Genomic DNA, 57671 nt, shown 5'->3' with positions numbered 1-57671 from the left:
GATTGGGCGTAACGCTCATGGAAACAGTCGCGATGACCTAAGAGGTGACAGCCGAGGAAGGAATACGGACGCCGTTCACGGCGCTGTGCCTCTTCCCGGCCCCAGCCCGTGCCGTCGGCCCGGTTCCCCAAGCCGTCGGTCGGCTCCTGTCCGCCATGGACGGGGCCGGAAGCCGTTTTCCAACGTTCCGAGAGGTTGTTCGTGTCGGCCAGCACATCCCGTACGCTCCCGCCGGAGATCGCCGAGTCCGTCTCTGTCATGGCTCTCATCGAGCGGGGAAAGGCTGAGGGGCAGATCGCCGGCGACGATGTGCGTCGGGCCTTCGAAGCTGACCAGATTCCGGCCACTCAGTGGAAGAACGTACTGCGCAGCCTCAACCAGATCCTCGAGGAAGAGGGTGTGACGCTGATGGTCAGTGCCGCAGAGCCCAAGCGCACCCGAAAGAGCGTCGCAGCGAAGAGTCCGGCCAAGCGCACCGCCACCAAGGCGGTCGCGGCCAAGACGGTGACCACGAAGAAGGCCACCGCGCCCGCAGCCCCGGCGTCGCCCACAGCCGACGCGCCCGTAGAGGACGACGCAGCCGCCAAGAGGGCCACCGCGAAGAAGGCGGCGCCCGCGAAGAAGGCGACGACCACGAAGAAGGCGGCCGCCAAGAAGGCGACGCCCGCGAAGAAGACCAGCGCCAAGAAGGACGACGTCGAGATCCTCGAGGAGGAGGTGCTCGAGGACGCGCCCAAGGCCGGCGACGAGCCCGAGGGTGCCGAGAGCGCGGGCTTCGTGCTCTCCGACGAGGACGAGGACGACGCGCCCGCCCAGCAGGTGGCCGCAGCCGGCGCCACCGCCGACCCGGTCAAGGACTACCTCAAGCAGATCGGCAAGGTCCCCCTGCTCAACGCCGAGCAGGAGGTCGAGCTCGCCAAGCGCATCGAGGCCGGTCTGTTCGCCGAGGACAAGCTGGCCAACGCCGACAAGCTGGCGCCGAAACTCAAGCGCGAGCTGGAGATCATCGCCGAGGACGGCCGCCGCGCCAAGAACCACCTCCTGGAGGCCAACCTCCGCCTGGTGGTCTCGCTGGCCAAGCGCTACACCGGCCGCGGCATGCTCTTCCTGGACCTCATCCAGGAGGGGAACCTCGGTCTGATCCGCGCGGTCGAGAAGTTCGACTACACCAAGGGCTACAAGTTCTCCACGTACGCCACCTGGTGGATCCGTCAGGCGATCACCCGGGCCATGGCCGACCAGGCCCGCACCATCCGCATCCCGGTGCACATGGTCGAGGTCATCAACAAGCTCGCGCGCGTGCAGCGCCAGATGCTCCAGGACCTGGGCCGCGAGCCCACCCCGGAGGAGCTGGCCAAGGAGCTCGACATGACCCCGGAGAAGGTCATCGAGGTCCAGAAGTACGGCCGCGAGCCCATCTCGCTGCACACCCCGCTGGGCGAGGACGGCGACAGCGAGTTCGGTGACCTCATCGAGGACTCCGAGGCGGTCGTCCCCGCGGACGCGGTCAGCTTCACGCTCCTGCAGGAGCAGCTGCACTCCGTCCTCGACACCCTGTCCGAGCGTGAGGCGGGCGTCGTCTCCATGCGCTTCGGTCTCACCGACGGTCAGCCGAAGACCCTGGACGAGATCGGCAAGGTGTACGGCGTCACGCGCGAGCGCATCCGCCAGATCGAGTCCAAGACCATGTCGAAGCTGCGCCACCCGTCGCGTTCGCAGGTGCTGCGCGACTACCTCGACTAGGTCGACTGCACGACGACGCCGAAGGCCCGGTTCCCCCGTGGGGACCGGGCCTTCGTGCTGCGGGCGGCAGCACTCTGCGTGACTCTGGGTGTCCGTTCATCACCTTGAGTCAGGAGTGTGCATGCGATCTCGCATTGTCCGAGCGCTGTCCCGGCCACTGGCCCTGGCGGCCGCGGCGGGCGCGATACCGCTGGTGTCCACCGCTCCCGCCGCCGCCGACAGCGTGGTCGTCGGAGGGTTTCCCATCGACGTGTCCGAGAGTCCGTGGACGGTGGCGCTCTCCAGCCGTGACCGGTTCGGGGGTACGCGCGCGGGGCAGTTCTGCGGCGGCGCGGCGATCGGCCGGACCACCGTGCTCACCGCGGCCCACTGTCTGGGGAAAGAGGCTCTGGGAGCGTCCCCCGAGCGGGTACGCGACCTGAAGGTCATCGCCGGCCGCACCGACCTGACAGCCGGCACCGGCCAGGAGATCGCGGTGCGCGGCGTCTGGGTCAATCCGGGGTACGACAGCGCGACCAACGCCGGCGACTTCGCCGTGCTCACGCTCGCGCACCCGCTGCCCGAGGGATCCGTCATCGGACCGGCGGCCGCCGGTGATCCCGCCTACGCCCCGGGAACGGACGCCGTCGTCTACGGCTGGGGCGATGTCACCGGCGCCGGCGACTACACGCACAGGCTGCGTGCGGCGCACGTGCACGTACTGCCGGACGCCCAGTGTCAGGAGGCGTACCCCGGAAGCGGTGACGGCGCCTATCGGGCCGACAGCATGCTGTGCGCCGGTGAGACGCGGGGCGGCCGGGACGCCTGCCAAGGGGACAGCGGGGGCCCGCTGGTGTCCCAGGGCAGGCTGATCGGTCTGGTGTCCTGGGGGAGCGGCTGCGGCCGTGCGGGCAGCCCGGGGGTCTACACGCGCGTTTCCTACGTCGTACGGGCGCTGGGGTCCTCGGGGGCGCCGCGGGCACCACGGACGCCGCACAGGGGCACCGGGGCCCGCTGAGGTGGACACAGAGGCACCGGGCCCGCTGAGGTGGACACAGAGGCACCGGGCTCGCTGAGGTGGGCTGAGGGCCTTCGCACCACGACGACGGGCGGCGCCGTCCCTGAGGACAGGGGCGGCGCCGCCCGTCTGCCGGCCTGTGCCGGAGCTGGCTCGTCGTGGGTGCGAGGCGTCAGCGCTCTTCTTCGGAGGCGGATGCGGGAACGGCCGTGAGCCGCTCCGTCTCGTCCTGTATCTCAGCGGCGATCTTCTTGAGTTCCGGCTCGAACTTGCGGCCGTGGTGGGCGCAGAAGAGCAGTTCTCCGCCGCTGAGCAGGACGACGCGCACGTACGCCTGGGCGCCGCAACGGTCGCAGCGGTCAGCGGCCGTCAGCGGGCTCGCGGGGGTCAGAACAGTAGTCACGTCGCCTCTTCTCTAGCTCGACGAGCTGTCGTACCAGGGTCAACATCCAACCAGCCCGAAAATGTTCCCGCTCGGGGCTTGCCCTCGAAAAATTTCTTCCGAGTCCGGCTGTCTGCTGCCGGTTGGCGGCGAATGTGCCGTTTTGCGTGTCTGTAGGGTTTGCGGTTTCGCGCTGTGGGTCGGTTTTCTCGTCGTTCTCGTCGTTCTCGCCCTCCCGGGCGGCTTGCCGGTTGTTCATGAGGACGTGCCCGGAGCCTAAATGGTTCATGCCTCCAAGGGAACGTGATGTGTACTTCACCCCATCGAGGGATCGAACACCCATGCGACCCTGGACTAGTCTGTCTTCCGGGTGAGGGTGGCGTTACAACGGCTCTACCAGGCCTCGGTACCCTCATGGCGGCAGACCGAGCCGCGCCCTTACCCACTGGGGCCCCATCTGAAATTCAGCGAGGAGCGAACCGCGTGACCGCCGAGACGTCCGTGCCGTCGTCCACAGCGCTGCTGGCAGGAGCAGACCGGGACGGTTCCAATTACACCGCGCGGCACCTGCTCGTCCTCGAGGGGCTCGAGGCCGTACGCAAGCGCCCGGGTATGTACATCGGATCCACCGACAGCCGCGGGCTCATGCACTGCCTGTGGGAGATCATCGACAACTCCGTCGACGAGGCCCTCGGGGGCTACTGCGACCACATCGAGGTGATCCTCCACGACGACGGTTCGGTGGAGGTCCGCGACAACGGCCGCGGCATCCCGGTCGACGTGGAGCCGAAGACCGGCCTGTCCGGCGTCGAGGTCGTGATGACCAAGCTGCACGCGGGCGGCAAGTTCGGCGGCGGCTCGTACGCCGCCTCCGGCGGCCTGCACGGCGTCGGCGCCTCCGTGGTGAACGCCCTGTCCGCCCGCCTCGACGTCGAGGTGGACCGCGGCGGCCACACCCACGCCATCAGCTTCCGGCGTGGCGTGCCCGGCGCCTTCGCGGCGAACGGCCCGGACGCCAAGTTCACGGCCGAGAGCGGCCTGCGCAAGGCCAAGCGGATTCCCAAGACCCGCAGCGGCACGCGCGTGCGCTACTGGGCCGACCGCCAGATCTTCCTCAAGGACGCCAAGCTCTCCCTGGAGAACCTGCACCAGCGGGCCCGGCAGACCGCGTTCCTGGTGCCCGGCCTGACCATCGTCGTCCGTGACGAGTTCGGCCTCGGCGAAGGCGGCAGTAAGGGCGAGGAGTCCTTCCGTTTCGACGGTGGCATCAGCGAGTTCTGCGAGTACCTGGCGAGCGACAAGCCGATCTGCGACGTCCTCCGCTTCTCCGGCCAGGGCACGTTCAAGGAGACCGTCCCGGTTCTGGACGACCACGGCCAGATGACCCCCACCGAAGTCACCCGTGAACTCGGCGTCGACGTCGCCCTGCGCTGGGGGACGGGCTACGACACGACCGTCAGGTCGTTCGTCAACATCATCGCCACCCCCAAGGGCGGCACACACGTCGCCGGCTTCGAGCAGGCCGTCGCCAAGACGATGAACGAGGTGCTGCGCGCCAAGAAGCTGCTGCGCGTAGCCGAGGACGACATCGTCAAGGACGACGCCCTGGAAGGGCTCACCGCGGTCGTCACGGTCCGTCTGGCCGAGCCCCAGTTCGAGGGCCAGACCAAGGAGGTCCTCGGCACCTCGGCGGCCCGCCGGATCGTGAACACCGTGATCACCAAGGAGCTCAAGGCCTTTCTGACCTCCGCCAAGCGCGACGCCGCCGCGCAGGCCCGGGTGGTCATGGAGAAGGTCGTCGCCGCCGCCCGTACGCGCATCGCGGCCCGCCAGCACAAGGACGCGCAGCGCCGCAAGACGGCCCTGGAGTCCTCCTCGCTCCCCGCCAAGCTCGCCGACTGCCGCAGCGACGACGTGGACCGCAGCGAGTTGTTCATCGTCGAGGGAGACTCCGCGCTCGGCACCGCCAAGCTCGCCCGGAACTCCGAGTTCCAGGCGCTGCTGCCGATCCGCGGCAAGATCCTCAACGTGCAGAAGTCGTCCGTCACGGACATGCTCAAGAACGCCGAGTGCGGCGCGATCATCCAGGTCATAGGGGCCGGCTCCGGCCGTACGTTCGACATCGACGCCGCCCGCTACGGCAAGATCATCATGATGACCGACGCCGACGTCGACGGCTCCCACATCCGCACCCTGCTGCTGACGCTGTTCCACCGCTACATGCGGCCCATGGTGGAGGCCGGCCGCGTGTTCGCCGCGGTGCCGCCGCTGCACCGGATCGAGATCGTCCAGCCCAAGAGGGGCCAGGACAAGTACGTGTACACGTACTCGGACCGCGAGCTGCGCGACAAGCTCCTCGAACTGCAGAGCAAGGGCATCCGGTACAAGGACTCCATCCAGCGCTACAAGGGTCTCGGCGAGATGGACGCCGACCAGCTGGCCGAGACGACCATGGACCCGCGCCACCGCACCCTGCGCCGGATCAACCTCTCGGACCTGGACGCGGCCGAGCAGGTCTTCGATCTGCTGATGGGCAACGACGTGGCCCCGCGCAAGGAGTTCATCTCCAGCTCGGCGGCGACACTGGACCGGTCGCGCATCGACGCCTGACCGCCGCACCGGGCGCCGGACTCACGCACGGAACCCGGCGGCGGGCCGCGCACGCCGTCACCGGGACGGCAAGCCGTACCCGCTCGCGGCCGGGGCGGTGCGCCGTGCCCGCGCCAAGGGAATTGTCCGGCCGCCGTCGGGTTGGTCACCTGATGGGGTGAAGGGTCCGGTAAAGCAGGTTCGGGGAGGTTCCCGGTCTGTCCATGCTGGGGCATGCAGTCAAGCAACGGTCCCACCCGCGCAGGCGGGAACATCGCCGGAAGTCCGGCCGTACATGACGACGACCACGCCCCGCCCGCGGCAGGGGCGCCCGCAGGGGTGCGGTACGACGACCCGTGGTACGACGCACTCGCCTCCGGCTGGGGCGAGCCGGCCGGAGGCGGCGTACCCGTTCCCGCGCAGGCTGCCGGGGCGCCGGGCCGCACGGGCGTGGCGGGAGCGGCGGAGGCGCCCGCTCCGGCCGACGTCTACCTCCAGGTCCAGCGCAGCGCGGCCTTCCAGGAAGTGCGCCGCCGGTACCGCAGGTTCGTGGTGCCGGGCGTCGTCGTCTTCCTCGCCTGGTACGTGGGCTACGTCGTGACCGCGACGACCGCCCCGGCGCTGATGGCGAGGCCGGTGGTGGGGTCCGTGAACGTGGGGATGGCCGCGGGACTCGGGCAGTTCCTCAGTACCTTCCTGCTCGCCTGGGCCTACGCCCGGCACGCCCGGCTGCGCAGGGACCGGGCAGCACTCGAACTGCGCTGGGACACACAGGAGTTGACGCGTGGCGCCCGAGGGGGTGCGTGATGACGGGCCATCACCAGACACTCGCGCTGTCGCTGTTCAGCGCGTTCGTCGCGGTCACGCTGGGCATCACCACGTGGGTGAGCCGCCACCGCCACGGCTCGGCGGAGGAGTTCTACGCGGGCGGGCGCCTCTTCTCGCCGATGGAGAATGGTTTTGCCATCGCGGGCGACTACATGTCCGCCGCGTCCTTCCTGGGCATCTCCGGGCTCATCGCGCTGTTCGGCTACGACGGGCTGCTGTATGCGGTCGGCTTCCTCGTGGCCTGGCTGGTGGTGCTGTTCCTCGTCGCCGAACTGGTCCGCAACTGCGGGCGGTTCACGCTCGCCGACGTGGTGGCGGCACGGATGAGCGAGCGGCCGGTGCGGATCGCGGCGGGCACCTCCTCGGTCACCGTGTCCGTCCTGTACCTGGTGGCGCAGATGGTGGGCGCCGGCAGCCTGGTCGCGCTGCTGCTCGGCGGAACGAGCGGGGCCGCGCGGTCCTGGACCGTGATCGGTGTCGGCGCGCTCATGATCGTCTACGTGTCGCTGGGAGGGATGCGGGCCACCACCTGGATCCAGATCGTCAAGGCGGTACTGCTGCTCGGCGGGACGCTCGTACTGACCGTGCTCGTCCTGGCGCGCTTCCACGGCGACTTCGACCGGCTCCTGTTCACGGCGGCCGCGCGCAGCGGACACGGCGAGGCGTTCCTCGCACCGGGGCTGAAGTACGGCGGGGACTGGACCGCCCGCCTCGACTTCATCAGCCTGGGACTCGCCCTGGTCCTGGGCACCGCCGGGCTGCCGCACATCCTCTCCCGCTTCTACACCGTGCCGACCGCCCGCGCGGCCCGCCGTTCCGTGCTCTGGGCGATCGGGCTCATCGGCGGCTTCTACCTGATGACGATCGTCCTCGGCTTCGGTGCGGCGGCGATCGTGGGACCGGACGCGGTACGCGGCTCGAACGCGGCGGGCAACACCGCGGTGCCGCTGCTCGCCCTCGACCTCGGAGGCGGCGCCGACTCCACGGGCGGAACGGTGCTCTTCGCCGTGGTCGCCGCCGTCGCCTTCGCCACGATCCTCGCGGTGGTCGCCGGGATCACCCTCGCCTCCTCGGCGTCCGTGGCCCACGACCTGTACGCGTCCCTGCGCCGCCGCGGCGGCAAGCCGCGCAGCGAGGTCGCCGTGGCCCGGGTCGCCGCGGTCGGCATCGGCGTCCTCGCGATCGCCCTCGGCTTGCTCGCCCGCGATCTGAACGTCGCCTACCTGGTGGGCGTCGCCTTCGCCGTCGCCGCGTCGGCGAACCTCCCGGTGCTGCTCTACTCGCTGTTCTGGGGCGGATTCACCACACGGGGCGCCGTGTGGTCCGTATACGGCGGCCTCGTGCCCGCGTTGGTGTTCGTCACCCTCTCGCCGGTGGTGTCGGGCAGCCCGGAGTCGCTCTTCCCGGGCGCCGACTTCCAGTACTTCCCGCTGCAGAACCCCGGTCTGATCTCGATCCCGCTGGGCTTCCTCGCGGGCTGGCTGGGCACGGTCACCTCCGCGGAGGCCCCGGACGAGGCCAAGCACGCGGAGACCGAGGTGCGGTCGCTCACCGGGGCGGGAGCCGTCTGACGGGGGCCTCGGTCCGTAGTGCCGCGGGCGCCGGTTCCTCGCCACCGTCGGCCGCGGTGGCGCCCGCGGCCGTCGCGGGGCATCGCGCGCCCGGCTACGGAGCCACCCGGGCGTACCGGCTACGGAGCCACGCCTGCGTACCGGCTACGGAGCCATCCAGGCGTAGAGGTGCTCCGGTCGGCCCGTGTCGCCGTACCTGAGGGACAGCCGGAGGCGGCCGGCCTGTTCGAGGTGGCGGAGGTAGCGCTGGGCCGTGGAGCGGCTCAGGCCCGTCTCGGCGGCCACCTCGTGGGCCGAGAGCGGGTGGCCGGCGCCGTGCAGGACGCGGCAGATCAGGTCGGCCGTCGGCTCCGAGTGGCCGCTGGGCAGACCCGGTGACGACGACGGCACCGACGCGGTGCGCAGCGCGCCGAAGATCCGGTCGACCTGTTCCTGCCCGGCGATCCCGCGGCCGCCGACCCGGTCGACCGTCCGGCGCAGGGCGGCGTACGAGTCGAGGCGGGTGCGCAGGGCGGCGAAGGTGAACGGCTTGACCAGATAGTGCAGGGCGCCCAGGCGCATGGCGGCCTGCACGGTCGCCACGTCGCCGGCTGCGGTGATCATGATGACGTCGGTGCCGTGGCCCTGCTCCCGCATGCGGTGGGCGAGTTCGAGGCCGGTCTGGTCGGGCAGGTAGTGGTCGAGCAGGACCAGGTCGATGGCCTCTCGCTGCACGGTCGCCAGGGCCTGGGCGGCGCTGTGCGCGCGGGCGGCCACCCGGAAGCCGGGAACCTTTCCCACGTACCTCGCGTTGATCTCGGCGACGCGGAAGTCGTCGTCCACGACCAGGACGTCAATCATCGGGCCTCTCTCCGTTCAAGGCCAGGCGGGCATCGTGTTAAGCCCGTGTTTCGGCTCCGCTGTTGTAACGCGAGCAAAAAGAGCACAACAGGCTGTTGCAGGCAAAAGAACGGCATGCGCACAGAAGGCTCCTGCTGTGGCCCGGGCCGCCTCTACCGTCCCCGGCCATGAGCCCAGACAACAGCCCCGCCATTCAGCTGCGGGGCGCCAGCAAGATCTTCAAGACCCCGTCGGGGGGTCTGCACACGGCTGTCCGAGACCTCGACCTCACCGTCGGGCGGGGGGAGTTCGTGGCGGTCGTCGGACCCACCGGCTGCGGCAAGTCGACCACGCTGACCCTGGTCAGCGGGCTGGAAGAGCCCACCGAGGGCGAGGTCCTGGTCGCCGGGGAGCCGGTCCACGGCGTCGGCGGCAAGGTCGGCTTCGTCTTCCAGCAGGACGCCACCTTCCCCTGGCGCACCGTCCTGTCCAACGTCATGGCGGGGCCGCGTTTCCGTGGCGTGCCCAAGGCCGAGGCGAAGCGGAAGGCGCGCGAATGGCTGGCCCGGGTCGGTCTCGCGGCCTTCGAGGACCGCTATCCGCACCAGCTCTCCGGCGGCCAGCGCAAGCGCGTCGCGCTCGCCGCGACCTTCGTCAACGACCCCGAGATCCTGCTGATGGACGAGCCGTTCTCGGCGCTGGACGTGCAGACCAGGGCGTTGATGTCGGACGAGTTGCTGGAGCTGTGGGAGGGCACCGGCGCCTCCGTCGTCTTCGTCACCCACGACCTGGAGGAGTCGATCGCCCTGGCCGACAAGGTCGTCGTGATGACGGCCGGGCCCGCGACCGTCAAGCACGTCTTCGACATCGACCTGCCGCGGCCCCGCAAGGTCGAGTCGGTGCGCCTGGAGCCGCGGTTCATCGAGATCTACCGCGAGATCTGGGAGTCGCTGGGCGAAGAGGTCCGCATCACCCGCGAGAGGGGTGCCGCGAATGTCGCCTGAGGTCCTCGCCACACCGGTCGTCGACACGGTCAAGGCCGCCCCGGGCCGCGCGCACTCACGCGCGCGTGCCGCCCGCAAACGCAAGATCGTCGTCACGGCGTCCCGCGTGCTGCTCCTGATCGCCTTCCTCGGCGTGTGGGAGGCGCTCTCCCGCGCCGAGATCATCGATCCGTTCAACTTCTCGATGCCCTCGAAGATCTGGGACCAGATCTACACCTGGCTGACCCACGGGACGGCGCTCGGCTCCCTGGGCGAGCAGATCTGGTTCACCCTGCACGAAGCGCTGCTGGGGTGGATCATCGGTGTCGTCGCCGGCGTGGTGTTCGGCATCGCGCTGGGGCGGATCGCCTTCCTCGCCGACATCCTCGGTCCCTACATCAAGGTGCTCAACTCGATCCCCAGGATCGTCCTCGCGCCGATCTTCGTGATCTGGTTCGGGCTCGGACCGGCCTCCAAGGTCGCCTCCGCCGTCGTGCTGGTGTTCTTCCCGGTCTTCTTCAACGCCTTCCAGGGCGCCCGGGAGGTCGACCGCAACCTGGTCGCCAACGCCCGTATCCTCGGCGCGAGCGACCGCAGGGTGACGCTTCAGGTCGTCATCCCGTCCGCCACCTCCTGGATCTTCACCAGCCTCCACGTCAGCTTCGGCTTCGCCCTCATCGGCGCCATCGTCGGCGAGTACATCGGCGCCACCAAGGGCATCGGCCTGCTCGTCGCGCAGTCCCAGGGCACCTTCAACGCGGCCGGGGTGTACGCCGCGATGGTCATCCTCGCCGTCGTCGCGCTCCTCGCGGAAGGGCTGCTCACCTTCGCCGAGCGCCGCATCTTCCGCTGGAAGCCGTCGGGCTCCGACAGCTGAACGCCCTCGAACGAGCCCCTCGAACGAGCCCCTCAAACCACCCCCCTTTCTCCCCGCACCGCCCTCTCACAAGTCACAAGGACGTGAACCTCCATGCGCAGAAGCGCCAGATACGCCTCCCTGGCCGCGGCCGGCCTGCTCGCCCTGTCCTCCCTCACCGCCTGCGCCAACGACGCGGCGGGCAGCGCCTCCGCCGGCTCCGGCGGCAAGGGCACCAAGGTCAAGATCATGGTCGGCGGCCTGGACAAGGTCATCTACCTGCCCGCGATGCTGACCCAGCGGCTCGGCTACTTCGACGCCGAAGGGCTCGACGTGGAGCTGCTGAGCGAGCCGGCCGGCGTCCAGGCGGAGACCGCGCTCGTCTCCGGCCAGGTCCAGGGCGCCGTCGGCTTCTACGACCACACGCTCGACCTGCAGACCAAGGGCAAGTCCGTGGAGTCCGTCGTGCAGTTCTCGCACGCGCCCGGCGAGGTGGAGATCGTCTCCCAGAAAGCGGCGGGCGACATCACCTCGCCCAAGGACTTCAAGGGCAGGAAGCTCGGCGTCACCGGTCTGGGCTCCTCCACCGACTTCCTCACCAAGTACCTCGCGGTCAAGAACGGCGTGCGGGTCGACCAGTTCACGCCGGTCGCCGTCGGCGCGGGACCGACCTTCATCTCGGCCCTCCAGAAGGGCGCCATAGACGGCGGCATGACGACCGATCCGACCGTCGCCACGATCCTGGACAAGAAGGCCGGCAAGGTGCTCCTCGACATGCGGACGCCGGAGGGGTCCCAGGAGGCGCTCGGCGGCCCGTACCCGTCGTCGAGCCTGTACATGCAGACGGACTGGGTGAACAGTCACAAGGACACGGTCCAGAAGCTGGCCAACGCGTTCGTCAAGACGCTCAAGTGGATGTCCACCCACAGCTCGTCCGAGATCGCGGACAAGATGCCCGCCGACTACTCGCAGGGCAACAAGGTCCTCTACGCCGCCGCCATCGAGAGCACGCTGCCGATGTTCACCAAGGACGGCGTGATGCCCGCCGACGGTCCCGCGACGGTCGAGAAGGTGCTCAAGGCGTTCAACCCCAACATCAAGAACGCCGAGGTGGACCTCGACAAGACGTACACCACCGAGTTCGTGGAGAAAGCCGCGGACTGAATCCGTATGCACAGGGGGCACGGTCCCTTCCCCGCCCCCACCCGGCCGTGCTCTCAGACGCGGGCCGCCCACACGTAACGGTGTTCCGGGCGGCCCGCGTCGCCGTACCTGAGGGTGAGCCGGGCCCGTCCGGTGCGCTCCAGCAGCTTCAGGTACCGCTGGGCGGTCTGCCGGCTCACCCCGGTCCGCTCGGCGATCTCCTGTGCCGACAGCGGGACTTCGGCGTTCATCAGGCAGCGGCGCACCAGGTCGGCGGTGGCGGGGGAGTGCCCCTTGGGCAGCCCGGGCTCCGAGGGCGCCGACAGCGCGCCGAAGATGCGGTCGACATCGGCCTGCTCCGCCTCGCCCCCGCCGTCGAGCGTGCGGCGCAGCCGCGCGTACGCCTCCAGCTTGGCGCGCAGGCCCGCGAAGGTGAACGGCTTGACCAGGTAGTGCAGCGCGCCCTGCCGCATCGCCGCCTGCACGGTCGACACGTCCCGGGCCGCCGTCACCATGATCACGTCCGCCCGGTGGCCGCGGCGGCGCATCTCCTGCACGACCGCCAGACCCGTCTCGTCGGGCAGGCAGTGGTCCAGCAGGACCAGATCGAGGCCGGGCAGCGCCTCCAGCAGACGCAGCGCCTCGCCCGCGCTGTGCGCCTCACCGGCCACGTGGAAGCCCGGGACCTTCTCCACGTAGGCGGCGTTGACCCGCGCGACCCTGATGTCGTCGTCCACGACCAGGACCTCGATCATCGCGACTCCTCCTTGACGGGGTGGTCCGTCCTGACGGGGTACCGCTCCTCGACGGGGCGGACCCCGGTCGCGGTCGGCGCGGGCTCAGGCTCGGCCAGCGCCTCGGGCAGCACCACGGTGAACTCCGCGCCGCCGCCCTCGGCCTCGGCCACCGTCGCGCTGCCGCCCTGGCGCTCGGCGAGCCTGCGCACCAGGGAGAGCCCGATGCCGCGCTCCCGGTGCGCGGGCGGCTCCTTCGTGGACCAGCCCTCGGTGAAGATCAACTCGCGTTGTTCGGCGGGGATCCCGGGCCCGGTGTCGCGCACCCTGAGCACGGCCGTACGGCCCTCGCAGCACAGCTCGACCTCCACCCGCGCGTGCGGCGTGCCCGCGACGGCGTCGAGCGCGTTGTCGACCAGGTTGCCGACGACGGTGACGAGTCCCCTGGGGTCGATCAGCCGGTCCGGCAGCCATGTCCGGTCCGAGATCCACAGGGCCACGCCCCGCTCGGCGGCGACGGTCGCCTTGCCGACCAGCAGCGCCGCGAGCAGGGGGTCCCGGATCTTCTCGGCGACCTGCTCGGAGGTGGCACGGTGGTCGCCGACCACCTCTCCGATGAACTCCACGGCGTCGTCGTACATCTCCAGTTCGAGCAGCCCCAGGAGGGTGTGCATGCGGTTGGCGTGTTCGTGGTCCTGGGCGCGCAGTGCGTCGATCAGGCCGCGCGTGGAGTCGAGCTCCCGGCCGAGCCGTTCCAGTTCGGTCCGGTCGCGCAGGGTGGCGACGGCACCGCCGTCGACGGTGGGCATGCGGTTGGCGACCAGGACGCGCCGGCCGCGCACGGTGAGCAGGTCGGTGCCCGTCACCCGGCCCGCCAGGATGTCGGCCGTCCGCCCCTCGCCGAGCACCTCGTCGGGAGACCTGCCCACGGCCTCGTCGCCGATGCCCAGCAGGCGGTGCGCCTCGTCGTTGAGGAGGCGGACCCGGCCCGCGCGGTCCAGTGCGACGACGCCCTCCCGGATGCCGTGCAGCATCGCCTCGCGTTCCGCCAGGAGCCCGGCGATGTCGGAGAAGGCCAGGTCGTGGGTCTGCCGCTGGACCCGGCGGGAGACCAGCCAGGCGGCCAGCGCGCCGACCGCCAGCGCCGCTCCGGCGTAGGCGAGCAGCTCGGGTATCGCGCCGAGGAGCCGGGCGCGGACGCTGTCGTACCTGATGCCGACCGAGACGGCGCCGACGACGTGGCCCGCGTCGTCGTACAGCGGCACCTTGCCGCGGGCCGTGCGGCCGAGGGTGCCGACGTCGATCGCCATGACCTCCTCGCCCGCCAGGGCCTCGCTGGGGTCGGTCGAGACGATGCCGCCGATCTGCCCGGGGTCGGTGTGGGACCAGCGCACGCCCCGCCAGTCCATCACCACGACGTACCGCGCCCTGGTGGCCTTCCGGATCCGTTCCGCCTCCCGCTGCACGGGCCCCTCCGGCGACGGCGGCGTGGTCTGCAGGTCCCTGACGATCCGCGGTTCCTGCGCGGTGGTCTCCGCGATCGACAGCGCACGGCGCATCGCCTGGTCGTCCAGCTGCCTGCTCAGCGGGGCCAGGAACAGCCCGGTCGCGAGCACCGCCACCCCCGCGGCGATCGCCACCTGCATCAGCAGCACCTGGGAGAACATCCGCTTGGGAAGGCCGAGACGCCGGCGTGCGGAAGGTGTGGGGCTGTGGCTCATGGCGACGACGGTACGTGGGCCCGCGCCGGCCGTCGTAGGGGGTGCGGTGGGGATTTCCCCGATCCCTCTCCGGATCAATTCCGCGATCCGCCGCCCGATCAATGCGTCGATCAATTTCTCGATCAATGTGGACCGCGACAGTCAACGGGCCGACCCGCGAGGTCAGCCCGCGAGCGCCGGTGTCAGCTCGCGCACCGCCAGCACGTCCATGCGCGCGGGCGAGCCCAGAACCGATGCCCCGCAGCTCTCCGGGCGGGGCGGCAGGGCCGCGCCCTGGGCCACCACGACGCGCCAGTGCCGCCCGTCCGTGTGGGCGACGGTCACCTCCCAGCGCGGCGTGGAGCCGCCCGTGCCCACGACGCTCTCCGTGCTCACGACCGTCAGGGCGCCGGCCGCGTGTTCGCGCGCGGCCGTGCGCACGGCCAGTTCGGCCGCCTGGCCGGGCCGCTCCCACGCGGAGCTCCCGCGGCATCCCTCGACGACGATCCGCCCCTCCTGGACGCCGCGCAGGACCTCCTCGACGGCGTCGGCCCGGGCGCGGCCGTAGGCGTATCCGTACGGCAGCACGAGCAGCGTGGGCGAGAAGCGGTGACCACCCAGATGAGTGACCTCCCAGACGCCCTCCGTCCCGGACGCGGCGAGTTCGGCGGCGAGGGGGCGGCCGAGCAGCGCGCAGCAGCGGTCGCGCCTGCCGTTGGTGCAGACGAGCGCGAGCGGGGCGCCGGTGTGGGGCCGGGCGCCGAGCACCGAGTCGAAGGTGCGGTGCTCGCCCCTGCCGAGCGCGGCCAGGTCGAGGCCGAGCAGGTCCCGCGGGTCGCTGGTGGTGGCGGAGTGCAGCCACGTCCTGCCGGGGACGGTGTGGGCCGCGTACACCCGGCGGGCGACGGGGGTGCCGCAGTCGGCGTGCCGTCCGGGGCGGCGGATGAGCGCCACCCGTACGCCCGTGCCCCGCGCGGCTGCTTTCAGGGCGTGGCCCACCGCGGGATCGAGATGGCTGGAGGTGAGCGCCTCGGCGCCCCACGGGCCGGGCTGTTCGAGCAGGAGCCAGGTCCTCGCGGTGGCCGCGGTGCCCGCGACGGGCTCGTCGAGCTCGCGGGAGGCGGAGGAGCAGATACTCACACAGGTGAGCCTAACCTGACTTCATCCCCGGCGGCTTCCGGCCGTGTCCCTGCCCGTGCCCGTGTCCCTGCCCGTGTCCCTGCCCGTGTCCCTGCCCGTGTCCATGTTCCCGCCCGTGTCCGTGTCCGTGTCCTGCTCCGGCAGTGGCTGGGGCGGCCGCGGACCGACGTAGTGGCCGCTCGGGCGCATGCGCAGGGGGCGTTCGCCGTACTCCTCCAGGGCGTGGGCGATCCAGCCCGCGGTGCGGGCCACGGCGAAGATCGTCTCGCCCGCCGTGGCGGGCATGCCGCAGGACGCGGTGAGGACGGCGAGGGCCAGGTCGACGTTGGCGTGCAGCGGGGTGTGGCGGGCGGTGGTGGCCACGACGTCGCGGGCGGCGGCGAGCGCGGGCGCGGCGTGCGGGATGTCCTCCAAGAGGTCGAACAGGACACGCGCGCGTGGGTCCTCGCCCTGGTACAGCCGGTGGCCGAGTCCCGGGATGCGCCGGCCGGCCCGCAGCTCGTCGGCGATCACAGGGCCCGCGTCGCCCTGGTCCAGCACCTCGAGCAGCAGCCGGTGGGCGTTTCCGCTGGCCGCGCCGTGCAGCGGGCCTTCCAGCACGCCGAGCCCGGCGGAGACGGCGGCGTAGGCGTGGGCGCGGGCCGACGCGGCGACGCGTACCGCCAGGGTCGAGGCGGCTAGGTCGTGGTCGACGAGGAGGGCGAGCGCGGTGTCCAGGGCGCGCAGCGAGGCCTCGTCGGCGTCCCGGCCGCTCAGCCTCGTCCACAGGCGGTGGGCGAGCGGGTCGTCGTCGCGGTGTCCGCCGTGCACCGGCGGCAGAGCGGCGACGAGCGTCGGGATGAGCGTGCGCGCCGTGCCGAGCACGGTCTCCTCGGAAAGGTCGAACCGCAGGGGGTCGGCGACCGCGGCGGCGATGGCGGCCACCCGCAACCGGTCGGTGGGGCCCGCGTGTTCGGGCAGCGCGTCGACGGCGCGGCGGGCGACGGCGACGGAGGCGCCGGGCGCGCGGAAGGTGACGCCGGGACGCAGCCGGCCCGTCCACAGCCACTCCGCGACCTCTTCGTAGGAGTGGCGGGTGGCCAGCCGGGTCGCGTCGACGCCCCGGAAGTAGTACCGGTCCGACTCGATGAGCGTGATCCGGGTCCGCACCGACAACTCGCCGCCGGAGCCCGGACTCACCGCGCTCTCCCGCCGGTTGCGCCGCGCGAGGGCCTCCACCTCGCCCGCGTCGAAGCTGCTGCCCCGCCCGCCGGGCACGCGCCGGCTGCTGAGCTGCCCGCGGCTGACGTACGCGTACACGGTCTCGGGTTTCACCCCCAGCAGTTCGGCGGCTTCCTTGGTGGTCAGGCGCCGCTCGGGGTGACCGGCGGGGGGCTCTGGATCGCGCATGGGGGTCACGGTATCCGCAGGGCGGCGGCGGATACCTCACCTCGATCCGCACCCTGATCCACAGTATTGAGCAACTGTGTCGAGCAACTGTGTCGACCGAAGCGTCGAGTGGACGGAAGGGTCCGGCTCCGCTGCCGGTGCCGGACCCTCGCCGTGGTCACAGCGCTGGGCTGTGGGCGTCAGTCGTGGGGGATGTCCTCTCGGGCACGGACGAGTGTCTCGCGGCTGATGACCACGATGCGTTCGTCGGCCGCGCGAGTGGCGTCCTCGGGCAGTTGGCCCTCGAGTTCCGCGGTGGCCTCCCGGCCGATCACGGCGTAGTTGCCGTCGCTGAGTTCGAAGATGTCGGGACAGGACTGTCCCGACAGACTGCCTCGCGCGCTGGGAGGGGCGCCGATCCGGCGTACGATTGCGACCAATGTCTCGGCCTTTCATACGGTGCCGTTGAGGACCACACAACCTGACGGTGTCGCGCTTGCAGGCGTATGAGCCGGTTACGACTACGTGTGGGGGATGTCCGCCTTCGCGTGGATGAGGGTCTCGCGGCTGACGACGACGATCCGCTCGTATTCGGCCCGGGAGGCGTCGGCGGGAAGTTCGGATTCGAGTTCTTCTGTCACGTCCGTGCCGATGACGGCGAACCTTCCGTCGGACAGTTCGAAAATGTCGGGGCAGTTGGCCCCGGTGACGCTTCCCCGCGCGGTGGGAGGGGTGCCAAGCCGACGGATGATCTGGCTCACTGGTGGGACTTCCTTAATTTCGTCGAGGCTGGATGATTCGCACCGTCGTTGCGCGGTGCGATGCGGCCCTGTGGGGCGATGGCCTCGACAACCGGGCGACACGGAGCGGCACTTGGCGGGGATCGACCCGTTCGTGGTCGCGTAGTAGTCAACCTTGTTGGTATCTGAGGAAACGCGGCGGTTTATTGCTTCGTTACCGCCCAACTGTGTGATCTGCCCGGGAGCGGGGTAGGGCGCCCGCAATTGCCGGGCGAGGACGCCCTGGCCGGGCTCACTCCTGTTCCACGGGCGGTTCGCCGACCACCCACCACTCGTCAATGTCCGTCTCCTCCAGCTGGGTGAGAAGGTCGTCGACCATGCGTCCGATTTCGGCTTCGTCGGAGGTACCGATGAGGGTGGCCCGATGGGGGCGGGTCGCGTACCAGTACTCCCGGAATATGGGGTGTTGCAGCATTCCGCGGGCAAAGCCGAAGAACTCCTCGCGGGTGATGTTGCCCATGCGGTAGTAGCAGAGCGCATTGGTGTAGAGCGCGTTCGCGAAGAGGAACTGGCGCTGTTTCCCGGGCGGCACGTGCCCGCCATAGGCGTCCAGCACCTCGGCCAGCTCCGGGTCGTCCATGGCCTTGCTCAGCAGCTCCCAGTGCTGGCGCTGTTGCAGGGCGAGGTTGGCCTGGCGCTGGATCTGCGCGGCCTGTTCGAGGAGTTCCACTCGGGTGCGCAGTGCGTTCATCGCGGGGCGCTGGGCGGCCATGGTGACGGCAGTTCCCGCGACCAGGCCGATCCCTGCCGCGGCGGCGGCCCACAGCCGCGATCCCACGCTTCCTCTGGCCATGTATACCCCCGATTCAGGCGGCCGTCCGCCGGTCGTCGGGATGCGGGTCGGCTGACGGGGACCGGCGAGCGGTGGGCGGCGCTTGCCGTCTCCCAGAGTGCCGAGCGGCTCTGACCGGCGGGGAGGCGGAGAGGAGGCGCACGGAGGGAAGCGAGGGTCGCACACTCCGGCGCCTTGCCCAGACGTCTGCCCCGCAAGTGCCGTTAGGAATCGTTCACTCAGTGGAGATTCCGCCGGCTCGTATCCTGGTGCGGCATTCCATCCCCCTGCGTGCGCCGCAGCCGCGCTCCGGTGCACGCGTCGGCGTCAGAGAGGTCGCAGAGTGAGTCAGCCGAGCCGCAGTCCCCGGCAGATCCCGGTCGTCGTGCTCGCCGGATTCCTCGGCTCGGGAAAGACCACGCTGCTCAACCACCTCCTGCACCGCAGCGGCGGCAGCCGTATCGGGGCCGTCGTCAACGACTTCGGCTCGATCGAGATCGACGCCATGGCCGTCGCCGGCGCGCTCGGCGACTCCACCGTCTCCCTCGGCAACGGGTGCCTGTGCTGCGCGGTCGACCCCGGCGAGCTCGACGCCTACCTGGAACGGCTCGCCGCGCCCTCCGCCGGCATCGACGTCATCGTGATCGAGGCCAGCGGCCTCGCCGAGCCGCAGGAACTCGTCCGCATGGTGCTCGGCAGCGAACTGCCGCAGATCGTGTACGGCGGTCTCGTCGAGGTCGTCGACGCCGCCGAGTTCGACCGCACCCGCGCGGCACACCCGGAGATCGACCGGCATCTCGCCCTCGCCGACCTCGTCGTCGTCAACAAGCTCGACCGGGCACCCGACGGCGAGCGCGTCCTCGCCCTGGTGCACTCGCTCGTCGACCGCGCCGCCGTCGTCCCCGCCAGCTACGGCCGCGTCGACCCCGAGTTCCTCTTCGACTGCCGGCCCGGCGAGGAACGCGTCGGGCAGCTGTCCTTCGACGACCTGCACGACCACGGCGACCCCGCCGCCGAGCACGCCGGCCATCCGCACACCGCCTACGACAGCCTGTCCTTCGCCTCCGACGCCCCCCTCGACCCCCGCCGGCTGATGGCGTTCCTCGACAGCCGGCCCGACGGGCTGTACCGGATCAAGGGTTACGTCGACTTCGGCGCGCACGACGTCAGGAACCGGTACGCCGTGCACGCCGTGGGCCGCTTCCTGCGCTTCTACCCGGAGCCCTGGGCCGCCGGTGAGCCGCGGCTGACCCAGCTCGTGCTCATCGGCTCCGGCATCGACGCCTCCGCCCTCGGCAAGGAACTCGAGGCGTGCAGGAGCGAGGCCCCGCACACCGCCGACGAGCACGGCATGTGGGGCGTCCTGCGCTATGTCCAGGATCCCGACGAGGGAGTCCTGGATCCCGGCGAGGGAGTCCTGGATCCCGGCGAGGGAGTCCTGGATCCCGGCGAGGGAGTCCAGGACCCCGACGACGACCTCGCGGAGCCGGCGTAGGACCCCTCCCGGGGCCCGGGTCGGCTTCCCGCCGGATCGCGGGCGACCTCACCGAAGCGACAGCGACGGCGACGGCCGCCCGCGCTGGACGGCACCCGACCGCCGCCTAGACCGGTCCCGCCACCACCGCCACCGTCTTCGGCAGCGACACGCCCGAGCCGTCGCGGCGCGGGTCGATGTCCGGCAGCTCGGCCGGGGTGCCGTTCTTCTGCGCGGCCCTGGCCGGCGCGGGACCCGCCCACGCCAGGGACAGGCAGTCCTCGCCCTTCAGGAACCGCTGGCAGCGCACACCGCCCGTGGCGCGGCCCTTGCGCGGGTACTGGTCGAACGGGGTCAGCTTGGCCGTCGTCTGGACGGAGTCGTCGAGCGTGCCGCGCGACCCCGCCACCGTGAACACGACCGCGTCCGCCGCCGGGTCCACCGCCGTGAAGGAGATGACCTTCGCGCCCTCCGTGAGCTTGATGCCCGCCACGCCGCCCGCCGGCCGGCCCTGCGGACGCACCTGCGAGGCCTGGAAGCGCAGCAGCTGCGCGTCGTCGGTGATGAAGACCAGGTCCTCCTCGCCGGTGCGCAGCTCGACCGCGCCGACGATCCGGTCGCCGTCCTTGAGCGTGATGACCTCCAGCTCGTCCTTGTTGCCCGGGTAGTCCGGCACCACGCGCTTGACGACGCCCTGTTCGGTGCCGAGCGCCAGGCCCGGGGAGGACTCGTCGAGCGTGGTCAGGCACACCACCGTCTCGTCGTCCTCCAGGGTGACGAACTCCGCCAGCGGCGCACCTCCGGAGAGGTTCGGCGCCGACGCCGTCTCCGGCAGCTGCGGGAGGTCGACGACGTTGATGCGCAGCAGACGGCCCGCTGAGGTCACCGCGCCGATCTCGCCGCGCGCCGTCGCCGGGACCGCCGAGACGATCACGTCGTGCTTGGCCCGCCGGGCGTCGGCGTCCTGCTCGAAGGGCTCGCCGTTCGCCGTGCGCGCCAGCAGCCCCGTCGAGGAGAGCAGGACCCGGCACGGGTCGTCGGCGACCTGCAGCGGCACGGCGGCCGCCGTGCTGCCCGCGGACTCCAGCAGGACCGTACGCCGCTCGGTGCCGAACTTCTTCGCCACCTGCGCCAGTTCGGAGGAGACCAGCTTGCGCAGCTCCGCGTCCGACTCCAGGATCCGGGTCAGCTCCGCGATCTCCGCGTTCAGCCGGTCCTTCTCGGCCTCCAGCTCGATGCGGTCGTACTTGGTCAGGCGGCGCAGCGGGGTGTCCAGGATGTACTGCGTCTGGATGTCCGACAGGGAGAAGCGCTCCATCAGGCGCTCCTTCGCCTGCGCGCTGTTCTCGCTGGAGCGGATCAGGCGGATGACCTCGTCGATGTCGACGAGCGCCGTCAGCAGGCCCTCCACCAGGTGCAGGCGGTCGCGCCGCTTGGTGCGCCGGAACTCGCTGCGGCGCCGCACGACCTCGAAGCGGTGGTCGAGGTAGACCTCCAGCAGCTCCTTCAGACCCAGCGTCAGCGGCTGCCCGTCCACCAGGGCCACGTTGTTGATGCCGAAGGACTCCTCCATCGGCGTCAGCTTGTACAACTGCTCCAGGACGGCCTCCGGCACGAAGCCGTTCTTGATCTCGATGACCAGGCGCAGCCCGTGCTCACGGTCGGTGAGGTCCTTGACGTCGGCGATGCCCTGGATCTTCTTCGAGCCGACCAGGTCCTTGATCTTGGCGATCACCTTCTCCGGGCCGACCGTGAAGGGCAGTTCGGTGACGACCAGGCCCTTGCGGCGCGCGGTGACGGTCTCGACGGACACCGTCGCCCGGATCTTGAACGTGCCGCGGCCCGTCTCGTAGGCGTCCCGGATGCCGGAGAGGCCGACGATGCGCCCGCCGGTGGGCAGGTCGGGGCCGGGGACGTGCTTCATCAGGGTGTCCAGATCCGCGTTCGGATAGCGGATCAGGTGGCGGGCGGCCGCGACGACCTCGGAGAGGTTGTGCGGCGGCATGTTCGTCGCCATGCCGACCGCGATCCCCGAGGAGCCGTTGACCAGCAGGTTCGGGAAGGCGGCCGGGAGCGCGACCGGTTCCTGCTCCTGGCCGTCGTAGTTGGGCGCGAAGTCGACGGTGTCCTCGTCGATCGACTCGGTCATCAGGCTGGTCGCCGCGGCCTGACGGCACTCCGTGTACCGCATGGCGGCCGGCGGGTCGTCGTTGCCCAGCGAGCCGAAGTTGCCGTGGCCGTCGACCAGCGGCACGCGCATGGAGAAGGGCTGGGCCATGCGCACCAGCGCGTCGTAGATCGACGCGTCGCCGTGCGGGTGCAGCTTGCCCATGACCTCGCCCACCACGCGGGCGCACTTCACATAGCCGCGGTCGGGGCGCAGGCCCATCTCGTTCATCTGGTAGACGATGCGGCGGTGCACCGGCTTCAGGCCGTCCCGGGCGTCCGGCAGGGCCCGGGAATAGATGACCGAGTACGCGTACTCGAGGAAGGAGCCCTGCATCTCGTCGACAACGTCGATGTCGAGGATCCGCTCCTCGAACGCGTCGTCGGGCGGCGGGGTCTTCGTGCTGCGGCGGGCCATCGCTGCCGGCTCCTCCTGGTATCTGTCGCTCGCTTGCGGGGCTGCGCGTCGCGCCCCTGCGGCTCATTCGTGCTGGAGCGTTTGACGGGATCTGACGCGGACCATTGTGGACCGCGGCACTGACAGCCTGCGCCGGGACCCGGTGCCGGCGGTCCGGCGGACACCCCGTGCCGCGCCGACGCGGCTGCACGCAGGCTAACGCGATCCGCTGTGGGCGTACGCCGTCCGGGAACTTCGCCCCGGCTCCGCCCGCTTGCATACAGTGGCAGGACCGGCAGGAAAACCGCGATGCAGGCACCGCATCCGCGATCGAAGGGACGTACATGCCCATGGGTCACACGGCCACAGACCAGGCAGGCTCCGGAGGCCTGACAGCGACCGAGCACCGCCTGGCCAACGGGCTGCGCGTGGTGCTCTCCGAGGACCACCTGACCCCGGTCGCGGCGGTGTGCCTCTGGTACGACGTCGGCTCGCGCCACGAGGTCAAGGGCCGCACCGGGCTGGCTCACCTCTTCGAGCATCTGATGTTCCAGGGCTCGGCGCAGGTGCAGGGCAACGGCCACTTCGAGCTGGTGCAGGGCGCCGGCGGCTCGCTCAACGGCACCACGAGCTTCGAGCGCACCAACTACTTCGAGACGATGCCCGCCCACCAGTTGGAGCTCGCCCTCTGGCTGGAGGCCGACCGCATGGGCTCCCTGCTCGCCGCCCTGGACGAGGAGTCCATGGAGAACCAGCGGGACGTCGTCAAGAACGAGCGCCGTCAGCGCTACGACAACGTGCCCTACGGCACCGCCTTCGAGAAGCTGACCGCCATGGCCTACCCGGACGGCCACCCCTACCACCACACCCCGATCGGCTCGATGGCCGACCTGGACGCGGCGACCCTGGAGGACGCGCGCGCGTTCTTCCGCACCTACTACGCGCCGAACAACGCCGTCCTGTCGGTCGTCGGCGACATCGACCCGGAGCAGACGCTCGCCTGGATCGAGAAGTACTTCGGGTCCATCCCGGCGCACGACGGCAAGCCCGCGCCCCGCGACGGCACGCTGCCCGACGTCATCGGCGAGCAGCTGCGCGAGGTCGTCGAGGAGGAGGTCCCGGCCCGCGCCCTGATGGCGGCCTACCGGCTGCCGCACGACGGCACGCGCGAGTGCGACGCCGCCGACCTGGCGCTCACCGTCCTCGGCGGCGGCGAGTCCTCCCGCCTGTACAACCGTCTCGTCCGGCGCGACCGCACGGCCGTCGCGGCCGGCTTCGGCCTGCTGCGGCTCGCCGGGGCGCCCTCCCTGGGCTGGCTCGACGTGAAGACCTCCGGCGACGTCGAGGTGCCGGTCATCGAGGCCGCCATCGACGAGGAGCTCGCCCGGTTCGCCGAGGAGGGCCCCACGGCCGAGGAGATGGAGCGCGCCCAGGCCCAGTTGGAGCGCGAGTGGCTGGACCGGCTCGGCACGGTCGCGGGCCGTGCCGACGAACTGTGCCGGTACGCCGTCCTCTTCGGCGACCCGCAGCTCGCCCTGACCGCCGTGCAGCGCGTGCTCGACGTGACGGCCGAGGAGGTGCGGGAGGCCGCCAGGGCGCGCCTGCGCCCCGACAACCGCGCGGTGCTCGTCTACGAGCCCGTCGCCGCCGAGGTCGCGGAGGCCGCGGACCCGCCCGAGGACCCGGAGGCCGAGGCCACCGTGGAAGGCACCGACGTCAACGAGGAGGCGGCCAAGTGACCGAGCTCGCCACGATGGAGTTCCACCCCCGGCCCAGCGCGGGCGAGGCCAGGCCCTGGGCGTTCCCGGCCCCCGAGCGCGGCACGCTCGACAACGGACTGACGGTCCTGCACTGCCACCGCCCCGGCCAGCAGGTCGTCGCCGTGGAGGTGCTCCTGGACGCCCCCCTGGACGCCGAGCCGGCCGGCTTCGACGGCGTCGCCACGATCATGGCCTGCGCCTTCTCCGAGGGCACCGACAAGCACTCCGCCGAGGAGTTCGCCGCCGAGCTGGAGCGCTGCGGCGCCACCCTCGACGCGCACGCCGACCACCCCGGCGTCCGCCTGAGCCTGGAAGTGCCGGCCTCCCGCCTGGCCAGGGCGCTCGGTCTGGTCGCCGACGCCCTGCGGGCGCCCGCCTTCGCGGACAGCGAGGTCGAGCGGCTGGTGCGCAACCGGCTCGACGAGATCCCGCACGAGCTGGCCAGCCCGTCCCGGCGCGCCGCCAAGGAGCTGTCGAAGGAACTGTTCGCGGCGGACTCGCGCATGTCGCGCCCGCGCCAGGGCACCGAGGACACCGTCTCCGACATCGACTCCGCGGCCGTACGCGCCTTCTACGAGAAGCACGTCCGCCCCGCGACCTCCACCGCCGTGGTCGTCGGCGACCTCACCGGCATCGACCTCGACGCGCTGCTCGGCGACACCCTCGGCTCCTGGACCGGCCCGGCGGCCGAGCCGCGCCCCGTGCCGCCGGTGACCGCCGACGACACCGGCCGCGTCGTCATCGTCGACCGTCCCGGCGCCGTCCAGACCCAGCTGCTCATCGGCCGCGTCGGACCCGACCGGCACGACCGCGTGTGGCCCGCGCAGGTGCTCGGCACGTACTGCCTGGGCGGCACCCTCACCTCCCGCCTGGACCGCGTGCTGCGGGAGGAGAAGGGCTACACCTACGGCGTGCGCGCCTTCGCCCAGGTGCTGCGGTCCGCGCCGGACGGCTCGGGCGCCGCGATGCTCGCCATCAGCGGCTCCGTGGACACCCCGAACACCGGCCCCGCCCTGCACGACCTGTGGACGGTGCTGCGCACCCTGGCGGCGGAGGGCCTGACCGACGCCGAGCGCGACGTCGCCGTGCAGAACCTCGTCGGCGTGGCGCCGCTGAAGTACGAGACCGCGGCCGCCGTGGCGAGCACGCTGGCCGACCAGGTCGAGCAGCACCTGCCGGACGACTTCCAGGCGACGCTGTACCGGCAGCTCGCCGAGACCGGCACCGTGGAGGCCACGGCGGCGGCCGTGAGCGCGTTCCCGGTGGACCGTCTGGTGACCGTCCTGGTCGGTGACGCCTCCCAGATCAAGGAGCCCGTCGAGGCCCTCGGCATCGGCGAAGTGACCGTCGTGCCCGCCGAGTAGCGGCACGCGCGCGTGGGGGCCCCGGTGACCGACGGGTCACCGGGGCCCTCTCATGCCCGAATTGAGGCAGAGGTTGCCTGTCTGCCCTGTGGCATGCGCTACAAAAGCGGTCTTCTGTTTGGGGATGGAGAGGCGGCCCGTTTAGCGTCGTCCGGGCTGTCCGTCAGGCAGTGCGCCGCACCCGCGGCACCGGACAGCCATCGCCGAGTCCCCGTACGGCGCGAGCCAGGGGAGCCGGGGACCCACGTCCCTGAGGTGAATCGGACGCCCGCGCCCGCGGCGAGGGGGCCCGTAGGAGACCTTCCTGCTCCGAACCTGTCAGCTAACCCGGTAGGCGAGAGGGAAGGAAAGGATCAGCCACCACATGGCGTTCACCTGCGCCACCGGGAAGCACCGCCGTCCCAGCCGTCTCAGGAGCACCTCCGCGCGCGCGGCGGGCATGGCGACGCTCGCGACCACCGGTGTGGTCGGCGCTCTGGCCGCCCCGGCGCTCGCCGCCGACAACACGGTCGAGCGGACCGGCCTGCTCCCCGTCGTCAGCCTCGGTGACGCGGTCGCCGAGAAGATCGACGCCCAGGCGGAGGCCCAGCAGCAGGCCGCCGAGGAGGCCGCGATCGAGAAGGCCGCCGAGCAGGCCGCGCGCCAGAAGGCCGCCGCGCTGGCCGCGCAGGAGCGCGAGGCCAAGGCGCGCGCCGCCCGCGAGGCCGAGCGCGAGCGCCTCAACGCGTTCACGGCGCCGATCGCGCACTCGTACGTCTCCACCGGATACCGCACCGGCGGCTCCCTGTGGTCCTCCGGCAGTCACACGGGCATCGACTTCCACGCCGCGAGCGGCACGGCGGTGCACGCCGTCGGCGTCGGCACCGTCGTCGAGGCCGGCTGGGGCGGGGCGTACGGCAACCAGGTCGTGATCAGGATGGCCGACGGCATGTACACCCAGTACGGCCACCTGTCGTCCATCGGCGTCTCGGTGGGCCAGACGGTGGCCCCGGGACAGCAGATCGGCCTGTCCGGCGCCACCGGCAACGTCACCGGACCGCACCTGCACTTCGAGGTCCGCACCACCCCCGAGTACGGCTCGGACGTCGACCCCCTCGCCTATCTGCGCAGGCACGGCGTGAACCTCTGAGGAGGGAAACCTCCGAGGGCGTGAACCTCCGAGGGCGGATCACCGGTCCGCCCCGCCGCAAGTCCGCTCCGACCCGAGCCCCGGCCAACCGGCCGGGGCTTTCGGCGTTCCGTCTGCCCGGCGGTCCGGCCCGTTGACCAAAAAATATCCCTGGATTCCGGTCCGCCGTCGGAAATTCCGGCCCATTGCATTAGAGTCGCTGAACACACGTCAATCGTCGACGTTTCACGGGGATTAATGCGGAGGTCGGTCATGCGCATTCCCGCGCACTCGGTGTGCACGGCCATTCGGGACGACATCGTCGCGGGTGTCCACGAGCGCGGCGGCCGGCTCACCGAGGAAGTCCTCGCCCGCCGCTACGGCGTCTCGCGCGTCCCCGTCCGCGAGGCCCTGCGCACGCTGGAGGCGGAGGGCTTCGTGGTGACCCGGAGGCACGCGGGCGCGTGCGTCGCCGAGCCGACCGAGCAGGAGGCCGCCGACCTGCTGGAGATGCGCGTGCTGCTGGAGCCGCTCGGCGCCTCGCGGGCCGCCCAGCGGCGCACCGAGGCCCACCTGAAGGTGCTGCGCGGCCTGGTCAGGCTGGGTCAGGAGCGCGCCAGGAGGGGCAACAGCGAGGATCTGCGCTCGCTCGGGGGCTGGTTCCACGAGACGCTCGCCCAGGCCGCCTGCAGCCCCGCGCTGACCTCGATGCTCACTCAGCTGCGCCAGAAGATCTCCTGGATGTACGCCGTGGACGCGCCGGCCGACCCGATGGAGTCCTGGGCGGAGCACGGCGCGATCGTCGACGCGGTGGCACGCGGCGACGGCGAGCGCGCGCGGGCGGTCACGGCGCTGCACACCGAGCGCTCCAGCGCCGCGCACCGGCTCCGATTCGGCGGCGGGGCGGACCGCGCCGACCGTGTGAGGAACTCGCAACATCCCGTAAACATTTCTGGGCTGCGGCATTAACATGCGCGCCGTATACAAAGAACAGATATTCAGCCGGGCCCTATTTCTGCTGCCCTTTTCCGTGCGCGCCGTAAATTCCCGCCCGCGCGCCTTCCGTATGCCCGCGTGACGAATACCGTCATCCGATCACCCGCCAATGGCCTCCGGCCGTGCACGAAAATTCCGCGCACCCGCCGGTGCCACGCGCACCCGCCCGCGCCACCCGCGGCCGCCCGTACCCGTACCGTGGCGAAGCCGCCCGGACCCGGCCCGCACCACATCGGGGACCGCCTGTGCTCGGCTCGCGACTTGGCGGAGCCGCACGCACCCGGCTCGGGGGGAGAGGGCGGCACAGCCGCACGCCGGGCTCGCGAGGTCGCGAAGCGCCTCGCGCCCGCGGCGGACGGTGAAACAGCGCGGGCCCGTCCTGTGCCACGGCGAGGCCGCCCCGGCCGCCGCAACGACGGGGCCGCCGCGCCCGGCCCCGGCAACGGCAGCCCCGCGGCCCGGCTCGTGCGGCGGCGGAGCCGCGCGCACCCGTTCCGCGGTGACGAGGGAGCCCGCCGTGATCGGTCCGGCGACCGGCGAGCCGCGCGCTCAGCTTGGACGGCGGGGTTGGACGCGCCCGGCGGGTGGGGCGACGTGGCTGTCCGGTCCGGGGCGTTGCGCGGGAGGGGTCGGCCGTGTTCGTCCCCTGCCAGGGCGGAGCGAGCGGCGCTCGGGCCGTGTGGCGGCAGGGTGGTTCGCGCCCACCACGGGCCAGGGCGGACCCTGCCTCGCTCGGTGCGGGCCACCGGCACGCCGCGTGCTCGGCTCACGCGGCGGGGGTGAATGCGTCCGGAGGTGAGACGACGTGGCTGTCCGGGGCGCTGCGCGGCGGGGTCGGCCGTGCCCGTCCCCCGCGAGGGCGAGGCGAGCCGTGCTCGGGCAAGCCGTGCGCTCGGTCTCTGTGGCGGGGTTGGACGCGCCGGCCCGTGCCCTGTCAGGGCGGGGTGAGCCGGGTCCGGGCCGTGCAGTGGCCGGGCAGTCCGTGTCCGCCCGCTCCCGGGGCGGAGCCGACCGCGCCCGCTCCCGGGGCGGAGCCGACCGCGCCCGCCCCTTCCAGGGCGCCGGCCGCGCCGTCCGTCTGCTCCGGCGGCGGCGCCGCCCGCCCTTGCACCGTGTGACGGGGGAGCTGACCGCCCTCGCCCCGTGTGACGGCGGAGCCGCGCCCCCCACTCCCGGGGGGCGCGGCTCCGTGTGGTCCGGGCGGGGGTCAGACGGTCTCGGGGAGTTCCTCGAGGCCCTCGGCGACCAGCTTCGCCAGCCGGTCGAGGGCGATGTCGGCCCCCTCGGCGTCGGAGGCGAGGACGACCTCCTGGCCGCCCTCGGCACCCAGACTCAGGACGGCCAGCATGGACGCCGCGTTGACGGGGTCGCCGTCGGCCTTGGCGATCGTTACCGGGACGCCTGTGGCCGCGGCGGCTCGGACGAAGATGGAGGCGGGGCGGGCGTGGAGGCCCTCTGCCCAGCCGATGTTGACGCGGCGCTCAGCCATGTGATGCTGCCCTTCGATTCTCAGGGTTGTCTAGACCAGTTTCCCACACCGGGGAGCGTGCCAGGAGGGGTCGTCCGACCCTTCCCGGAGTGACCTTCGGACCGCGGCCTCGGCCCGACCGTCCTCCTCGGCGGTTCACCACAGAGTGCCTCGCGCCGTCGTCAGAAGCGAGCCGTACTCTGGGGCCCATGCAGACCTCGCCGGACCGGCACGAATACCCCGACCACTGGGAGGCCGACGTCGTGCTGCGCGACGGCGGCACCGCACGCATCCGCCCCATCACCGCGGACGACGCGGATCGCCTGGTCAGCTTCTACGAGCACGTGTCGGACGAGTCGAAGTACTACCGCTTCTTCGCGCCCTACCCGCGACTGTCCGCCAAGGACGTCCACCGCTTCACGCACCACGACTTTGTGGACCGGGTGGGACTCGCGGCCACGGTCGGCGGCGAGTTCATCGCCACCGTACGCTACGACCGCATCGGCGCCGACGGCACGCCCGCCACCTCCCCCGCGGACGAGGCCGAGGTCGCCTTCCTGGTCCAGGACGCCCACCACGGGCGCGGCGTCGCCTCCGCCCTCCTCGAACACGTCGCCGCCGTCGCCCGCGAGCGCGGCATCCGCCGGTTCGTCGCCGAGGTGCTGCCCGCCAACACCAAGATGATCAAGGTGTTCACGGACGCCGGGTACACGCAGAAGCGCAGCTTCGAGGACGGCGTCGTACACCTGGAGTTCGACATCGAGCCCACCGACCGCTCCCTGGCCGTGCAGCGCGCCCGGGAGCAGCGCGCCGAGGCGCGGTCGGTACGGCGGCTGCTCGTGCCCGGCTCGGTCGCCGTGGTCGGCGTCGGCCGCACTCCGGGAGGCGTCGGACGCAGCATCCTCGACAACATCCGCGACGCCGGGTACACCGGTGCGCTGCACGCCGTGAACAGGGCCTTCGCCGAGGACCAGAAGGAGTTCGACGGGATCCCCGCCCACCGCTCGGTGCGGGAGATCGAGGGGCCCGTCGACCTCGCGGTCGTCGCCGTGCCCGCCGAGCACGTCCCCGACGTCGTCGCCGAGTGCGGCGAGCACGGCGTGCAGGGGCTGGTCGTGGTCTCCGCCGGGTACGCCGAGAGCGGCCCGGAGGGGCGCGAGCGCCAGCGTGAACTCGTCCGGCACGCGCGCGCGTACGGCATGCGCATCATCGGCCCGAACGCCTTCGGGATCATCAACACCTCCCCGGACGTGAGGCTCAACGCCTCGCTCGCCCCCGCGATGCCCCGCTCGGGCCGGATCGGCTTGTTCGCCCAGTCCGGCGCCATCGGCATCGCCCTGCTGTCCCGGCTGCAGCGGCGCGGCGGCGGGGTCACCGGCGTGACCGGCGTGTCGACGTTCGTCTCGTCCGGCAACCGCGCGGACGTCTCCGGCAACGACGTGCTCCAGTACTGGTACGACGACCCCGACACCGACGTCGCCCTGATGTACCTGGAGTCCATCGGCAACCCGCGCAAGTTCACGCGCCTGGCCCGGCGCACCGCGGCGGTGAAGCCGCTGGTCGTCGTGCAGGGCGCCGGCAGCGCGCCGCAGGGGCACGCCGTCCGCGCGACGCGCCTGCCGCACGCGACGGTGTCCGCGCTGCTGCGGCAGGCGGGCGTGATCCGCGTCGACACGATCACCGAGCTGGTCGACGCGGGCCTGCTGCTCGCCCGGCAGCCGCTGCCGGCCGGTCCGCGGGTGGCCATCCTCGGCAACTCCGAGTCGCTCGGTCTGCTGACCTACGACGCCTGCCTCTCCGAGGGGCTGCGTCCGCTGCGCCCGCTGGACCTGACCACCCAGGCCTCGGCGGCGGACTTCCACGCGGCCCTGCTGAAGGTGCTGGAGGACGACGCGTGCGACGCGGTCGTCGTCACCGCGATACCCGCCATCGGCGAGGCGCCGGCCACCGGTGCCGACGCCGACGCCGAACTGGCGCAGGCGCTCAAGTCCGCGTCGGAGCAGGTCCCCGGCAAGCCGGTGCTCGTCGTGCACGTGGAACTCGGCGGACTCGCCGAGGCCCTGTCCGCGGCGGCGAGCACCGCGCCGCGGACGTCCCCCGAGGCGCCCGGCGCCCGCCGCCTGCGCCCCTCGCAGCAACTGCCCGCGCAGGCGTCCGACCGGCAGACCGCCGCCCCCGACACCGCCGCCCCCGACACCGGCACCCGCCTCATCCCCGCCTACCCCGCCGCCGAGCGTGCCGTGCGGGCCCTGAGCGAGGCCGTGAAGTACGCGCAGTGGCGGCGCGAGGCCGCCCAGCCCGGCAAGGTCCCCGACTTCGACGGCATCGACGAGAAGGGCGCCGCCAGGATCATCGACCGCATGCTCAGCCGCGGCCAGGGACTCACCCTCGGGACCGAGGAGACGTGCGAACTGCTCGAGTGCTACGGCATCGCCGTGCGCCGCGCCGTCCCCGCCTTCACCCCGGACGACGCCGTCCGGGCGGCGGAAGACCTCGGCTATCCCGTGGCCCTGAAGGCCACCGCCCCGCACCTGCGGCACCGCGCCGACCTCGGCGGGGTGCGCCTCGACCTGGCGGACGAGGAGCAACTGCGGCGCGCGTACGCCGAGCTGTCCGGGCTGTTCGGCAAGCCGGAGGAACTGCGGCCGGTGGTGCAGGCGATGGCGCCGCGCGGGGTCGACACCATCGTCCGGGCCGTCATCGACCCGGCGGCCGGAGCGGTGCTGTCGTTCGGACTGGCCGGGCCCGCCTCCCAGCTGCTCGGGGACATGGCGCACCGGCTGATCCCGGTGACCGACCGGGAGGCGACCTCGCTGGTCCGCTCGATCCGGACGGCGCCGCTGCTGTTCGGCTGGCGCGGCTCGACGCCGGTCGACACCCCGGCGCTGGAGGAGCTGCTGCTGCGGGTGTCGAGGCTGGTCGACGACCACCCGGAAGTGGTCGCGGTGACCCTGGAGCCGGTCGTCGTCGCGCCCCACGGCCTGACCGTCCTCGGCGCCTCCGTCCGGCTGGCCCCGCCGCCCGCCCGCGACGACCTCGGCCCGCGCACCCTTCCCCGCTATTGAGTCCCCGCTACTGAGACACCTGTGACCGGTGCCTCGCAGTCAGTGCGCCCCCGTAGGATGGACGCATGGCCAAGACCAGTACGACGACCCAGGGGCTGCGAGCGGCGATCGAGCGCAGCGGCTACTACCCGGCCCTCGTGGCCGAGGCGGTGGAGGCCGCCGTGGGCGGCGAGCCCATCCGGTCGTACCTGGTCCACCAGGAGACGACGTTCGACCAGAACGAGGTGCGGCGGCACGTGACCGTGCTCGTCCTCACCGGCAACCGCTTCGTCGTCAGCCACACCGACGAGCAGGCGGCCGACAGCACCTCGCCGACGCCGTACGCCACCACGTCCACGGAGTCGGTGAAGCTCGGCCGGATCTCGTCGGTCGTGGTCAGCCGCGTGGTCGCCAACCCGGAGCAGTACACGCCGGGCACCCTGCCGCGCGAGGTCGTCCTGACCATCGGCTGGGGCGCCGTCTCCCGCATCGACCTCGAGCCCGCCGCCTGCGGCGACCCCGACTGCGAGGCCGACCACGGCTACACCGGCAACTCCACGGCGGACGACCTCAGCCTCCGCGTCAGCGAGGCGGGCGACGGCCCCGAGACCGTCCGCCAGGCTCTCGCCTTCGCGCAGGCGCTGTCCGAGGCGACCGCGGACGTCACCCGCTGATGTCCCACCCGACCCCGGCAGCCGCACCCGGCCCCGCATCCTGGGACCAGCACCCGGAACCTCTGGCCGTCGACTCCGCGCCGTGCCCCGAGTACGGCAGCGGCTCCCTCGCCGACCTGCTGCCCACGCTGGCCGCCGGCATGGGCGTACCCGGCATGACGGCCGCGATCACCGAGCTTGCCCCCGCCGACCGGAACTGCGTGTTCCTGGTCGACGGCCTGGGCTGGGAGCAGCTCAGGGCGCACCCGGAGGACGCCCCCTACCTGACCTCCCTGCTGGCCGGCTCCCGCGGCGGCACCGGCCGTCCGATCACCGCCGGCTACCCGGCGACCACCGCGACCTCCCTCGCCTCCGTCGGCACCGGCCTGCCGCCCGGCGCGCACGGCCTGCCCGGCTACACCGTGCGCGACCCCGCCACCGGCGAGCTGATGAACCAGCTGCGCTGGCAGCCCTGGACCGCGCCGCACGTCTGGCAGCCGTACCCCACCGTCTTCCAGCTGGCCGAGAAGGCCGGGGTGCACGTCGCCCAGGTGTCGTCGCCCGCCTTCCAGAACACCCCGCTCACCAAGGTCGCCCTCAGCGGCGGCGCCTTCCACGGGCGGCTGACCGGCGAGGAGCGCATGGACGTCGCCGCCGGGCAACTGGCCGCCGGCGACCGCTCCCTGGTCTACACGTACTACTCCGAGCTCGACGGTGCCGGCCACCGCTACGGCGTCGACTCCGACACCTGGCGCGGCCAGCTGATGCACGTCGACCGGCTCGTCCAGCGCCTGGCCGAGCAACTGCCGCCGCGCACCGCGCTGTACGTCACCGCCGACCACGGCATGGTCGACGTGCCGTTCGACGACGAGCACCGCATCGACTTCGACGCGGACTGGGAACTGCGCGCCGGCGTCGCCCTGCTGGGCGGCGAGGGCCGCGCCCGGCACGTCTACGCGGTGCCGGGCGCCGCCGCCGACGTGCTGACCTGCTGGCGCGAGGTGCTCGGCGAGCAGTTCTGGGTGGCCTCCCGGGACGAGGCGATCGCGGCGGGCTGGTTCGGCCCGGCCATCGACGAGCGGGTGTACGCCCGCATCGGCGACGTGGTCGCCGCCGCCCGCGACGACGTGCTGATCATCGCCTCCGAGCGGGAGCCGAAGGAGTCGGCGATGGTCGGCAACCACGGCTCGATGACCCCCGCCGAGCAACTGGTCCCGCTGCTCGAAGTACGCTCCTGAGCCGCCGCACACCCCCCGTCGCACCCCACGTCCCTGAAAGGCGTCAATTCCCCATGCCCGAGCTGGTGTTCTTCTCCGGAACGATGGACTGCGGGAAGTCGACACTGGCGCTGCAGATCGAGCACAACCGCTCGGCGCGCGGCCTCGCGGGCATGATATTCACCCGCAACGACCGCGCGGGCGAGGGCAAACTGTCCTCACGCCTCGGCCTGGTGACCGACGCGGTGGAGGTCGAGGACGGCACGGACCTGTACGCCTACCTCGTCGACCACCTCTCGCAGGGCGCCCGCGCGGACTACGTCATCGCCGACGAGGCGCAGTTCCTGGCGCCCGAGCAGATCGACCAGCTGGCGCGCGTGGTCGACGACCTCGGCCTCGACGTCTACGCCTTCGGCATCACCACCGACTTCCGCACCAAGCTGTTCCCCGGCTCGCAGCGGCTGGTCGAACTCGCCGACCGCGTCGAGGTCCTCCAGGTCGAGGCCCTGTGCTGGTGCGGGGCCCGCGCCACGCACAACGCCCGCACGGTGGGCGGCGAGATGGTCGTCGAGGGCGCCCAGGTGGTCGTCGGCGACGTCAACCAGTCGGACGCGGTCGGCTACGAGGTCCTGTGCCGCCGCCACCACCGCCGCCGCATGACCGCGGCGACAGCCCGCGCAGGCGCGCTGTCGCCCGACGTCCTGCCGGTAGCCCCCGCCTGAGGGCCGCCGGCCGGCGCGCTACCTCTGTGCCCAGACCTGGTTGGGCTGCGTGCCGCCGCCGTAGCAGTCCCAGATCTGCAGGACCGCGCCGTTGCCGGAACCGGCGGCGTCCAGGCACTTCCCCGACTGGGGGTTCGTGACCGTGCCGTTGGCGTTGAACTGCCACTGCTGGGCGCCGGTGCCGTTGCACGACCAGAGTTGCACCTTGCTGCCGTTGGCCGTGGAACCGGAGGCCACATCAAGGCACTTGCCGGTCTGCGGGTTGACGAGGGTGCCGCCGCTCCGGGTCCACTTCTGGTTCCAGCCGGTTCCGCAGTCCCACAACTGGACGGGGGTGCCGTCGGCGGTGCCCCAGTCCTTCAGGTCCAGGCAGCGGCCGCTCTGCTGTCCGACGATCGTGCCGGACGTACCGCCACCGCCACCGCCACCGGAACCGGAGCCGTTGGAGTCGTAGGAGAAGGAGTTAACCGCCAGACCGGGGCCGCCGACCCAGGGCTCGAAGCCGAACTGCACGCTGGTCATGTACCACGCCGGCGACAGGTAGCCGCGAGCGGCCGAATCGTCGGTGAAGTCCTTGATGTTGACCGTGATCGCGTTGGTGGGCTGCTGGCGGACGTAGGAGACGGTGTTCCAGGCGATGCCGTTGTTCTGACGGCCGTACCACACGTCCCAGTTGGCACCCTCGATCCAGGCCGTCCCGACCTTGGTGCCGAACGGTGTGGGCGACCCGGAGTGGTTGGCCCAGATCATCATCTCTTCGCCGTTGTTCTGGCCCGACGGGTTGGGGCTGGTGTCGAACCAGATGTCGTACGCGGCGTCCCACTGCCCGTCGGCGGTGGAGAAGTCGACGCTGGACTGCGGGTTGCCGAAGGCCGACACCTGCAGCGGCAGGCCGTTGCCGCTGGAGCAGTTGCCGTAGTGGCAGCCGGCGTAGATCGACGGATACGCCGCCGGCGCGCCGCTGGTGCCCACGTCGTGCCAGCCGGTGGTGACCTTGAAGCCGTTGTCTGACACATCGATGCACTGGGGGATCGAGTCACCCCATTCGTTGTTCTGGACGACGTACTTGCCGCCCGAGACCTTCGTGCTGTCGGTCTTGCCGCAGAGGGTGGTACTCGCGGACGCGTGCGGAGCCCCGGCCAGGGAGAGGGCGATCAGGAACAGGGCGGCCACGAGCGATGCGACAACCGCGGTCCCGTGGGGCCGCTTCAGGCGCGATCCGGTCATGTGAGTCCTTTCGCTCGCCGGGTGGCTTCTGTGGCACCCGGACGGTGGGGGACGAACTCGGGGAGCCTGGGAGCGCTCCCATTCGCCGGCGCCGACACCGGCGTCTTCCGGAAGTGAAATGAGGGATCTGGGGCCAAGACGGCCTGTCGTGCCCGTCTCCGAGGTGAAACCAGTGCGCGGCATGAGGGCTCGCCCGGCTCACTCACACCGCAACACATGAAGCCAGCGAGCCTGACGGGGTGTCAAGTGCTGTGCCTGCGTTCACTTTCTGAAGCCCGCTCAGCAGGTCGGCTCCCGAACGGCTCACCAAGCGCCGGGGCGTTCGGCGAAAGCCGATCAGCACAGAAGCGGATGGGGCTATGATCATCCGCGGCAAGGCTGTAGCGCAGAGGTCGTCGCGCCCTAGCATCGAGCTGGAGGACGTCGGTTCGAATCCGACCAGCCTTGCCGCCCTTGTCGTGGAGGAAAGTCGATTGGCGTCGGTCCGTCCTGGCCGGGCGGAGGGCGATGCCGCCCTCGGCGAGCCGGGCACCGGCGAGGAACCGGTGGAGTGGTGATGACGCAGCCGACGCCCGTACGCTGCCCGGCGATCGAACATCCGGACATCCCGATCGTCGATCCGTCCCGGCTGGACCCGCTGCTGGCCCGGCTGGGGTCGGCGCGACCGGTCACCGCCGACGAGGCCTTCCCGGTCGGCACCGTGCGCGCGGACGGGCGGGTCGACCTGTGCAAACAGGGACTGGGAGCGGCCGGTGCCGCCCGCCTGATGCCGGTCGCCGCCTCCTCGCCGCACGCCGCGCACGTCCTGCTCGGCACCAACGCCATCGGGGACGAAGGGGCGTCCACGGTCGCCGGGGCGCTCGTCGACGGCCACGGCCTGCACACCCTGTACCTCGGCTGCAACCGCATCGGCCCGGAAGGCGTCACCGCGCTCGCCGACGCGCTGGCGGACGACGACACCGTCCGCGCCCTGTGGCTCAAGCGCAACCCGGTCGGTGACGACGGCGCCGTCGCGCTCGCCGGGATGCTGCGCCGCAACACCGCGCTGCGCACCCTCGACCTCGTCAACTGCGGCCTGACCGCCGTGGGGCTGCGGGCCCTGCTCGACGCCCTCACCGGCCGCCCGCGCCCGGTGGAACGCCTCTTCCTCGGCGGGAACGGCCTGACCGCCGACACCGCCGGCCTGCTCGCGGCGCTGATCCGCGACGCGGGCGTGCGCGAGTTGTACCTGCCCGCCAACCACCTCGGCGACGAAGGCGCCGCCGTCCTCGCGGCCGCTGCCGACGCCCGGCGCCCCGTGCGCCTCGCACTGGGCGGAAACGGCATCGGCCCCGCCGGCGCCCGCGCCCTCGCCGACGCCCTGGCCGGGATCGAGGCGCTCGACCTCGGCCGGCCGAGGTCCGAACGCAGTCTCGGCGCCCCCGCCAACGCCACCGGAGACGAAGGCGCCCGCGCACTGGCCGCCGCGCTGCCGGGCAGCCCGCTGCGCCGGCTGGAGCTCTGCCACACCGGGCTCACCGGACGGGGCGCGAAGTCCCTGCTGGCAGCCGTACCGGACGACTCACCGCTGGAGTACGTCGGTCTCGGACCCGGCCTGCCCCGCAAGGTCAAGCGATCCTTCACCCAGCGCCTGCGGCCGGCGGCCGGGGCCCACCCGGACCTGCGCGCGATAGGAAGTGTCTACCGGTGAGCCCCCGCTCCGAACTCCCCTGCTTCCCACCGGAGGAGGCGGCGAGCCGGCGGCGGATCCGCCGTTACGCGGTGCCCCGGAACATGATCGAGCGGGCGACCGGACGCCGCGCGGCCGGGGACTGGCGCGGGGCGTGCGCGGCGGCCGGCGTGGACGTCGCCATCGACCTGCCCGAGGTCGCCGAGCACTGCGGCCACGACGTCGCCGCGGCCCTGGAGGACGACCTGCGCCACCTGGTGCCGGACCTGGTGCGCTGGCACCTGCCCAGGGCGCTGGGCGGCCGGACCACGATCGCCACCGGACGCACCGTCGTCCTCGCCCGCTACCGCCCGGTGCGGGCGGGTGAACGCCGGCGCTCCACGCCGTACCTGCACCTCACCACGCCCGCGATGCTCGAAGGCCCGCAGCGGCTCACCCTGCGGTTCGAGACGATCGCGGACGAGAAGGCCGCCGGCGTCTTCCAGGAAGCCGCCGAGGACTGGCGGTACGCCCGGCACCTGTGGGACGCGCGGCACACCGCCGCGCTGCTCCCGCGGTGCGGCGGCCACGACCGCCCGCCGTTCTTCCGTCCCGACGGCAGGCCGCGCACCACGGACGAGCTGCCCACCGCCGATCCCGGCCACGACGACCCGGCGGCGCGTGCCGAGTGGGTCACCCTCCTGCACCAGAACGGCGACGTCACGGCGGCCTTGAGCGCCGTCGGGATCGAACTCGACCTGACACCCCCGACCGGCCCCGCCTGGTACCGGGTCGATCCCGGGGAAGTCGTCGGCAGGCTCGCGCTCGACCACACCCGCCTGGAACCGGAGATCCGACGACTGGCGGACGAGGGAGTCGGAGACCGCTTCCTCATCGGCGTCGACTGGCGGACGAGCCTCCTGCTGGAGCCGGCGCCGTCGGCTCCCGCCGGGCTGCGCATCAGGGCCGTCAGCCGGAACGAGGCCGGCGACCTGCCCTTCCTGGCCGAGGCCCTCTGGCGCAGACTGCCCGACCTCGACCTGATGCGCGTCGGCGGAGTCGCGCCGGACCACCTGCACCCGCTGGTCCGCGAGGCGCTGTTCCCCGCACTCGGTCCCGCCGCCGGTCCCGTCGGCCCGCCCGGTCCCGCCGCGCCCGCCCCCGTCCGGGTCAGGTGCCGCGGCGAATGGCACGAGGTTGCCTTCCGCCCGGGCCACCTGCTCCACATGCCGCACGACGACGAGGAACAGCGACGCGAGCAGGCCCTGCGCGCCTTCGGCGGCGCCGTCGCCGGGTGCTTCGCCGTCCAGCAGACCTGGACGTCGGGCAGCGGCCGGCTGCCGAAGGCGCTGCGCGCCCAGCGGCAGGACCTGTTCCTGCGCGCCCAGCACGGCGACACCGACGGTGTGCTCGAACTCCTGGACGCGGGCGTGGACCCCCGGGTACGCGACGCCGCCCGGCGCACGCTGCTCCATGTGCTGCACCTGCTCGACCACGAGGCACTCCTGCCCCGGCTGCTCGCGGAGGGACTCGACCTGGAGGCCCTGGACCACCGGTACCGCACCCCGCTGTACGTGGCGGTCAACGACGGGGGTTCAAGGGCCCTCGTGGAGGCGTTGCTCGCCGCCGGCGCCCGCATCGACGTGGTCGACAATTCGGAGCTCTCGCTGGCCCAGATCGTCCGCCGGTACAAGCGCCACGACCTGGCCTTCCTGCGCAAGCGCGTGGAGGAGGAGCATCCGGGCATCGGCTCCGACTGGGTGGACGAGTGGCTGGACGAGAAGGAGCGGGAGCAGGAGCAGGGGGACGAGGACGACGGCGAGGACGAGGACCTGTGAGCACCATCCCCACCCCCCGTACCGAGCCGGGGCCGCTGGCCGCCGCGGACGACCTCGTCCGCAGGCTGCGCACCCACCGGACCGAACCCGCCGCCAACCCCCAACTGGAGGCACTGGCACTGGCGGTGACGGCCAATCAGCCCGTCCTGCTGTGGGGAGAACCCGGCATCGGCAAGTCGGCCGGCCTGGAGCAACTGGCCGCCGGACTCGGCCTGGTGCTGGAGACGGTCATCGCCAGTGTGCACGAGCCGTCGGACTTCGCCGGACTGCCGATCGTCGGCGACGACCCGGCGGTGACCGGCGTACCGATGGCCCCGCCCGACTGGGCGGTCCGGCTCAGCCGCGCCGGACAGGGCCTGCTCTTCTTCGACGAACTCTCCTCCGCGCCCCCGGCCGTGCAGGCGGCGCTGCTGCGCGTCGTCCTCGAACGCAGGGTCGGCAGCCTCGTACTGCCCGACGCGGTGCGCATCGTCGCCGCCGCCAACCCGCCCTCCAGCGCAGCGGACGGCTGGCACCTGAGCCCTCCGCTCGCCAACCGCTTCGTCCACCTCGACTGGACCCACGACCCCCGCACCGTCGCGCGCGGCATGGCGGGGACCTGGCCGGAGGCGGCCGTCCCCGCGGTCGATCCGGCCAAGGTGCCCGGTGCCGTGGCGCGGGCCCGCGGCGCCGTCTCCGGTTTCCTCACCGCCCGGCCGGGCCTGGTCCACCACATACCCGCCGACGCCGAGAGCCGCGGCCGGTCCTGGCCGTCCCCGCGGACCTGGGACATGGCGCTGCGGCTGCTCGCGACCGGATACGCGACCGGTGCCGGCCGCGAGGCCCTGGCCGCCGCGCTCACCGGCGCCGTAGGCGACGGCGCGGGCATCGAACTCCTCTCGTACCTGGACCACCTCGATCTGCCGGACCCCGAACGGGTCCTCGCCGATCCCGACGCGTTCGCCCTGCCCGACCGCGGCGACCGCCAACTGGCCTTCCTCATCGCGGTGGTCGCCGCCATCCAGAGCGAACCCACCCGGCCCCGCTGGGAGGCCGGCTGGGCCGTACTGGCCAAGGCCGTGGACGCGGGGGTGCCGGACGTCGCCGCGCGGGCCGCCACCGACCTCGCGGCGATGCGCGAGCTCGACTGGCCGGTGCCGCCCGGCATCGACGGCTTCCTGGAACTGCTGCAGCTGTCCGGGGCCCTGCCCGGCGCCCGGTGAGCCACACCGGCATGACGGCGCCCCGCGGACCCGTGAACATGACGAAACTGCTCGCCGCCCGCTACCGCGCGGCGAGCGACCGCCCCTACCTGGCGTCGGCCCTGTACGCCCTGAGCGTCGTGCCCTGCCCCGACATCCCGACCATGGCCGTGGACCGGCACTGGCGCTGCTACGTGTCGCCCGCCTTCGTCGACGCGACGCCCGTGGAGGAACTCGCGGGCGTGTGGATGCACGAGGCGGCGCACCTGCTGCGCGACCACCACGGACGCGCCGACCGGCTCCCCGCCGCCGACCAGCGCGACCGGTACCGCGTCAACGTGGCCCAGGACTGCGAGATCAACGACGACCTCCTCGCGGACGGCCTGCGCCTGCCCGACGGACGCGTCGAACCCCGCCACTTCGGCCTGCCCGACGGCCAGATCTTCGAGACCTACCTGGGGCAACTGCCGCCCCACGTACGCCGGCACGACTGCGGCTCCGGGGCCCACGGCCGCCCCGGCCCCTGGGAACTCGGCGGTTCGGGATCCGTCGGCCCCGCACCGCTCGGCGAGGTCGAGGCCCAGGCACTGCGCCGGCAGACCGCCGAGGCGATGCGCGCCCACCAGCGCGGTCGCGGCACTCTGCCGGCGGGCTGGCGCCGCTGGGCCGAGGAGGTCCTGGAGCCCACGGTGGACTGGCGGCAGGCGCTGACCGGCGCGGTCCGGGAGGCCGCCGCGTGGGCCGGCGGGGCCGTCGACTACACCTACCGCCGCCCGTCGCGCCGCACTCCGGCACTGCGCGGCGTCGTCCTGCCGAGCCTGCGCCGGCCACTGCCCCGGGTGGCCGTCGTCGTCGACACCTCCGGCTCGATGGGCGACGCGGAACTCGCCGCGGCCCTGGGCGAGGTCACCGGCGTCCTGCGCGAGGTCGGCGTCCGCGGCAACCGCGTCACCGTCCTCGCCTGCGACGCCGACGTGCACGCCGTCTCCCGGGTGACGGCCACCGAGCAGATCACCCTCGGCGGGGGCGGCGGCACCGACATGCGCGTGGGCATCGACGCGGCGCTCGCGGCCCCGGACCGCCCGAGCATCGTCGTGGTCCTCACCGACGGCCTCACCCCCTGGCCCGACGAGACCCCCTGCTGCCGTCTCATCGCCGCCCTGATAGGCCCGGCCGCCCCGCAGCCCCCGCGCTGGGTGGAGACGGTACGCGTCCCCACCGGCTGACGCACGGACCGTACGGGTGCCGGACCTGCCGCTCCGAAGCGGCCCGCCCGACGGACCCCGCCCACGCCTCACGCGAAACCGTGAGCACGGACCCGGCGACGACGTGAGTCGTCCGACCGTTCAGTCGCCGAGTGTGAACGCGAGGCGGCCCGCTGCCCCCGGCGGGCCGCTGCCCCCGGCGGGCCGCGACCGCGGCGCGGCCTACGCCCTCCGGATCGCCCTCGTAGCGGCCCTCGAAGCGGCCGTCGACGCGGCCCCCACGGCCCGGGAAGCCGGACTCCACGAGGTGAGCACGCGCGCGAAGCTGCTCTGCCTGCGCCACTACGCGGGCGCCGACGTGGCCCGCCGCGTCGACGCCCTGTGGAACAGACTCAGCGCCGGCTGCAAGCACCACCACGACGAACTCGGCCCGAGCCACACCCAGGTACGTGCCTGGCGGTCGGCCGGCGAGACGCTCTTCGCGGAACTCGACACGCCGGGAGCGGCCACCCGGCATGTCCCTCAGCAGACGGACACCGAGCGCGCCTGAAAAGGCGGCCGCACCGTCGGCCGCCCGTGTGCAGTGAACAGCCGGTGGTTGGCCGAACGCCGCGTGTAATCTCCCTAAATCTCGGCCCTGTTGGAGCAGAAACACGGCAGAGTGGCCGCCGACTGCCAGCGCTACTGCCAGACCCGCTTCCTGTGCGAGACAAGTACGGGCTGGCGCTGCCGGCCGCACTGGCGACCGACTGGGACGACGATCTCCAGACCGACGCCATGTAGGTGATGGCCGGTGGGTCCACGAAGCAGCCTCTGCGGGCCCCAGCTGCGGGCGGGCCGGCGGTTGCCCCAGGGTGCCCTCGCCTGAGACGTCGCCGAAGTTGGCGGGCCGGCGTTGCGCTGGCGCCCCGCCCGCCGCGCGGTCCCACAACCGCCGTTCCGGAAGCCCGGGTCAACCCCGCTGCTCCAGCAAAGCGAACCGCGCCCCCTCCGGATCCATGACCGCGGCCACGCGGCCGTCCGGGCTGTCGTGGGGTGCTTCGAGGACGTGGCCGCCGAGGTGGACTAGGCGGGCGGTCGCCTCGGCGGCGTCGGCGACCTCGAAGTACGTCGTCCAGTGCGAACCCCGGTCGCGGGGGGAGGGGTTGCCCACGCCGTGGATGCCGGCGACCGGGTGGCCGTCGACACGCAGGGTCACGCGGTCGCCGTCGGTGGAGGCGGTGGAGGCGGCGTCCGGGCCCTCCTCGTAGCCGAACACCGTCTCGTAGAACTTCGCGACGCTCTTGGGCTCGAAGGTCACCAGTTCGTTCCAGACGGGGGTGCCGGGCACGCCGGTGACGGCCGGGCCCGGGTGCGCCGACGCCTGCGCGATGCCGAAGACCGCGCCGGAAGGGTCGGAGGCGAGCGCGAGGCGTCCGGCCTCGCCCGCGTCCAGGGGGCCCACGCCGACCGTGCCGCCGCACAGCCGTACCGTCTCCGCCGTCCCGTCCACATCGTCCGAGGCGAGGTACGGCGTCCAGGCGATGGGCAGATGGCGGTCCGGCGGCAACTGGCCGATCCCGGCGACCTCCTGGCCGTCCTCGTCCCGCAGGGCTCGCACGTACGGGCCGAGTTGCTGGGGGCCCGGTGCGAACTCCCAGCCGAACAGGGCTGCGTAGAAGTCCTGCGTCGCGGCCAGCCCGTGCACCATCAGGCTCACCCAGCAGGGCGTGCCCGGCGCGTACCGAGCGTGCCTCCCGCCGTTCGGGCCTGCCGTCCCCCGTGACTCGGTCATCGTCGCTCTCTCCCCGGCCCCTCGCGGTGGCCGCGTCGCTTCCGCTGTGCAGGACTTCGGTTGTGCAGGACTTCGGTGCCGATGCTCGCACCACCTCCGGTGGCGCGCGGTTGGGCGCGCCGCCGCGCCGAGGCCCGCGTCCGGAGTGTGCCGAAAATGTGGCCGTCGGCTCATTTCCACGTGTTTGCCCAAGGGTGTCGATCATCTGTACAGCATGTGCCCGACCCCGTACGGTTGGTGATCGGGCCCGTCCGGCCGAGCAGAGTAGCCCGACTCGGGCGAAGCGGCCACCCCATGGGCGAGGATGGTGGCCATGAACGCCATCATTTCCGCCTCCGAACTCGCGGGCGAACTGGCGGGCCCGTGCCCGCCCGTGCTGCTGGACGTCCGCTGGCAGCTCAGCCTCGCCAAGGCGGCCGGTGAGCCGCCCTTCGACGGGCGTGCCGAGTACGCGGCCGGTCACCTGCCCGGCGCCGTCTACGTGGACCTCGACGCCGAACTCGCCTCCGCGCCCGGCGAGCGGGGCCGCCATCCGCTGCCCGACCTGGGCGAGTTCGGCGCGGCGATGCGACGGGCGGGCGTGTCGGCCGGGCGGCCGGTGGTCGTCTACGACGGCGGACAGGGCTGGGCCGCGGCCCGCGCGTGGTGGCTGCTGCGCTGGACGGGTCACCCGGACGTGCGGGTCCTCGACGGCGGGTTGCCGTCCTGGGAGGGCGACTTGGACACGGCGGTGCCCGACCCGGACGAGGGCGACTTCGAGCCGAAGCCGGGGGAGGGGCTCCTCGACGCGGACGGTGCGGCTGCGCTGGCGCGGTCCGGGGTGCTGTTCGACGCGCGGGCGGGCGAGCGCTACCGCGGCGACGTGGAGCCGATCGACCGGGTCGGCGGCCACATCCCGGGTGCCGTCTCCGCGCCCACCACCGAGAACGTCGGGCCCGACGGGCGGTTCCTGCCCGCCGGGGAACTGGCCGAACGCTTCGCGTCCCTCGGCGCGTCCGACGGCCGCGAGGTCGGCGTGTACTGCGGCTCCGGCGTGTCGGGGGCGCACGAGGTGCTGGCCCTGGCGGTCGCGGGCATTCCGGCAGCCCTGTACGTGGGTTCGTGGTCGGAGTGGTCCGCGGATCCGTCCCGGCCGGTGGCCGTGGGGCCGGACCCCCAGTAGCCCGGCGGCCCCGGAGCCGTCAGCCCCGGCGCCGTCAGCCCCGGCGACCTCGGCCCCGGCGACCTCGGCCTCGGCGAGGTCGGCCCCGGCGAGGTCGGCCTCGGCGGCCTCGGCCCCCGCGCCGTCAGCCCCGGCGACATCACGAGGGTCGGCGCATGACAGCAGGGCCTCTTGGCAGATCGGGGGTGCGAACCAAACCGATCACCAGGAGGCCCTGTTGCCGCTGCCTTTCGCGCTCACCTGTGTGGGGTCCGACTCGCCGTCCCCGTCGTGCGACTGCCTCGCGCACAGGTTCGGCGACCTGGCGGACGGGCCGCGGCGCGTGCGGGCCGCGGCGCGTGCGGTGTCACGGCCCGGACGTGAAGGGCGCGGAAAGGACCACCGCGTGATGCTGGACGCGGTCCGCTACCTGGTCGACCACGGCGTCAAGTGAGCTGATCCGTCCGCCGGCGGATTTACCGCACTACCGGCGTGTGCGCGCGCTCGCCCGTCGCCGCCCCGCTGCTCGGGCAACTGCGGCGGAGCGGGCACCCATCTGTAAATCAGATGACCCACGTCGAAAACAACTGTTGGACAGCTTTCGAGGTCGATTCGAGGATGGCCTGAGCGGCCGCCGGTGAAAACCGCACCGGAATGGAACGCCGCTGTGCGGAGGCTGAGATGGCGAGCGAAGAGACCGACGTGGTCGTGGTCGGGGCAGGGCAGGCGGGTATCGCGATGAGCGAGCACCTGACGGCTCTGGGAGTCCCGCATGTGGTCCTGGAGCGGCACCGGGTCGCCGAGCGGTGGCGTTCCGAGCGGTGGGACTCACTGGTCGCGAACGGACCCGCGTGGCACGACCGGTTCCCGGGGCTGGAGTTCCCCGATGTCGACCCCGACTCCTTCGCCTCGAAGGAGCAGGTCGCGGACTACTTCGCCGCTTATGCCGAGAAGATCGGCGCCCCGGTCAGATGCGGTGTCGAGGTGACGTCGGTGCGTCGGCACGCGGACCGGCCCGGCTTCCGGGTCAGGACGTCGGACGGCACCATCGACGCGCGTTTCGTCGTCGCGGCGACGGGGCCCTTCCAGCGGCCCGTGATTCCGCCGATCGTCCCGGACGGCGCCGTCCCCGTGCAGATCCATTCCAGCGCGTACCGCAATCCGGGCCAACTGCCCGAGGGCGCGGTCCTGGTGGTCGGGGCCGGCTCCTCGGGGGTCCAGATCGCGGACGAGCTGCGCCGGTCGGGCCGCCGCGTCTTCCTTTCCGTCGGCCCCCACGACCGTCCTCCCCGCCGGTACCGCGGGCGTGACTTCTGCTGGTGGCTGGGGGTGCTGGGGCTGTGGGACGCGGAGACGCCCGCGCAGGGCGCCGAGCACGTGACCATCGCGGTCAGCGGCGCCCACGGCGGCCGCACGGTCGACTTCCGCACCCTCGCCGCCGCCGGTATCCGGCTGGCCGGCATGACAGCGGGCTACGACGGCGGTGTGCTGCGCTTCGCCCCGGACCTGGCCGAGCACATCGCGGCCGGCGACGCGAAGTATCTGGCACTGCTGAAGGCGGCCGACGAGTACGTCACGCGCAACGGCCTCGACCTCCCCGAGGAGCCCGAGGCCCACGTGCTGGGTCCGGACCCGGACAGCGTGACCGACCCGCTGCTGGAGCTGGACCTGGCCGAGGCCGGTGTCACCTCGATCATCTGGGCGACGGGCTTCGCCGCCGACTACGGCTGGCTGGAGGTCGACGCCTTCGACGAGAAGGGCCGGCCCGACCAGCGCCGGGGGGTCTCCCGTGAACCCGGTGTGTACTTCCTCGGCCTGCCGTGGCTCTCCCGGCGCGGGTCGAGCTTCATCTGGGGTGTCTGGCACGACGCCCGGTACGTCGCCGACCACATCGCCATCCGGCGGGGATACCTCGCCTACGCCACCACCGACCGGGCCACCACCGACCGGGCCGGCGGCGACCGGGCCACCACCGACCGGGCCACCATCGACCGGGCCGGCGCCGCGCCGGCCGGCGCAGAGAGCTGAGGAGCAGACCATGACCTCCGCGAACGAGGGCCGCAGCGCGAACGCCCCGATCGTGGCCGGCGGCCACACCCGGATCCGGCCCTTCAACACCCGCGACACCTATCCCGAGCAGAACCTGGACAACGACCTCTGCCAGGCCGTGGTCGCCGGCGACACGGTGTACGTGCGGGGCCAGATCGGCCAGGACCTCGACACCAGCGAGTCGGTCGGGATCGGCGACGCCGAAGCGCAGGCCGAGCGGGCGATGGCCAACATCAAGATGCTGCTGGAAGAGGCGGGCAGCCGGATGGAACACCTGGTCAAGCTGACCGTCTACCTGGTGGACCCGCGCTACCGCGAGGCGGTCTACCGCACCGTGGGCCGCTGGACGAAGGGCGTGCACCCGATCTCCACCGGTCTGGTCGTCTCCGCGCTGGCCCGTCCGGAGTGGCTGTGCGAGATCGACGCGATCGCGGTGATCCCGGGGGAGGGACGACGGTGACGTTCTCCCTGGTGGTCCGGGACGGGAAGCGGTTCGGCGTCGTGGTCAGCTCCTCCAGCCCCGCCGTCGCCGCCCGCGTCGCCCATCTGCGCCCCGGCGTCGGCGCGGCGGCGTCGCAGAACGTCACCGACCCCGTCCTCGGCACCCGCCTGCTGGAGCGCCTGGCCGAGCACGGCGACGCCGGGCGCGCACTGGCCGAGGTCACGGCGGCCCGGCGGGACGCGGCGAACATCGAGTACCGGCAGCTGACCGTCCTCGGCCGCACCGGCCCCGGCCACGCCTTCAGCGGATCCCGCACCCTGGGCACCCACGCCGCCGCCACCGCGGACGGCGCGGTCGCGGCGGGCAACATGCTGGCCGGCGAGCACATCCCCCGGGCCATGCTCGACGCCTGGTCCGCGACCACGGGGGAGCTCGAGGAACGCCTGCTGGCCGCGCTGCGGGCGGCCGTCGAGGCCGGCGGCGAGGAGGGGCCGGTGCGCTCCGCGGGCCTCGCGGTCGTCGCGGACGCCGGCTGGCGTGTCACCGATCTGCGGGTGGACTGGGCCGATGATCCGGTGGACCGGCTCGCCGAACTGGTCGGCGTGTGGCTGCCGCAGCGCGACGACTACGTGCGCCGCGGCCTGGACCCCGCTGCCGCGCCCTCGTACGGCGTTCCGGGTGATCTGTGATGGGCACGCCGAAGGAGGCGGCGCGCCGCGAGGTCGACCGGTACGCGGAGCGGCTGATCCGCCTCTCCGAGCGGCTGCACGCCGATCCGGAGACGGCCTGGGAGGAACACCGGGCCGCGGCGGCCGTACCCGAGCTGCTGGAACGCACCGGATTCGATGTCACCCCGGCGTACCTGGGCCTGGAGACGGCTTTCCTCGCCCGGTTCGGCAGCGGGCCGACGCGCATCGCGCTGTGCGCCGAGTACGACGCGCTGCCCGGCCTCGGCCATGCCTGCGGACACAACCTCATCGCGGCGAGCGCGGTGGGCGCGGCGCTCGGACTGGCCACGGTCGCCGACGACATCGGCCTCACGGTCGAGGTGTACGGCACCCCGGCCGAGGAGGGCGGCGGCGGCAAGATCGAAATGCTCGAACGGGGTGCCTTCGCCGGAGTGGACCTCGCGATGATGGTGCATCCCGCGCCCGTCGACGTCGCCGAGGCCCGTCCGTTCGCGGTCAGCCACTCCCGGATCACCTACACCGGAAAGTCGGCCCATGCCGCGGCCTACCCGGAGGCAGGGGTCAACGCGGCCGACGCCTTCACGGTGGCCCAGGTCGCCATCGGGCTGCTGCGCCAGCAACTGCCCGCCTCGGCACGGGTGCACGGCGTGGTGACCCACGCCGGCGACGCCCCGAACGCCATCCCGGAGCGGACCAGCGGCCGGTGGTACGTCCGGGCCGAGACCCTCGCCGAGCTGGCCCAGCTGGAACCGCGGGTCATGCGTGCCTTCGAGGCGGGCGCGCTCGCCACCGGGTGCGAGCTGACCGTCGAGCCGGAGAGCAAGCCCTACGCGGAGTTCCGCACCGACGAGGCCGCCCTCGCCCGCTACCGGACCAACGCCCTGGCACTGGGGCGCGAGTTCGCGCCACCCGGGCAGGCCGCACGGATGAACCGCGCCTCCACCGACATGGGCAATGTGTCCCAGGTCGTGCCGGCCATCCACCCGTACATCGGGATCGGCTCGCTGCCCGCCACCAACCACCAGCACGAGTTCGCCGCGTACTGCGTGGGCGGCACGGCCGAACGCGCTCTCCTCGACGGGGCCGTGGCCCTGGCCTGGACCGCGGTGGACACCACCACCCCCGCCGGACCTTCCGCGCGGTGAGCCGGCCCTCCGGCCATCCCGGCAGACCGGCCTGTCGCCGCCGTGAGGCATTCTGATGGTGGCGCCTCGCTCACGGTGCGGGCACTCCGTCAACGGCCCGTCACGCCCGTCGCGGAAGAAGGCGTCGCGCCGAGAACGGGCACGGTCCCGCAACACAGGTACAAGAGGTGCACATGACGCCCGCGGTGGGTTTCACGCTCGTTCAGCTCCGCTACTTCCTCGTGGCCGCTGAGTGCGGGTCGCTCACCGTGGCGTCGGCGCGGCTCCACATCGCCCAGTCCGCTGTGTCCGCGGCCGTCCACAACCTGGAGCGCGACCTGGGCGTGCAGGTGTTCCTCCGCCGTAGAGGCCGGGGGCTCACCCTGACGCCCGCCGGGCAGCGCCTTCAGCAGCAGGCCCGCGATCTGCTGTCGCGCGCGCAGGAGATCGAGCGGGAGGCCCGCGGGGAAGGAGAGACGCTCTACGGACCGGTGGCCGTGGGCTGCTTCGTGACCCTGGCTCCCTACTTCCTGCCCGCCTTGTTCAGCGAATGCACCGTCCGCTACCCGGGTATCGAGATCGACATCGTGGAGGCGGAGACGGAGCAGCTGGCCACCGCGCTGCGCGCGGGGCGCCTCGACTTCGCCCTGACCTACGATCTCGGGCTCGCCCCGGAGACGGACCTCGGCGCCGAGTCGATCGCCCAGGCTCCGCCTCACGTCATCGTCCCGGCGGGTCACCGGCTCGCCGGCCGGGATTCCGTGGAGCTGGCCGAACTGGCCGACGAGCCGATGGTGCTGCTCGACCTTCCGCACAGCCGTGACTACTTCCGCTCGCTGCTGGCCGCCGCCGGGGTGACACCCGACGTGCGTTATCGCACCCAGAGCTACGAGACCGTGCGCTCCCTGGTGAGCCGGGGGCTGGGCTACTCCGTGCTGAACCAGCGGCCGGCGACCAGCCAGACCTACGGCGGTGGCGAGATCGCGGAACTGACGCTGCGTGACCGTACGGCCGCCCTGGACGTCGCACTGGTCTGCCTGAAGGGCGTGACGCAGACCGCCCGGGCTCGCGCGGTCATGGACATGCTGCGGGAGATCGCCGCCCGGGACACGACCGGCTGAATGGTGGCCGCCCTGCCGGCTCACCGCGGCCGGGACGGCCCCCGCCCGGTCACAACGCGGCGCAGCCCGTCACCGCTCTGGCGTGCGCGAGGATCATCCGGCGGGCCTTGTCGGGGTCGAGCGCCGCGTTGCGGCTGATGATGTGCAGACCGTAGCCGTCCTCCATGGCGACCAGGCCCTGCGCCAGCTCCTGCGCGCCGGCGGCCAGGGTGAACACACCCGTGGCGGAGCCGACCTCCAGCGCGGTCGTGTACAGCGCCACTTCCCGGGCGTACAGGGAGGTCATCAGTTCGGCGTGGCCGGGACTGCGGCCGGCGCGCCGGTGGAGTTCGTAGAGAAGTCCGTGGACCTCGTCCTCCGTGCCGTCCGGCAGACCGCCGGCCAGGAGGGCGCGCAGCCGTCCCGCGGGGTCTGCGGCGGGCGCGTCGTCGTACGCCTTCTGCCGGGCGGAGAGGAAGCTCTCCACCGCCTCCCGGTGCACTTCGAGCACCAGGTCGTCCAGCTCCGGGTAGTAGTACAGCACCGAGCCCTGGGAGACGCCTGCCGCGTCCGCGATGTCCTTGATGCGCAGACCCTCGAGGCCGCGCTCCGCGATGGCGCGCCCTGCCGCGAGGACGAGGGCTTCCCGGCGAGCCGTCTGGTTGCGTGGTCTACCGACTTTCCCCATGGTCGTTAATTCTCTGTTACCGGAGTCGGCTTTGGCAAGAAGTGCCTGCCTGGAGCATTGACGACCGGTTCATCGATTGTTTGAATTGCGGCTCAAAGAAGTCGGGTGAGCGCCTGTGAGGCGAGCCATCGTGTCTCCCTTCCGGGCCACCGCTCTCAGCCGCTCGGCCGGATGCCCGACAGGTACCGCTCCGACGGGAGCGGGAAGGTTCCCCGTCCCACGACGTGATCGAAGGCCACAGCATGACGACGTACGACCACTGGCAGCGGCTCGCGGCCGGCCTGGAGCCCCGCACGCGCCTGTTCATCGACGGTCGGTGGACCGGGCCCGTGGACGACACCTGGCTGCCCAGCGTGAACCCCGCGACCGGCAAGACGATCGCCGAGGTGGCGGCCGGTTCCGAGGCGGACGTGGACCGGGCCGTGCGTGCCGCGCGTGCTTCCTTCGAGGACGGCCGTTGGTCGCGTACCGCGCCGGCCGAGCGCAAGCGCGTCCTGCTCACCCTCGCCCGGCTCATCGAGGAGCACGGCGAGGAACTCGCCCTGTGCGACACCCTCGACATGGGCAAGCCCGTAGCGGAGTCCCACGGCACCGACGTACCCGGTGCGGCCGGTGTGTTCGCCTGGTACGCGGAGGCTCTCGACAAGCTCTACGACGAGGTCGCCCCGGCGCCGCCCGGCAATCTCGCCCTGGTGCGCCGCGCACCGCTCGGGGTGGTCGGGGCGGTGGTGCCGTGGAACTTCCCTCTGGATCTCGCGAGCTGGAAGCTCGCCCCGGCGCTGGCGGCCGGAAACAGCGTCGTGCTGAAGCCGGCCGAGCAGTCGCCGCTGTCGGCGCTGCGGCTGGCCGAACTGGCGGTGGAGGCCGGACTGCCCGACGGGGTCCTGAACGTGGTCCCGGGCCGGGGCGAGGTGACCGGTCGGGCGCTGGGCCTGCACCCGGACGTGGACACGGTGGTCTTCACCGGCTCGACCGCGGTGGCGAAGCGGTTCCTCGCCTATGCGGCCGAGTCGAACATGAAGCAGGTGTGGCCCGAGGCGGGCGGCAAGAGCCCCAACCTGGTCTTCGCCGACGCCGATCTGGAGGCCGCCGCGGAACGCGCCGCCTGGGGCTTCGTCTACAACGCCGGACAGGTGTGCTCGGCCAACACGCGTCTGCTGGTGGAGGCGTCGGTCGCGGCGGAGTTCACCGAGCGGGTCGCCGAACACGCCGGCACCTGGACCCCGGGCGACCCCCTCGACCCCGCCACCCGGCTCGGCCCGCTGGTCGACGAGGCGCAGGTGGAGCGGATTCTCGCCGCTGTCCGGACGTCCGGCGGCACCCTCGTGTGCGGCGGCACCCGGCCCGACCGTACGGGTGCCTACCTCGACCCGACGGTCGTCACCGGCCTGCCGGCGGACGCCCCGCTCGTCCGGGAGGAGCTGTTCGGCCCCGTCCTCACCGTGCTGCCCTTCCGCGACGAGGCGGAGGCGGTCCGGCTGGCGAACGATTCCGCGTACGGCCTGGCCGCGTCCGTCTGGACGCGCGACCTCGGCCGCGCCCACCGCGTCGCGGACGCGCTGCACGCGGGCACCGTGTCGGTCAACACCGTCGACGCGCTCAGCCCCTTCACCCCCTTCGGCGGGTTCAAGCAGTCCGGCCACGGCCGCGACCTCTCGCTGCACTCCTTCGACAAGTACACCGGCCTGAAGACCACGTGGATCGCCTACGGCTGACCGGGCCGGCCACCGCCCACCTCCGACACCCGCACCCGTCTTCGAGCAAAGGACGCACCCGCCCATGACCCTCGACGCCGCACGACTGCTCCGGCTGGACCGCGAGCACATCATCCACCCCTACCTGCCCGGCACGGCCACCGAGCGCGTGGTCATGACGGAGGGATCCGGCTGCCGGCTGACGGACTCCGAGGGCCGCTCGTACCTCGACGCCACCGGTGGTCTGTGGCTGGCCCAGGTGGGCCACGGCCGCGCGGAGCTCGCCGACGTCGCGCACGAGCAGATGCGGAAGCTGGAGTACTTCACCAGCTTCTGGGAGTTCTCCAACGACCGCGCGATCGAACTGGCCGCCCGCCTCGCGTCCATCGCCCCGGACCCGCTGAACCACGTGTACTTCACCTCGGGCGGTTCCGAGGGCAACGAGGCGGCCATCAAGATGGCCCGCTACTACCACCACCGCCGGGGCGACAAGAACCGCACCTGGATCCTGGCGCGCGACAAGGCGTACCACGGCATCGGCTACGGAGGCGGCTCGGCCACGGGCTTCCCCGTCTACCACGAGGGCTTCGCCCCGATGATGCCGCACGTCTCCCACCTCACCCCGCCGTGGCCGTACCGCACCGAGCTCTACGGCGGCGAGGATCCGACCGACTTCCTGATCCGCGAACTGGAGGAGCGCATCGCGCGGATCGGTGCGGACAACATCGCGGCGATGATCGGCGAGCCGATCATGGGTGTCGGCGGCATGCTGGTGCCGCCGGCCGACTACTGGCCGCGGGTGCGCGAGGTCCTCGACCGCCACGGCATCCTGCTGATCTTCGACGAGGTCGTCACCGCCTACGGCCGGGTCGGCGAGTGGTTCGCCGCGCGGTACTTCGACGTCACCCCGGACATCATCGTCACCGCCAAGGGCATCACCTCCGGCTACGTGCCGCTCGGCGCCCTGCTGGTGGGTGACCACGTCGCCGAGGTGCTGCTGCGCGACCACGGCTTCCCGATGGGCTACACCTACAACGGCCACCCCGTCGCCACCGCGGTGGCGCTCGCCAACCTCGACCTCATCGAGAAGGAGGACCTGCTCGCCCGCGCCACCACCATCGGCGGCCTCCTCCACGCCGAACTGGAAGCCCGACTGGGCAACCTGCCGGTGGTCGGCGAGATCCGCTCGGTCGGCATGATGCTCGCCGTCGAACTCGTCGCCGACCGCGCCACCCGTACCCCGCTCCCGCTGAACCCCGACCGGATGCCGCACGACGTGATCCGGCGGGAGACCGGAGTCATCGTCCGCGACTCCGCCCACAGCCTGGTCCTCTCCCCGCCGCTGATCATGACCGAGGCCGAGGCCGAGGAAGCCGCCGACGCCCTGCGCGGCGTCCTGGAACGCACCGCGCCCGACGGCGAGATCAGCCCCGCCTGAACCAACTCCTGATGGTGCCGGGCCGGCCTGCCCGGCCCGGCACCCGGACAGCACCACCCGACACGGACCCCACACCGTCGCGGCGCCCCGCACGCGCCTTCCCGCAGTCCGCACACATCCCCGAGGAACTGCCCGTGTCCCTTCATCCCTCGACGACCGAAGCGCGTGCGCCCGAGGCCGCCACCCACCTCAAGCGCAGCCTGCGGCGCTTCGACATCACCGCCATGGGCATCGCGGCGGTGATCTCCTTCGACACCGTCGGGCAGATCGCCACCGGCGGCGGCGAGGCCGCCACCTGGACAGCGGCCATCGCGCTGTTCTTCCTGATCCCCTACGCCCTGCTCTTCGCCGAGACCGGCGCCGCCTTCCCCCAGGAGGGAGGGCCGTACGTCTGGGTGAAGCTCGCCTTCGGCCGTACGGCCGCCGCCCTCACCACCCTGCTCTACTGGGTCACCAACCCCATCTGGCTGGGCGGTTCGCTGGTCTTCCTCGCCGCCGAGACCTGGGACGGCTTCGTCTTCCCCCTCGGCTCCGGCACGGTCGCCGACTACACCTTCAAGCTGTTGTTCGTCTGGATCGCCATCCTGACCGCCGTGGTGTCCCTGCGCCGCGGCAAGTGGATCACCACCGCGGGCGCCATGGTGAAGGTCTTCTCCCTCGTCCTCTTCACGGCCACCGCTGTCCTGTACGGGGTCCGCCACGGCTTCCACGGCCTGGACGACGCCCGCTTCACGCCCACCACGGCCGGGTTCCTCGCGCTGGTGCCGATCCTGCTGTTCGCCTACGTCGGATTCGAGGCCCCGAACGCCGCCGGTGAGGAGATGGAGGACCCCCAGCGTGACGTGCCGGCCGCGCTCGGCCGGTCCGCGGCCGTCGCCGCATGCTGCTACGTGCTGCCCGTCCTCGCCCTCCTCGCCGTCGTCCCCGCCGACCAGGTCACCGGCATCGGCGGATTCATGGAAGGCGCCCGCCTGGTCTTCGACATCTACGGTGGCGCCGGCGGCCCGCTGCTGACCCTCACCGCCGTCATGTTCGTCTTCGCCCTCCTCACCCAGGGCAGCGCATGGATGATCGTCAGCGACCGCATGCAGGCCATGGCCGCGGCCGACGGCGGGTTCTTCTCCCGCTCACTCGGTGCCTTCCATCCCCGACTGGGCACCCCCGTGCGCACCAACCTGCTGTCCGGGGTCGTCGCCACCCTCTTCATGCTCGCCGCCATGCGACTGGCCGACGGCGACGCCGCCGCCGTGTTCTCGGTGGTCCTCACGGTCGCCGTCACCACCCTGCTGCTGTCCTACCTCGTGATCGTCCCCGCCCTGGTCGTGCTGCGACTGCGACGCCCCGACGTCCATCGCCCCTACCGAGTGCCCTTCGGCAGCGCCGGCTTCCTGGTGTGCGCGGGCCTCGTCTACGCCTGGATCGCGGTCGGATCGTGGTCGGCGCTCTTCCCCGGTGTGCTGGAGGGGCTGTTCGGCATCGACTACGACTTCCGGGACGTGTGGGGGGTCTCCCGCGTGTCGTTCGAGCTCTTCACCCTCGGCACGGTCGGCGTCCTGCTCGCCGTCGGAGCCGTGGGCGTGCTGGCCGCCCGTCGACTGGACGCGGCCCTCGCAGCAGAGACGGAAGCAGACCACGCGCGGTGACGACGGATCAGACCCTCACCTCGTCCCTTCCCGCACCGGAGCGCTCGGCGTGGTCGAGCCGTGTTCACCGACGCGGTCTCGCCGTCCGGCGGTAACGCGTCGCCACCGGCCTGACGCGCGCCGGACGTTCCGGCCGCCGGGCGAACAACTCCTCGAGGCACGACTGAGGATGTCCCTGCCATCGTCTCGACCGGCCCTGTGCGCCGATGACCTGACAGCCTCTCAGCCCTGACGACCTCGGGATCCGACGACATGACGAGGCCCGCGCCCGACGGCGCGGCCCTCGTCATGTCGTACCGCTGAGTGCGGCCGGCTACTCCTGCTTCTTGCGGCGCGTGCCGAACACGATCTCGTCCCAGCTCGGGACCGCCGCCCGGCGGCCGGGGCGGACGCCGTCGGCCTCCGCCTGGCGGTCGGTGGAGCCGATGAGGCGCTCGCGGTGGCTGCCGACGGACCGGGGCATGAGGACGTCGGCATAGGCGGAGCCGGCGCCGGCCGAGGCCGCGGGGGCCGGGGGCTCCTCCTCCGCCGGTTCGACGGCAGGCTCCTCCGACGCGGTCTCCGACGGCCGCTCCGGGACCACCAGGTCGCCGCGGAAGCTCGGTACCGCCTCCAACAGGCTGGTCAGCGAGTCCCGTTCACTGGTGGTCTCCTCGGCGGGTTCGGAGGCCTGGGCCGGCAGGCTCGGCCGTTCCCGGTCGGGGCGGTCCAGCGGGCGGTCGCGCGGCAGCCGTGCGATGCGCGGCACGAACGGAAAGCTGGGCTCCGGCGCGGCGAGGTCGTCGGACTCGCCGATCAGCGAGCGCGCCTCGTCGTCGACGGCCTGGACGAGCCGCCGGGGCGGGTCGTACGTCCAGCTCGCCGAGTGCGGTTCGCCCGCGACCCGGTAGACCAGCATGACCTCCCAGGTGCCGTCGTCGCGGCGCCAGGAGTCCCACTGCACGGTGTCCTTCTCGGCGCCGCGCAGCAGCAGGCGTTCCTGGACGGCCTCGCCGAGCTGCGGTCCGGCCGCGTTCTCGCCGGGCCTGCGCACGGGCGTCTTGCGGGCCCGCTCGGCCATGAACGCGCGCTCCGCGAGCACGGGTCCCTCGAAACGGCGTACCCGGTCCACGGGGATGCCGGCCATCTGCGCGACCTCTTCCGCGGTGGCACCGGCACGTATCCGCGCCTGGATGTCACGGGGGCGGAGGTGGCTCTCCACCTCGATCTCGATCTGGCCGAGGCGGGGCCGGTCGCCGCGAACGGCGGCACGCAACCGCTCGTCGATCGGAAGCGTGTACTCCGTTGAGTCGGCAGCCTTCAGCACCAGCCGTGTGCCGTCATTCGAGACGGCCACGACACGCAGTTCGGGCATGGGGACCTCCCGGGTGGTGCCTGCCGACGTCACGTGCGTCGCTGCTTCCGCTAGTCGAGTGTGGCCTGCCCGGGTGCAGCCTGCCACAACCTTGCCGTGTTGCCCGGCGTGTCGGGCGCGGGCCCTTGATCGCCGTTATGGCACGGTTACCTCTTTGCAACGCTAAGTGACCAACTCCGTCACCCTGTGCAACTCGCCCCCTCCCGGCGGTCCGGCAAGGCCTCGGACGCCCCTGGCGGGAGACCGGACCCAGGGCTCGCAACAGTACTCCATTCGGACCACCTGCGTGGATTGGCGCGCCGCCCAACTTCTGGCAAGAAATGGCCTGAAGCCGTCTGTTGAGCGGGTTTCTGGATCTTGGACGTGGCGTATTTCACGCGACCGCCAGAAACGGAACCGAAGGTTTCGGACGTAGGGCCCTTCCGTTACCGCGGGTTGCCCACTAGGGCCGGTCCGGCGTGATCCACCGGGCCGGCCCCAGCCTGGTCCGCCGGACCGGCCTAGGCTCAATGCCGGTGACTTAAGTGGCTGTGTCTCGTTGTCGTTGGTGTGGCGAGGGTGGGGCAGGCCGGGACGCCTGCGGGTGAGCGGTTGTCGGATCGGATTGCGGTCGGGGTGCTGACGCAGGCGTTTCCGCCTCAT

47 protein-coding genes, 1 tRNA gene and 1 riboswitch are annotated in these 57671 nt (G+C 72.3%); of the genes, 33 read left to right on the top strand and 15 right to left on the bottom strand.

The window, feature by feature from the left end; genetic code table 11:
* The first annotated feature begins 201 nt into the window (after window positions 1–201).
* Both AB0G63_RS26325 and AB0G63_RS26320 read left to right on the top strand, forming a co-directional pair.
* Entirely contained in the window at window positions 202–1743 is a 1542-nt protein-coding gene (locus AB0G63_RS26325; RefSeq protein ID WP_324785125.1) for an RNA polymerase sigma factor, read from the top strand.
* A gap of 121 nt (window positions 1744–1864) precedes the next feature.
* Complete coding sequence (locus tag AB0G63_RS26320) at window positions 1865–2740, top strand: serine protease (RefSeq protein ID WP_360754767.1); 876 nt, start codon at window positions 1865–1867, stop codon at window positions 2738–2740.
* A 172-nt stretch (window positions 2741–2912) separates the two neighbouring features.
* On the opposite strand, the gene AB0G63_RS26315 is transcribed toward AB0G63_RS26320, so the two are convergent.
* Complete coding sequence (locus tag AB0G63_RS26315; protein WP_053848812.1) at window positions 2913–3143, bottom strand: hypothetical protein; 231 nt, start codon at window positions 3141–3143, stop codon at window positions 2913–2915.
* A 462-nt stretch (window positions 3144–3605) separates the two neighbouring features.
* On the opposite strand from AB0G63_RS26315, the gene AB0G63_RS26310 reads away from it, so the two are divergent.
* The 3 genes from AB0G63_RS26310 (at window position 3606) to AB0G63_RS26300 (ending at window position 8110) form a co-directional block, all read left to right on the top strand.
* The gene (locus tag AB0G63_RS26310) at window positions 3606–5732 is read left to right on the top strand and encodes a DNA topoisomerase IV subunit B (protein WP_360754765.1); all 2127 of its coding nucleotides are present in this window, start codon (window positions 3606–3608) and stop codon (window positions 5730–5732) included.
* A 213-nt stretch (window positions 5733–5945) separates the two neighbouring features.
* A complete protein-coding gene (locus AB0G63_RS26305) occupies window positions 5946–6518 on the top strand; it encodes a DUF485 domain-containing protein (protein ID WP_360754763.1) in 573 nt (190 codons plus the stop codon).
* Window positions 6518–8110, top strand: coding sequence for a cation acetate symporter (locus AB0G63_RS26300; RefSeq protein ID WP_360754760.1), 1593 nt, complete (start codon window positions 6518–6520; stop codon window positions 8108–8110). Before AB0G63_RS26305 ends, AB0G63_RS26300 begins: the two co-directional genes overlap by 1 nt.
* A 144-nt stretch (window positions 8111–8254) precedes the next feature.
* Here AB0G63_RS26300 and AB0G63_RS26295 read toward each other — a convergent pair whose 3' ends face one another.
* Entirely contained in the window at window positions 8255–8950 is a 696-nt protein-coding gene (locus tag AB0G63_RS26295; protein WP_360754758.1) for a response regulator, read from the bottom strand.
* Window positions 8951–9117: 167 nt separating this feature from the next.
* Between AB0G63_RS26295 and AB0G63_RS26290 the strand changes: the two genes are divergently transcribed.
* The 3 genes from AB0G63_RS26290 to AB0G63_RS26280 all read left to right on the top strand — a co-directional run bounded on the left by AB0G63_RS26290 (window position 9118) and on the right by AB0G63_RS26280 (window position 11932).
* Window positions 9118–9933: an ABC transporter ATP-binding protein gene (locus tag AB0G63_RS26290; RefSeq protein WP_360754755.1), complete on the top strand. Its 816-nt coding sequence runs from the start codon at window positions 9118–9120 to the stop codon at window positions 9931–9933.
* Complete coding sequence (locus tag AB0G63_RS26285; protein WP_360754753.1) at window positions 9923–10789, top strand: ABC transporter permease; 867 nt, start codon at window positions 9923–9925, stop codon at window positions 10787–10789. The genes AB0G63_RS26290 and AB0G63_RS26285 overlap by 11 nt, the downstream gene beginning before the upstream one ends.
* 93 nt (window positions 10790–10882) lie before the next feature.
* Window positions 10883–11932 carry an ABC transporter substrate-binding protein gene (locus AB0G63_RS26280; RefSeq protein WP_360754750.1) on the top strand — a complete coding sequence of 350 codons (1050 nt, stop codon included), beginning with the start codon at window positions 10883–10885 and terminating at the stop codon, window positions 11930–11932.
* Window positions 11933–11985: 53 nt separating this feature from the next.
* Here the strand turns inward: AB0G63_RS26280 and AB0G63_RS26275 are convergent, their stop codons facing one another.
* The 7 genes from AB0G63_RS26275 to AB0G63_RS26245 all read right to left on the bottom strand — a co-directional run bounded on the left by AB0G63_RS26275 (window position 11986) and on the right by AB0G63_RS26245 (window position 18446).
* Window positions 11986–12666, bottom strand: a complete 681-nt coding sequence (locus AB0G63_RS26275; protein WP_360754748.1) for a response regulator — start codon at window positions 12664–12666, stop codon at window positions 11986–11988.
* On the bottom strand, window positions 12663–14366 hold the full coding sequence (locus AB0G63_RS26270; RefSeq protein WP_360754745.1) for a sensor histidine kinase: 1704 nt from the start codon (window positions 14364–14366) through the stop codon (window positions 12663–12665). Before AB0G63_RS26270 ends, AB0G63_RS26275 begins: the two co-directional genes overlap by 4 nt.
* A gap of 162 nt (window positions 14367–14528) precedes the next feature.
* A complete protein-coding gene (locus tag AB0G63_RS26265) occupies window positions 14529–15485 on the bottom strand; it encodes a sucrase ferredoxin (protein WP_360754743.1) in 957 nt (318 codons plus the stop codon).
* Window positions 15486–15506: 21 nt separating this feature from the next.
* Entirely contained in the window at window positions 15507–16874 is a 1368-nt protein-coding gene (locus AB0G63_RS26260) for a citrate synthase (protein WP_360754740.1), read from the bottom strand.
* 179 nt (window positions 16875–17053) lie between these two features.
* Window positions 17054–17293, bottom strand: coding sequence for a hypothetical protein (locus AB0G63_RS26255; protein ID WP_360754737.1), 240 nt, complete (start codon window positions 17291–17293; stop codon window positions 17054–17056).
* Window positions 17294–17374: 81 nt separating this feature from the next.
* Entirely contained in the window at window positions 17375–17614 is a 240-nt protein-coding gene (locus AB0G63_RS26250) for a hypothetical protein (RefSeq protein ID WP_360754735.1), read from the bottom strand.
* Window positions 17615–17885: 271 nt separating this feature from the next.
* Entirely contained in the window at window positions 17886–18446 is a 561-nt protein-coding gene (locus tag AB0G63_RS26245) for a DUF6082 family protein (protein WP_360754731.1), read from the bottom strand.
* A 322-nt stretch (window positions 18447–18768) separates the two neighbouring features.
* Here AB0G63_RS26245 and AB0G63_RS26240 point away from each other — a divergent pair, with 322 nt between their 5' ends.
* The gene (locus tag AB0G63_RS26240) at window positions 18769–19920 is read left to right on the top strand and encodes a GTP-binding protein (RefSeq protein WP_360754729.1); all 1152 of its coding nucleotides are present in this window, start codon (window positions 18769–18771) and stop codon (window positions 19918–19920) included.
* 106 nt (window positions 19921–20026) lie between these two features.
* On the opposite strand, the gene AB0G63_RS26235 is transcribed toward AB0G63_RS26240, so the two are convergent.
* Complete coding sequence (locus AB0G63_RS26235; RefSeq protein ID WP_360754726.1) at window positions 20027–22483, bottom strand: DNA topoisomerase IV subunit A; 2457 nt, start codon at window positions 22481–22483, stop codon at window positions 20027–20029.
* Between the two features lie 329 nt (window positions 22484–22812).
* Between AB0G63_RS26235 and AB0G63_RS26230 the strand changes: the two genes are divergently transcribed.
* The 4 genes from AB0G63_RS26230 (at window position 22813) to AB0G63_RS26215 (ending at window position 27663) form a co-directional block, all read left to right on the top strand.
* Complete coding sequence (locus AB0G63_RS26230; RefSeq protein WP_360754804.1) at window positions 22813–24201, top strand: pitrilysin family protein; 1389 nt, start codon at window positions 22813–22815, stop codon at window positions 24199–24201.
* Window positions 24198–25586: a pitrilysin family protein gene (locus tag AB0G63_RS26225; RefSeq protein WP_360754723.1), complete on the top strand. Its 1389-nt coding sequence runs from the start codon at window positions 24198–24200 to the stop codon at window positions 25584–25586. The genes AB0G63_RS26230 and AB0G63_RS26225 overlap by 4 nt, the downstream gene beginning before the upstream one ends.
* A 191-nt stretch (window positions 25587–25777) precedes the next feature.
* Window positions 25778–25938, top strand: a riboswitch (cyclic di-AMP (ydaO/yuaA leader).
* Between the two features lie 12 nt (window positions 25939–25950).
* A complete protein-coding gene (locus AB0G63_RS26220) occupies window positions 25951–26715 on the top strand; it encodes a M23 family metallopeptidase (RefSeq protein WP_360754720.1) in 765 nt (254 codons plus the stop codon).
* Window positions 26716–26967: 252 nt separating this feature from the next.
* Window positions 26968–27663, top strand: a complete 696-nt coding sequence (locus AB0G63_RS26215; protein ID WP_360754717.1) for a GntR family transcriptional regulator — start codon at window positions 26968–26970, stop codon at window positions 27661–27663.
* A 1234-nt stretch (window positions 27664–28897) separates the two neighbouring features.
* Here the strand turns inward: AB0G63_RS26215 and AB0G63_RS26210 are convergent.
* On the bottom strand, window positions 28898–29179 hold the full coding sequence (locus AB0G63_RS26210; RefSeq protein ID WP_360754714.1) for an HPr family phosphocarrier protein: 282 nt from the start codon (window positions 29177–29179) through the stop codon (window positions 28898–28900).
* Between the two features lie 188 nt (window positions 29180–29367).
* On the opposite strand from AB0G63_RS26210, the gene AB0G63_RS26205 reads away from it, so the two are divergent.
* From AB0G63_RS26205 to AB0G63_RS26190, 4 genes are all read left to right on the top strand, one after another.
* A complete protein-coding gene (locus AB0G63_RS26205) occupies window positions 29368–32223 on the top strand; it encodes a GNAT family N-acetyltransferase (RefSeq protein ID WP_360754711.1) in 2856 nt (951 codons plus the stop codon).
* Between the two features lie 65 nt (window positions 32224–32288).
* Complete coding sequence (locus AB0G63_RS26200; protein ID WP_324785150.1) at window positions 32289–32876, top strand: DUF5998 family protein; 588 nt, start codon at window positions 32289–32291, stop codon at window positions 32874–32876.
* A complete protein-coding gene (locus tag AB0G63_RS26195) occupies window positions 32876–34093 on the top strand; it encodes a nucleotide pyrophosphatase/phosphodiesterase family protein (protein WP_360754709.1) in 1218 nt (405 codons plus the stop codon). Before AB0G63_RS26200 ends, AB0G63_RS26195 begins: the two co-directional genes overlap by 1 nt.
* 53 nt (window positions 34094–34146) lie before the next feature.
* A complete protein-coding gene (locus tag AB0G63_RS26190) occupies window positions 34147–34794 on the top strand; it encodes a thymidine kinase (RefSeq protein ID WP_360754706.1) in 648 nt (215 codons plus the stop codon).
* An 18-nt stretch (window positions 34795–34812) separates the two neighbouring features.
* Here AB0G63_RS26190 and AB0G63_RS26185 read toward each other — a convergent pair whose 3' ends face one another.
* On the bottom strand, window positions 34813–36021 hold the full coding sequence (locus tag AB0G63_RS26185) for an RICIN domain-containing protein (protein WP_360754703.1): 1209 nt from the start codon (window positions 36019–36021) through the stop codon (window positions 34813–34815).
* A 374-nt stretch (window positions 36022–36395) separates the two neighbouring features.
* On the opposite strand from AB0G63_RS26185, the gene AB0G63_RS26180 reads away from it, so the two are divergent.
* The 6 genes from AB0G63_RS26180 (at window position 36396) to AB0G63_RS26155 (ending at window position 42443) form a co-directional block, all read left to right on the top strand.
* Window positions 36396–36468: transfer RNA gene (locus AB0G63_RS26180), tRNA-Arg, on the top strand.
* Window positions 36469–36577: 109 nt separating this feature from the next.
* On the top strand, window positions 36578–37711 hold the full coding sequence (locus AB0G63_RS26175; RefSeq protein ID WP_360754701.1) for a gala protein: 1134 nt from the start codon (window positions 36578–36580) through the stop codon (window positions 37709–37711).
* Window positions 37708–39507 carry an ankyrin repeat domain-containing protein gene (locus AB0G63_RS26170; protein WP_360754699.1) on the top strand — a complete coding sequence of 600 codons (1800 nt, stop codon included), beginning with the start codon at window positions 37708–37710 and terminating at the stop codon, window positions 39505–39507. Before AB0G63_RS26175 ends, AB0G63_RS26170 begins: the two co-directional genes overlap by 4 nt.
* Window positions 39504–40709 (top strand): sigma 54-interacting transcriptional regulator, encoded by a 1206-nt coding sequence (locus AB0G63_RS26165; protein ID WP_360754697.1) that lies wholly within the window; start codon window positions 39504–39506, stop codon window positions 40707–40709. Before AB0G63_RS26170 ends, AB0G63_RS26165 begins: the two co-directional genes overlap by 4 nt.
* 11 nt (window positions 40710–40720) lie before the next feature.
* Window positions 40721–41914: a VWA-like domain-containing protein gene (locus tag AB0G63_RS26160; RefSeq protein ID WP_360754694.1), complete on the top strand. Its 1194-nt coding sequence runs from the start codon at window positions 40721–40723 to the stop codon at window positions 41912–41914.
* Window positions 41915–42047: 133 nt separating this feature from the next.
* A complete protein-coding gene (locus tag AB0G63_RS26155; RefSeq protein WP_360754692.1) occupies window positions 42048–42443 on the top strand; it encodes a hypothetical protein in 396 nt (131 codons plus the stop codon).
* 402 nt (window positions 42444–42845) lie between these two features.
* On the opposite strand, the gene AB0G63_RS26150 is transcribed toward AB0G63_RS26155, so the two are convergent.
* The gene (locus AB0G63_RS26150) at window positions 42846–43667 is read right to left on the bottom strand and encodes a VOC family protein (protein ID WP_360754689.1); all 822 of its coding nucleotides are present in this window, start codon (window positions 43665–43667) and stop codon (window positions 42846–42848) included.
* A gap of 313 nt (window positions 43668–43980) precedes the next feature.
* On the opposite strand from AB0G63_RS26150, the gene AB0G63_RS26145 reads away from it, so the two are divergent.
* The 7 genes from AB0G63_RS26145 to AB0G63_RS26115 all read left to right on the top strand — a co-directional run bounded on the left by AB0G63_RS26145 (window position 43981) and on the right by AB0G63_RS26115 (window position 50233).
* A complete protein-coding gene (locus tag AB0G63_RS26145; protein ID WP_360754686.1) occupies window positions 43981–44829 on the top strand; it encodes a sulfurtransferase in 849 nt (282 codons plus the stop codon).
* A 217-nt stretch (window positions 44830–45046) separates the two neighbouring features.
* Window positions 45047–45262: a hypothetical protein gene (locus AB0G63_RS26140; protein ID WP_360754684.1), complete on the top strand. Its 216-nt coding sequence runs from the start codon at window positions 45047–45049 to the stop codon at window positions 45260–45262.
* A gap of 227 nt (window positions 45263–45489) precedes the next feature.
* Window positions 45490–46836 carry an NAD(P)/FAD-dependent oxidoreductase gene (locus AB0G63_RS26135; RefSeq protein ID WP_360754682.1) on the top strand — a complete coding sequence of 449 codons (1347 nt, stop codon included), beginning with the start codon at window positions 45490–45492 and terminating at the stop codon, window positions 46834–46836.
* 10 nt (window positions 46837–46846) lie between these two features.
* Window positions 46847–47317, top strand: a complete 471-nt coding sequence (locus AB0G63_RS26130; protein ID WP_360754680.1) for a RidA family protein — start codon at window positions 46847–46849, stop codon at window positions 47315–47317.
* Window positions 47314–47988, top strand: coding sequence for a DUF1028 domain-containing protein (locus tag AB0G63_RS26125; protein ID WP_360754677.1), 675 nt, complete (start codon window positions 47314–47316; stop codon window positions 47986–47988). The genes AB0G63_RS26130 and AB0G63_RS26125 overlap by 4 nt, the downstream gene beginning before the upstream one ends.
* Entirely contained in the window at window positions 47988–49133 is a 1146-nt protein-coding gene (locus AB0G63_RS26120) for a M20 family metallopeptidase (RefSeq protein ID WP_360754674.1), read from the top strand. The genes AB0G63_RS26125 and AB0G63_RS26120 overlap by 1 nt, the downstream gene beginning before the upstream one ends.
* Before the next feature lie 173 nt (window positions 49134–49306).
* The gene (locus AB0G63_RS26115) at window positions 49307–50233 is read left to right on the top strand and encodes a LysR family transcriptional regulator (protein WP_360754672.1); all 927 of its coding nucleotides are present in this window, start codon (window positions 49307–49309) and stop codon (window positions 50231–50233) included.
* A gap of 49 nt (window positions 50234–50282) precedes the next feature.
* Here AB0G63_RS26115 and AB0G63_RS26110 read toward each other — a convergent pair whose 3' ends face one another.
* Window positions 50283–50900, bottom strand: a complete 618-nt coding sequence (locus AB0G63_RS26110) for a TetR family transcriptional regulator C-terminal domain-containing protein (RefSeq protein WP_360754669.1) — start codon at window positions 50898–50900, stop codon at window positions 50283–50285.
* Between the two features lie 242 nt (window positions 50901–51142).
* On the opposite strand from AB0G63_RS26110, the gene AB0G63_RS26105 reads away from it, so the two are divergent.
* From AB0G63_RS26105 to AB0G63_RS26095, 3 genes are all read left to right on the top strand, one after another.
* Window positions 51143–52615 carry an aldehyde dehydrogenase gene (locus tag AB0G63_RS26105; RefSeq protein ID WP_360754667.1) on the top strand — a complete coding sequence of 491 codons (1473 nt, stop codon included), beginning with the start codon at window positions 51143–51145 and terminating at the stop codon, window positions 52613–52615.
* A gap of 64 nt (window positions 52616–52679) precedes the next feature.
* Entirely contained in the window at window positions 52680–54032 is a 1353-nt protein-coding gene (locus AB0G63_RS26100) for an aspartate aminotransferase family protein (RefSeq protein ID WP_360754665.1), read from the top strand.
* A 134-nt stretch (window positions 54033–54166) separates the two neighbouring features.
* A complete protein-coding gene (locus AB0G63_RS26095; RefSeq protein WP_360754662.1) occupies window positions 54167–55675 on the top strand; it encodes an APC family permease in 1509 nt (502 codons plus the stop codon).
* Window positions 55676–55988: 313 nt separating this feature from the next.
* On the opposite strand, the gene sepH is transcribed toward AB0G63_RS26095, so the two are convergent.
* Window positions 55989–57029, bottom strand: coding sequence for a septation protein SepH (gene sepH, locus AB0G63_RS26090; protein WP_360754660.1), 1041 nt, complete (start codon window positions 57027–57029; stop codon window positions 55989–55991).
* Window positions 57030–57671 lie beyond the last annotated feature (642 nt).

This window comes from Streptomyces sp. NPDC020996 (genome assembly GCF_040641355.1).
GTDB lineage: Bacteria > Actinomycetota > Actinomycetes > Streptomycetales > Streptomycetaceae > Streptomyces.
Note: the sequence above shows the minus strand (reverse complement) of the source record. Positions and strands in the feature narration are given on the sequence as shown.

Excerpts from the sequence above, each read along its gene's own strand:
- AB0G63_RS26320 (WP_360754767.1), top strand. The coding sequence starts at position 1,865 with ATGCGATCTCGCATTGTCCGAGCGCTGTCCCGGCCACTGGCCCTGGCG.
- AB0G63_RS26305 (WP_360754763.1), top strand. The coding sequence starts at position 5,946 with ATGCAGTCAAGCAACGGTCCCACCCGCGCAGGCGGGAACATCGCCGGA.
- AB0G63_RS26300 (WP_360754760.1), top strand. The coding sequence starts at position 6,518 with ATGACGGGCCATCACCAGACACTCGCGCTGTCGCTGTTCAGCGCGTTC.
- AB0G63_RS26295 (WP_360754758.1), bottom strand. The coding sequence starts at position 8,950 with ATGATTGACGTCCTGGTCGTGGACGACGACTTCCGCGTCGCCGAGATC.
- AB0G63_RS26290 (WP_360754755.1), top strand. The coding sequence starts at position 9,118 with ATGAGCCCAGACAACAGCCCCGCCATTCAGCTGCGGGGCGCCAGCAAG.
- AB0G63_RS26285 (WP_360754753.1), top strand. The coding sequence starts at position 9,923 with ATGTCGCCTGAGGTCCTCGCCACACCGGTCGTCGACACGGTCAAGGCC.
- AB0G63_RS26280 (WP_360754750.1), top strand. The coding sequence starts at position 10,883 with ATGCGCAGAAGCGCCAGATACGCCTCCCTGGCCGCGGCCGGCCTGCTC.
- AB0G63_RS26275 (WP_360754748.1), bottom strand. The coding sequence starts at position 12,666 with ATGATCGAGGTCCTGGTCGTGGACGACGACATCAGGGTCGCGCGGGTC.
- AB0G63_RS26270 (WP_360754745.1), bottom strand. The coding sequence starts at position 14,366 with ATGAGCCACAGCCCCACACCTTCCGCACGCCGGCGTCTCGGCCTTCCC.
- AB0G63_RS26260 (WP_360754740.1), bottom strand. The coding sequence starts at position 16,874 with ATGCGCGATCCAGAGCCCCCCGCCGGTCACCCCGAGCGGCGCCTGACC.
- AB0G63_RS26245 (WP_360754731.1), bottom strand. The coding sequence starts at position 18,446 with ATGGCCAGAGGAAGCGTGGGATCGCGGCTGTGGGCCGCCGCCGCGGCA.
- AB0G63_RS26235 (WP_360754726.1), bottom strand. The coding sequence starts at position 22,483 with ATGGCCCGCCGCAGCACGAAGACCCCGCCGCCCGACGACGCGTTCGAG.
- AB0G63_RS26230 (WP_360754804.1), top strand. The coding sequence starts at position 22,813 with ATGGGTCACACGGCCACAGACCAGGCAGGCTCCGGAGGCCTGACAGCG.
- AB0G63_RS26220 (WP_360754720.1), top strand. The coding sequence starts at position 25,951 with ATGGCGTTCACCTGCGCCACCGGGAAGCACCGCCGTCCCAGCCGTCTC.
- AB0G63_RS26215 (WP_360754717.1), top strand. The coding sequence starts at position 26,968 with ATGCGCATTCCCGCGCACTCGGTGTGCACGGCCATTCGGGACGACATC.
- AB0G63_RS26210 (WP_360754714.1), bottom strand. The coding sequence starts at position 29,179 with ATGGCTGAGCGCCGCGTCAACATCGGCTGGGCAGAGGGCCTCCACGCC.
- AB0G63_RS26205 (WP_360754711.1), top strand. The coding sequence starts at position 29,368 with ATGCAGACCTCGCCGGACCGGCACGAATACCCCGACCACTGGGAGGCC.
- AB0G63_RS26200 (WP_324785150.1), top strand. The coding sequence starts at position 32,289 with ATGGCCAAGACCAGTACGACGACCCAGGGGCTGCGAGCGGCGATCGAG.
- AB0G63_RS26195 (WP_360754709.1), top strand. The coding sequence starts at position 32,876 with ATGTCCCACCCGACCCCGGCAGCCGCACCCGGCCCCGCATCCTGGGAC.
- AB0G63_RS26190 (WP_360754706.1), top strand. The coding sequence starts at position 34,147 with ATGCCCGAGCTGGTGTTCTTCTCCGGAACGATGGACTGCGGGAAGTCG.
- AB0G63_RS26185 (WP_360754703.1), bottom strand. The coding sequence starts at position 36,021 with ATGACCGGATCGCGCCTGAAGCGGCCCCACGGGACCGCGGTTGTCGCA.
- AB0G63_RS26175 (WP_360754701.1), top strand. The coding sequence starts at position 36,578 with ATGACGCAGCCGACGCCCGTACGCTGCCCGGCGATCGAACATCCGGAC.
- AB0G63_RS26160 (WP_360754694.1), top strand. The coding sequence starts at position 40,721 with ATGACGGCGCCCCGCGGACCCGTGAACATGACGAAACTGCTCGCCGCC.
- AB0G63_RS26150 (WP_360754689.1), bottom strand. The coding sequence starts at position 43,667 with ATGACCGAGTCACGGGGGACGGCAGGCCCGAACGGCGGGAGGCACGCT.
- AB0G63_RS26145 (WP_360754686.1), top strand. The coding sequence starts at position 43,981 with ATGAACGCCATCATTTCCGCCTCCGAACTCGCGGGCGAACTGGCGGGC.
- AB0G63_RS26135 (WP_360754682.1), top strand. The coding sequence starts at position 45,490 with ATGGCGAGCGAAGAGACCGACGTGGTCGTGGTCGGGGCAGGGCAGGCG.
- AB0G63_RS26130 (WP_360754680.1), top strand. The coding sequence starts at position 46,847 with ATGACCTCCGCGAACGAGGGCCGCAGCGCGAACGCCCCGATCGTGGCC.
- AB0G63_RS26120 (WP_360754674.1), top strand. The coding sequence starts at position 47,988 with ATGGGCACGCCGAAGGAGGCGGCGCGCCGCGAGGTCGACCGGTACGCG.
- AB0G63_RS26115 (WP_360754672.1), top strand. The coding sequence starts at position 49,307 with ATGACGCCCGCGGTGGGTTTCACGCTCGTTCAGCTCCGCTACTTCCTC.
- AB0G63_RS26110 (WP_360754669.1), bottom strand. The coding sequence starts at position 50,900 with ATGGGGAAAGTCGGTAGACCACGCAACCAGACGGCTCGCCGGGAAGCC.
- AB0G63_RS26105 (WP_360754667.1), top strand. The coding sequence starts at position 51,143 with ATGACGACGTACGACCACTGGCAGCGGCTCGCGGCCGGCCTGGAGCCC.
- AB0G63_RS26100 (WP_360754665.1), top strand. The coding sequence starts at position 52,680 with ATGACCCTCGACGCCGCACGACTGCTCCGGCTGGACCGCGAGCACATC.
- sepH (WP_360754660.1), bottom strand. The coding sequence starts at position 57,029 with ATGCCCGAACTGCGTGTCGTGGCCGTCTCGAATGACGGCACACGGCTG.